The following is a 56,855-nucleotide window of genomic DNA, read 5'->3' as shown; positions in this document are numbered from 1 at the left end:
CCGTCGCCACCGTCGTGTTCACCGTCCCCGCCCAAGCCGCTCCCGCCGACAAGGCCCAGGTACTCTCCAGCTGGACCCAGACCAGCGCCTCCAGCTACAACGCCTGGTCGTCCGCCCGCGCCAACCAGGGCGCCTGGGCTGCCTACGGCTTCGACTGGTCCACCGACTACTGCAGCAGCTCCCCGGACAACCCCTTCGGCTTCCCGTTCCAGAACTCCTGTGCCCGCCATGACTTCGGCTACCGCAACTACAAGGCGATGGGTGCCTTCTCGGCCAACAAGAGCCGGCTCGACAGCGCCTTCTACGAGGACCTGAAGCGTGTGTGCGCCAATTACAGCGGCGCCACCAACACCGCCTGCAACAGCACCGCCTGGACGTACTACCAGGCGGTCAAAGCCTTCGGCTGATCTCTGGAACACGGCGGCCCGGCACCGGGAGCTCCGGTGCCGGGCCGCTTCCGCGGTGCCGGGTCAGCCGACCGTGCCGGACTTGGCGATCTCGACGCGGGCGCTGGTGGCGCCGGTGCGCGAGCCGAGCGACTCGATCTTCTTGACGACGTCCATGCCCTCGACGACCTCGCCGAAGACCACGTGCTTGCCGTCGAGCCAGTCGGTGACGATCGTGGTGATGAAGAACTGCGAGCCGTTGGTGTTCGGGCCCGCGTTGGCCATGGAGAGCTGGCCAGGCTTGGTGTGCTTGAGCTGGAAGTTCTCGTCGGCGAACTTCTCGCCGTAGATGCTCTTGCCACCGGTGCCGTTGCCGGCGGTGAAGTCGCCTCCCTGGAGCATGAAGTCGGGGATCACGCGGTGGAAGTGCGAGCCCTCGTAACCGAAGCCGTGCTCGCCGGTGGCGAGCTCACGGAAGTTCCGCGCGGTCTTGGGGACCACGTCGTCAAACAGGGTGAACACGATCCGCCCGGCGGGTTCGCCGTCGATCGTGATGTCGAAGAACACGTCGTTGCTGTTCATGCCCCCATTTTCGCATCCGGCGCCCCGGAGTCCCGACGCGGCCCGCGGAAACGGGTTTGACCGGGGCCCGGACGGCACAGCAGCATCCGGTGCATGCCCGAACCCGTGATCCTGGACGGCAGGCACGTCCGCCTGGAGCCGCTGCGCGCCTCCCATACGGACGGCCTGCTGCGCGCCGCCACCGAGTCCCGCGACACCTACGCCTACACCCAGGTGCCGGACGATCACGAGGCGATGGCGCGCTATGTGGAGCAGGCTCTCCAGGAGCAGGCGTCCGGAACCGCGCTTCCCTTCGCCGTGCGGGATGTACGGCGCGACATGCTGGTCGGCTCCACCCGCTTCCTCGACCTCGGCTACTGGACGTCCGACTCCGCCTCCGCGGGCCGCTCCGCGCCCTGCGGCGGCGCGGCGCCGACCGTCGCCGAGATCGGCAGCACGTGGCTCGCCGCCTCCGTCCAGCGCACCCCCTGCAACACCGAGGCGAAGCTGCTGCTCTCCCACGCCTTCGACGTCTGGGGTGTGCTCCGCGTCACCTTGAAGACCGACGCGCGCAACACGCGCTCCCGCACCGCGATCGAGCGGATCGGCGCCCGCTTCGAGGGAATCCGCCGCGCCCATACCCGCGCAGTCGACGGGACCGTCCGCGACAGCGCGTACTACTCGGTCCTCGCCGAGGAGTGGCCCGGCGTCCGCGCCGCGCTCAAGGCCCGCCTTCGCTGAACACGCACCGACGCGTACGGGCCGGCCCCAGCGGGGACCGGCCCGTGCTCGCGGAGAGGCCGACTACGGGATGCGCACACCGGCCTCCGCCGAGAGGCGGTCGACCTCGGCCAGCTCGTCCGCGGTGAGCGGGCCCGCTTCGAGGGCGGCGAGGTTCTGGTCGAGCTGGGTGACGCTGCTCGCGCCGATGAGCACGGAGACGACCCGGGGGTCGCGCAGCACCCAGGTCAGGGCCATCTGCGCCAGGGTCTGGCCGCGCTCCCCGGCGAGCTTGTTGAGCGCGTGCAGGAAGGCGAGCTTGCGTTCGGTCAGGGTGTCGCGCTTGAGGAAGTGTCCGAGCGCCATCCGGGAGTCGGCGGGGACGCCGTCGAGGTAGCGGTCGGTGAGCTGGCCCTGGGCGAGCGGCGAGTAGGCGATGAGGGCGGTGCCGGTGTCGCCGACGGCGTCCAGGACGCCGTCCTCCGGGTCGCGCTGGAGGATGCTGTAGGCGGCCTGGTGGATCAGCAGCGGTGTGCCCAGCTCGCGCAGGATCTCCGTCGCGCGGCGGTGTGCCTCGGCCGGGTAGTTGGAGATGCCGGCGTAGAGGGCCTTGCCCTGCCGTACCGCGGAGTCCAGGGCGCCCATGGTCTCCTCCAGGGGCGTGTCCGGGTCGAAGCGGTGCGAGTAGAAGACGTCCACGTAGTCCAGACCCATGCGGCCCAGGGACTGGTCGAGCGACGACAGAAGGTACTTGCGGCTGCCCCATTCGCCGTACGGACCGGGCCACATGTCGTAACCCGCCTTGGTGGCGATGAAGAGCTCGTCGCGGTACGGGCGGAAGTCCTGGGCGAAGAGCGTGCCGAAGTTCGCCTCGGCCGAGCCGGCGGGCGGGCCGTAGTTGTTGGCCAGGTCGATGTGGACGACCCCGCGGTCGATGGCGCGGCGCAGCACGGCGCGCTGGTTCTCCAGCGGAGACGTGTCGCCGAAGTTGTGCCACAGACCCAGGGACACGACGGGCAGCAGGACCCCGCTGCGCCCGGTCCTGCGGTATTCCATCGAGGCGTAGCGGTCGTCAGCGGCGAGGTAGGGCACGCGAGGGCTCCCAGGCGATGTGAGAAATTGTGCGGGATTGGGAGGCTACGCCGCTCAATCGGTGCTGTCACGTCCGGTTTCGGGGCTTCGAGCGCTGCCGGCCCGCCCTTCTCGCCTCCCTGCGGGGGTGGTTGTGGCGCAGGCCACATCGTGCACCGTTCCGGCGGCGAGCGCGGCGGGAATCGCCGGGCGTCCTCGACGGTTGGCCCCCGAGGGGCGTTGCTCCGGGCGAGCCCTCAGGCGCGGGCGCTCGGGGGCGGGTTGGGCCGCGACGCATCCTCCTTATCGGGCATTGATGCCCTTAATTGGACATATGCGCCTACGGGGCGCCCGGGGAGTGCCGCGGCGTGATGGGTGTCACGCGCCGGACACGCTGCGCAGGCGGCAGGCGACGGGCCGTCCCGGGTGGTCGATCGTTTTCACCCCGCGATATCAGCCGATTACTGTGGGCCAGTCCGTCACCTACGGAGAGCGGACGCTTATCACGTAACGTCACAGAAGCAATTGATCGACTTGCGGTGTGCCGTGAGGCGTGATTCAGCTCCTTGCTCCGGAACTATTCCGTCGTTTAGCTTCCAGACCTCGCAGGACAAATGCCTGCGAGATTCTTCCGGGTGGAACGCCTAGTCCTGCCGCTGCCCGGACGCCGGATGACAAGACCGCACGGCAGGAGCGGGGGACCCAGGTAGTTGCCGTTCCCGTTGGTCTCGGGACGGCTAGGGGTGAAGTCGCAGCGACATGCCTTTATTTGGCGTGCCCATATGCGGCCGGGCATCTCCAGTCCGAACCCGACAGCTTACCTCGCAGGCGTCGGAGAGGAATTCGGCATGCCCGGTAAGGGAAAGCACCGTCGCCCGCGGAACACCCGCATCACCCGAATCAGCGCACTGGCCGGCACCACCGGAGCGGCCGTGGCGCTCCCCATCGTCGGGGCCACCGGCGCCCACGCCGCTCCTGTCGGCGTCTGGGACAAGGTCGCGGCCTGCGAGAGCACCAACAACTGGTCCATCAACACCGGCAACGGCTTCTACGGCGGCCTGCAGTTCACCCAGAGCACCTGGGCCGGCTTCGGCGGCACGAAGTACGCCCCGCGCGCCGACCTCGCGACCAAGGCGCAGCAGATCGCCGTCGCCGAGAAGGTTCTCGCGACCCAGGGCCCGCAGGCCTGGCCCGTGTGCGGCCCCAAGGCCGGTCTGACCAAGGCGATGGCCAACCCGTCGGCCACCCCGCAGAGCGTCGCGGGAGCCGCCGCCAAGCCGGTCGTCAAGGCCGTCAAGTCCGCCCCCGCGAAGAGGGCCGAGGCGCCCAAGAGCGCCGGCGGCTCCTACCGCGTCGTCGGCGGTGACACCCTCTCCAAGATCGCGAAGTCCCAGTCGGTCGAGGGCGGCTGGCAGGAGCTGTACGCGGACAACAAGCCGGTCATCGGCGGCAACCCGAACCTGATCTACCCGGGCCAGGTCCTGTCCCTGGGGGAGAAGGCCACCGCCAAGACCGCGGCGGCGACCGCCAAGGCCGCGAAGGCCGCCCCGGCCGCGGCCCCTGCCGCCAGCGCCTCCGGCTACACCGCCCCCCTCGACCGTGTCACCCTGGGCACCCCTTACCACCGGGCCGGCGCCATGTGGTCCAAGGGCTACCACACCGGCGTCGACTTCATCGCCTCGACCGGCACCAAGGTGAAGTCGATCGCCGCCGGCACCGTGGTCTCCGCGGGCTGGGGCGGTTCGTACGGCAACCAGGTCGTCGTCAGGCACGCCGACGGCCGGTACTCGCAGTACGCCCACCTGTCCGCGCTGTCGGTCTCGGCCGGCCAGCGGGTCTACGCCGGTCAGCAGCTGGGCCTGTCGGGCGCCACCGGCAACGTGACCGGTCCGCACCTGCACTTCGAGATCCGCACCACGCCCGACTTCGGCTCCGACATCGACCCGGTGGCGTACCTGCGCGCCCACGGCGTCACGATCTGACCGGTCCACCGACCGAAACGGTCGACTGACCGGTCGTCATCCGGCGGTATCCGTGCCCTGTTCCCCGTCTCCTGGGGAGCAGGGCACATGCCTTTGGTCTGTGACCGAAAATGGACCGAATATTTTCACCTCTTGTTTCCTCTTGAACGGCTGATCAGTAGCCTCTGTCGCACCTGGCCGTGGATACGGCCGGGCTCCCCGAGTCGCCGAGGAGCTGGAACAGTGATGGAGCGTCCCGCCTGGGCCCCCCAGGGCATCGATCTTTCCGTGCCCAGCGTGTCCCGCATCTACGACTACTATCTGGGCGGCTCCCACAACTTCGAGGTCGACCGGGAGGCCGGGCGGCGAGCCATCGCGGCCTTCCCGGGGCTGCCGAAGATCATGCAGGCCAACCGGGCGTTCATGCGCAGGGCCGTGCGCTTCGCCGTCGACGAGGGCATCACCCAGTTCCTCGACATCGGCTCCGGCATCCCCACCTTCGGCAACGTCCACGAGGTCGCCCAGGCCGCGAGTCCCGGCGCTCATGTCGTCTACGTCGACCACGACCCGGTCGCCGTCGCCCACAGCCGCGCCGTGCTGGAGCGCAGCGAGAACACCGCCGTCGTCGCCGCCGACCTGCGCTCCCCTCACGACATCCTGGACAGCGCGGAAGTGCGCGGGCTCATCGACCTCGACCGGCCGGTCGCCCTGCTGCTCGTCGCGGTCCTGCACTTCCTCGAGGACGCCGACGAACCGGCCAAGGCCGTGGCCGGACTCCGCGACGCCCTCGCCCCCGGCAGCCTGCTGGTCGTCAGCCACGCCTCGGTCGAGGGCGGTCCGCGCAGACCGGAGGAGGGGGAGCAGGTCGAGGACGTCTACCGCAGCGCGAGCTCGCCGCTGATCATGCGGTCGGGGGCCGAGGTCGAGCGCTTCTTCGACGGCTTCGGCCTCGTCGAGCCAGGCCTCGTCTCGCCGCCGCTGTGGCGCCCCGACGGAACGGACGACGACGAGCCCGATCCGGTCGTCTTCAGCGGGTACGCGGGCGTCGGCCGCAAGGCGTGACCACGTGGCCCTCACCGTGACCGGAGAACCCGGCCCGGAGCCGCAGCCCGCGGACAGCCTGCGGCGCTTCGCGATCATCTGGAGCCGGGCGATCTACCCGGTCACCACCACCTCCATGACGCGTGGCGAGTTCGCGGAGTATCTGATGCCGCTCGCCGCCCGTCTCAACACCACGCTGCGCGCGCAGCCCTTCGACCCGCGCCCCGCCGCGGAGGTCGGTGCCGCGCTCGTGGCCGCGCACTGCACCGATCCCGAGGCGCTGCCCCGCATCCTCGATGTCGTCGACGCCTATCTGCTGCTGTACTGCCCGCCCGGCCCCGCCCTCGCCCCCGAGGAGAGCCGCACACGCTGCAACCGCCTGCTGCACTGGGTGGCCGCCGGCTACGCCCGCGCCCTGCAGGAACGCACACGGACCGAGCAGGAGGCGCTGTCCCGGGCGGCGCTCGCCGCCCGGAGCGCCGTCGAACAGGCGCTGCACGAGAGCGAGGTGCGCTTCCGCGCGGTCTTCCAGGGCGCCTCCATAGGCATCGGCATCGCCGACATGGACGGCCGCGTCCTGGACGTCAACGACGCCCTCACCACCATGTTCGGCGGGCTGGAACGGCACATCCGCACCAAGAACATCTACGACTGGGTGCATCCGGACGACGCCCCCGAGTTCTGGGAGCTGCAGCGCCAGCTCAACCGGGGCGAGCGTGACCACTACCGGATCGAGAAGGCCTACTACCTGCCCGACGGCAGCCCGCTGTGGACCAACCTGACGGTCTCCCTGCTGCGCGACGCCGACGGCACCCCGCAGTACATGCTCGCCCTGATGGAGGACATCACCGAGGAGCGTCTGCTCAGCGAGCGGCTGCGCTACGAGGCCACCCACGACGCGCTCACCGGACTGGCCAACCGCAACCTCTTCTTCGAGCGCCTGGAGCAGACGCTGGGTGGTCCCGACGGCGTCGGCGTCGGCGTCTGCTACCTCGACCTCGACGGCTTCAAGGACGTCAACGACAGCCTCGGCCACGCGGTCGGCGACCGGCTCCTGGTCGCCGTCGCCGAACGCCTCCAGGCCTGTGTCACCTCGCCCGACCAGCTCGTGGCCCGCATCGGGGGCGACGAGTTCGCCGCCCTGGTGGTCAACCCCGCGAGCCGCGCGGACATCACCGGCTTCGCCGACCTGATCCTGACGGCACTCGCCGACCCGATCCGGGTGGACGGCCGCGACCTGTCCGTACGGTGCAGCATCGGCATCGTCGAGGGCAAGGCCGGCTCCCTGGGCCCCGCCGAGGTGCTGCGCAGCGCCGACATCACCATGTACCGGGCCAAGGCCGCGGGCGGCAACCGCTTCGAACTGGCCGACCCCGACTCCGACGCGCGCGCCATCACCCGGCACGGGCTGACCAACCGGCTGCCCACGGCGCTGGAGCGCGGCGAGTTCTTCATCGAGTACCAGCCGCTGGTACGGCTCGGCGACGGCAGCGTCCGCGGCGCCGAGGCGCTGGTGCGCTGGTGCCACCCCGTACACGGCGTGCTCGGGCCCGACCAGTTCATCCCGCTGGCCGAGAGCACCGGGCTGATCGTGCCGCTCGGGCACTGGGTGCTGCAGCAGGCCGCCTGGCAGGCCCGGGACTGGCAGTTCCCGCGCAGCGACGGCCATCCGCTGCGGATCAACGTCAACCTCTCCCCGGCCCAGCTCGGCCACCCCGGCCTGGTGCCGGAGACCCTCGCGGTGATCAGGGAGGCCGGGCTGGAGCCGACGGCGCTGTGCCTGGAGGTCACCGAGAGCGCTTTCATCGGCGCCGACGAGGCGTTGATGCGCCCGCTGCGGGAGTTCGCCGACCTCGGCATGGCCATCGCCCTGGACGACTTCGGCACCGGCTACTCCAACCTGGCCTCGCTGCGCCGGCTGCCCATCACCACGCTCAAGCTCGACCGCTCCTTCACCCGCGGCATGCAGCAGCGGCCGGCCGACCCGGTGGACGTGAAGATCGTCGAGATCGTCGTCGACCTGGCGCACACCCTGGGGCTGTCGGTGACGGTGGAGGGCGTGGAGACCGGCGCCCAGGCCGAGCACCTGCGGGCGCTGGGCTGCGACACCGCGCAGGGCTGGTACTACGCGCGGCCCGGCCCGCCCGAGCGCCTGCACTCGCTCTCGCTGGTCGACGCCACGGTGTAGCACGCATCACGGTGTGGGCGAGCGGCTGTTCGGGGTGAGCCGGGTTGGCCCCGCGGCTCGCACGGTGGGCCTGGTGACCGCTCGGGCGCCGTCGGCGCCGGTGATCCTGAGCCAGGTCAGCCGACGGAGGTGGAGGACGGCCGCGCGGGTGGCCGGAGACCGCCCGCGCCGCTGCCGCGGCAGCGGCGTCCGCGGTCGCCGTCCCCGATGAGCCGGGCGCCGGCGCGCCCGGCCGGTGGCGGCTGCGACGGGTGAGCCGGTCGTCGCACGCCTCAGCGCAGGGTCGTGCCCCGGGACTTCCCCTCCACCTGGTCGACGAGGCTCTTGGCAGGACCGAAGTGCCAGTCGGCGGGGCTGCCGGGGGCCTTCTCGATCTTCAGCATGACCGACCGGGAAGGGGAGAGCCTGAGGACGTACCCGGCCCGGAACCTCCCGTCCGCCTGCCGGTCCCAGACAAGCTCACTGTTCTCCTTCGCCCACGCCACCACGCCCTTGACCACCGCAGCCACGTCCTGGGGGGCCTTCTGGTGCTTCTTCTCGTCCTCGCCCATCATCTCTTCCCCTCCGCGTCAGGGCACTCGGCCCCCTGTCAGGCCGCATGGACCCGCCGGGCGTGCCGCCCGCCGTCCTGCCGACCGTGTGCGGCCCCCGGCCGCACGGGTCCGTCCACGGATGTGACACGCCGAGCGTCCCGGCAGCACCGGGCTTGACGCCCTCTCACTTCGCCATCATCACATCCGGGTACGACAGGGCGGCCCGCCCTGTCGTAAACACCGACGGGTCACCGGCCCCGGGAAGGCGCCCTGAGGAAGCGCAGCAGCGCGGCAGCGCGCCGCACGCCGTGCGGATCGGTCTCGCCTCGCCGTCTGCGCAGGTCCTTGGCGACGTGCTGGACGTCCTGGCACGGATCGCCCGGGGCGGTCCCGAGGCCGATGGGGCTGACTGACGTAAAGGCGGCGAATCCTAGCGAGCCATCGGCACATGCCACTGGGAAATGTCTGAACTCACCCGCATCGTGTGCCGGCTGGGTAACGTTCCGTGCTGTCCCATTTACCAGATGTGCGGCGGAGGGGTGTGCGTGCCCGGCATAGACGAGTGCCTATCCGAGGCGCTGGCGATTCCCGGAGTGCTCGGGGCGAGCGTGGTCGACTGGAGCAGCGGCCTCCTCCTCGGGGCCGTCGGCGAGGAGCCAGGACACGGCCACGAGGCGGCCGCCGCCGACGCCACCGAGGCGGCGCGCGCCGTCGTGGAAGGCGGCACCTTCACGGCGAAGGAGTCGGGAAGGGTCCCGGTCGAGGACATCATCATCACGGCTCCGGGGAGCTACCACCTCATCCGGTTCCTCGACACCTTCTTCGACAGCGACGTCGTCCTCTACCTGTGGCTGGACCGGTCGCTGGCCAACCTGGCCGTCGCCCGGCTGGGACTGCAGGCCATCGCGGAGCGGCTGGTGCTCGTATGACGGGCACCGACGCGGCACGGCCGGTCCTGCGGGGTCTGCCCCGGCGCACTCCGGCCCGCGGCGGCGCACCTGCGCCCCTCCGCACGGGCGTGACCGGCGCGTACGCCTTCACCGCCGCGCTGGCGAGGCTCGCGGAGGCGAGGGCCAGCGGGGCGCTGTACGGATCGGCGGGGACGGTCTACCTCCGTGACGGGGCGGTCGTCCACGCCGAGAGCCCGTGCGCACCGGATCTCGGGGTGCGGCTCACGGCCTGCGGCCTGCTCTCCCCGGACCAGTGGCGCGAGGCGGTCATCACCGCGAGCGCCGGGCGCGGTGTCGGCGATCGCCTCGTCGATTCCGGGCGGGTGGCCCGCGGGGAACTGGAGTTGTGCCACCTGCTGACGCTCTTCGACGCCGCCTACTTCACCCTGCTGCCCGACGCGGAACCCGACCGGTTCCGGCCGGGCGCCGCCTTTCCGCTCGGCCCCATCGCCCGGCCCGTCCCCGCCCAGCGCGTGGCCGCGGAGGCGCAGCGGCGCCGGGCGCAACTGGAGCGGACCTGGCCCTGGGACGACACCGACGCATGCCCCGTCGTCCCCCGCCCGGAGGGCGAGGTGCACGGTCGGCGGGCACGGGCCCCCACAGCCGGTCAGCTGGCGGTGCTGGGGGCGGCGGACGGAATCCGTACGCCGGTGCAGATCGCCTGGCACCTGGGGCGCTCGGCCTTCGCGACCCTGCTGGACGTACGCCGGCTGGCGGCGACCGGCCGGATCAGCACGCCGCTTCGCGCCGAGGCGCCACCGGCCGTGCCTCCCGTGCCCTCCACGGCCCGGCCCGCGCCGCCCCCGCAGGCGCCCTCCGGGCGGCCGGCACCGGTTCCCACGCCCCCGCCCGTCGCCCGAGGCGGACCGCTGCCGGCGGTCCTGCCGTCCTGCGACCCCTCCGTCGTCCTGTTGCTCCGACTTCGTGCCGCCCTGGAGGCCCGCCTGTGAGCGCCCTGCCGACCCGCCCGGCGCCCGCCGAACGACCGTGGAAGAAGGCTCTGCGGCAGCTTGCCGGAAGGAGACAGCTGGTGGCACTCGAAGCCGACGTCCTGGCCGAACTCCGCAGTCTGCGGGCGAGGGTGCCGCACCTGACCGGCGGGCTCGTCGCCAGCGTCGACGGCCTGGTCGTCGCGCACGATTTGAGCGGTCCGGAGCCGGAAGGGGTCGCCGCACTGACCGCCGCGGCCCTGGGCGTTGCGGCCCGGATCACCGAGGCCACCGCCCGCGGCGCCTTCCGGGAACTGCTCGTCCGGGGGGACAGCGGCTACATCGCCGCGTACGCCGCCGGCGACGCCATGGCCCTCGCCCTGGTGGCGGGGCCCGACTCAAACGTGGGCCGCCTGCACCTGGAGGCCCGACGATCCGGTCGACGGATCGAGGAGATCGTCGACCTCGCGCTCCAACGACAGGAGCGGAGATGACCGCACGACCCAGTTCCCCAGCCGACAAGCCGTCGGGCACGGGACGCGGCCGCGCCGCCACCGGACCCAGGCATTCGTCACGTCAGAGAACCACACCACAAGGAAGCGAGACCGCAATGGCCAACACCGAGACCGCGCTGAAGGATGTCATGACGTCGATCGAGGGCGTCCTGGGCGTCGCTCTCGTGGACTACGGCAGCGGCATGGCGCTGGGCACGCTCGGCGGTTCCAAGGACCTCGACCTGACGGTCGCGGCCGCGGGCAACACCGACGTCGTCCGCGCCAAGATGCGCACGATGGAGATGCTCAATCTCAAGGAGCACATCGAGGACATCCTGATCACCCTCGACTCCCAGATCCACATGATCCGGCTGCTGACCGGGCGTTCGGGCAAGGGCCTGTTCCTCTACGTCGCACTGGACAAGAACCGCGCGAACCTTGCGATGGCCCGCCACCAGCTCAAGCGCATCGAAGGCGAACTGGAGGTCTGACCGGCTCCCCGCGAGGCTACGGCGGCCCGGCACATCAGGCGCACGCTGCCGCGTGCCGGGCGTCGCCCCGCCTGGGCCGTCACGCGGCCCCGGCGCTCGGCGGCCGGGTGTCCTCGACCGCCTCGCGGCCCGTGGAGACGGTCCCGCGGCCGGGTCCCGGCGAGTCCGCGCGGGGCCGGCCGTCGAGGCGACGATGCGGAGGTCCGCGCCCGCGCCCGCGTCACCGGTACCAGACGCACACCGTCCTGCGCCGCCGCCGTCCATGCGGCGGCGGCGCAGGCGGCCGCGTCGGAGGTCCCTCCGGCCGCCGCGCGTCATGAGTGACGGTCACCGGTGCGCGGGTGGCACCGCGAGGGCGAGGGCGCCGAGGAGGAGTGCCCGCCGCGGCGCGCCCCCTGCTCGACCCTGCCACCCAGCTTCTCGCGCACCGGCTCCATGCCTCGGGGCGTTCTCCACCCCCCAGCGCTCCACGATCAGGTACGAACCGCCGTACGGCTGCGCCTCCGCCCGCCACGCCTTCTGCCCGGTCGCGCCGGCGAAAGTGAGCGGCACATAGGTGCCGCGTGCCGTCGAGGGGGCTCCGAGGCGCAGCTCCGCAACGTCGGTCTGCAGCTGAGGGGCGCGGGGCCGCCCGCCGCCCCGATCCGCTCCAGGGCGACCGGCCCGCCCGCTACGTCCGTGTCCCGGCCGCCGCAGGCGGCCAGCGCTACGGCGCGCCGCGGCCACCCGCGGGCCTACGCCCGGCACGAGGACGCGGCCGTCACCTTTCCCGGACTCCGGCTTCGCTGCCTTCCGGGGGACCGGCCTGCTCGCATCCTCCATCGGGCCGCGCGGTACGAGGGTCATCCGGACGGCCCAATGGCGCGTGCCGCCTTGTGAAAGGCCCGCCCCAGGGGTGCGCGGTGTGGGGAGAATCCGCCGCCGCACGCTTTTCGACGACCTGGGACCCGTGACTGCGACGCCTCCGATCAGGCATACTCCAACGCGCCGCAGCCGCAGGTCGGACCGTGCCGTGACCCGGCGGGAGACCATCGGACGACGGTCGACGAACCGGCGGCGCCGCCACACCCTGAGCGGACGCCGCCGCAGCGCCCGACAGGGAGGAGAGTGCCGCCATGTCCCACGACGGCCTTCAGCCGGTGGACCGACAGCTTCCCACGGAGGAGGCCCGCGACCTGCTCGCACTCGTACGCGAGCTGGCACACCGGGAGATCAAGCCCAGGGCGGCCGAGGAGGAGGACGCCGGCGTGTTCCCGCGCGAGGTCTTCCGCCTCATCGGCGAGGCCGGGCTGCTCGGACTGCCCTACCAGGAGGAGTACGGCGGCGGTGGCCAGCCGTACGAGGTCTACCTGCAGGTGCTCGAGGAACTGGCGGCGGCCCGGCTCACCGTCGGCCTCGGCGTCAGCGTGCACACCTTGGCCTGCCACGCGGTCGCCCACTTCGGCAGCAAGGAGCAGCGCACCGAGCACCTGCCCGCGATGCTCGGGGGCTCCCTTCTCGGCGCCTACAGCCTCTCCGAGCCCGCCGCAGGCTCCGACGCCGCCTCGCTGCGCACCCGGGCCACCCGGGAGGGCGACGCCTGGCGGATCGACGGCACCAAGGCGTGGATCACCCATGGCGGCGTCGCGGACTTCTACACGGTGCTGGCCCGTAGCGGGGCCGAGGGCCCGCGGGGCATCACCGCGTACCTGGTGCCCGGGGACGCGGAGGGCCTGACCGCGGCAGCCCCGGAGAAGAAGATGGGCATGAAGGGGTCGCCCACGGCCCAGCTCCACCTCGACGGCGTGTGGGTTCCCGACAGCCGCCGCGTCGGCGACGAGGGCCAGGGCTTCACCATCGCGCTGGCCGCACTGGACTCGGGCCGCCTCGGCATCGCCGCCTGCGCCATCGGCGTCGCCCAGGCCGCGCTCGACGAGGCGCTCGCTTACGGGATGACCCGGCAGCAGTTCGGCCGCCCTGTCGTGGACTTCCAGGGGCTGCGCTTCATGATCGCCGACATGGCCACCAAGATCGAGGCCGGGCGGGCGCTCTACCTCGCGGCGGCCCGGCTGCGGGACGCGGGCCGGCCGTTCTCCCGGCAGGCGGCCATGGCGAAGCTCTTCTGCACGGACGCCGCGATGCAGGTGACCACGGACGCGGTTCAGCTGCTCGGCGGTTACGGCTACACCGCCGACTTCCCCGTCGAGCGGTACATGCGCGAGGCCAAGGTGCTGCAGATCGTCGAGGGCACCAACCAGATCCAGCGCATGGTCATCGCCCGCAGTCTCGCCGGCCCGGAGAGCAAGGAGCACTGAGGCGGGGCGAGGAGCACCGCACGCGCGGGTGCCGCGCCGCCCGCCCGGCCGGGCGGCGCGCCACCCGCGCCCTGCGTGGTGGGTGCGGCGGGGGTCAGGCGGCGCGCTGGAGCGGTACGCGCAGCGGCCGCGAACCGGGGCCGCCCACGTGGGAGAAAGGCTGAGTGCGCCAGTCCAGCCCGGCGGGGAGCGTGAGCAGCGTGCCCCACTCCGTGTCCTCGCCCGGGGTGTCCCCGCCGGCGGGGGTGGCCTCGGCTGCGGGACGCCCGGAGCCCGGGCAGATCGTCAGCCCGAAGGGGTTCCACGGCGAGGCGCACAGCGCGTGCTGCGGCAGGACGTCCTCGCCGGGGAGAATGGCGATCGGACGGGCGCAGTCGGGGCAGTGCACGCGGAAGGCGTCGTAGCCCTCCTCGTCGAAGGCCTCGTCGGCCTCGTCGGCGTCGTCCGCCGTCAGCAGCTCGAACGGCTCGCGACGTTCGTGCTCCTCCTGGAGAACCGCCGACGAGCGCTCGCCGCGGCTGTGTCGTGCGTGGGTGCGCATGGGTGCATCTCCCCTTCATCAGCGCCCACCAGCGGGGCTGACCGGGCTCTCGGCCTCGGCCATAGCGAGCACTTCCCGCCGCGCGGCCGCGGTAATCACCGCTGATCCACGAAGCGTTGGCATCTGGTGTGGGCTTCGTCACATGCCTTCGACCTCGTGCCGCCCCGCGCCCCGCGAACGGCGCGGTGCGCCCCTCCCGCGCCCTTTCGGGGCGTGGGGGCCGTGCCGACAGGCGGGACGGCGTCGAGAGCCGTCGGCTCTCGTCTGGCGGCGTCGTCGTCGGTCGTCGAGGCTCCGCTGCGTCCGCCTTCCCCGCCGTGCCGGACACGGCCCCGACCCGCTCCTCGTTCCACCCCGCCTCTCCGCGCGGCCTCCTAGCGGCCCCCGGGTTCCCCGGCCTCCCGCAGCGGCGCCGTGCTCTTTCTGACGACCAGTCTGACTCCGAGCTCCATACTGGTGTTGCTCTTGTCGCCGGTCCCCTCGGGCTGCGACAACCGCAACAGCATCCGGGCGGCCTCCTCGGCCATCTCCACGAGCGGTTGGTTGACGGTGGTCAGCGACGGGCTCGCCCACCGGGCAGGCGGGATGTCGTCGTAGCCCACCACCGAGAGGTCCCTGGGCACCTGCAGGCCCTTGACCCGTGCGGCCTCGAGGACGCCGAGCGCCTGCAGGTCGCTGCCCGCGAAGATGGCGGTGGGCGGGTCCGGCCGCTCCAGCAGGGCGAGCGCTCCGTCGTGTCCGCCCTGGACGTGGAAGTCCCCGTAGCGGATCAGGTCGTTGTCGACGGTGAGCCCCGCCATGCTCATGGCCGAGCGGAAGCCGTCGAGACGGGCCAGGGAGCACAGCATGTCGTCGGGTCCGGTGATGATCCCGATGCGGCGGTGACCGAGGTCGATGAGGTGCCGGGTGGCGGCGACGCCGCCGGCCCAGTTCGCCGAGCCCACGGACGGCACGTCGGGCTCTGGGTCGCCCGCCGGGTCGATGATCACGAAGTTGATGGCCCGTGAGCGCAGCTTGCGCTTGATGTCGTCGGGCAGCGAGGAGAAGACGAGGACGACGCCGAGCGGGCGGCGGCGCAGCACGCCCTCGATCCACTCGGGGCCGGGTGCGTGCCGGGTGCCGCTCTCGGTGAGCACCACGCTCATGTTGCGGCTCTTGGCGACGTTCTCCACGCCCCGGATGAGCTCCATCGCCCAGACGCTCTCGAGTTCGTGGAAGACGATCTCGATCAGCCGCGACTCCGGCTGCGTGGGGGAGGGGCGCCGGTAGCCGTTCACCTCCAGCAGGCGCTCGACCTTGCTCCGGGTCGGCGCGGCCACATCGGGACGTCCGTTGAGCACCTTCGAAACTGTCGAAAGTGATACGCCCGCTTTCGAAGCCACGTCGGCCAGAGTGATCCGGCCCGTGGTCTCATCATCACGCATGCCGCACAGGATAGGGCACGGCGGTTCGGTAACGGTTTGGTCGCTTCAATTCCCCGCTGTTGACCAGGGCGAGGCCGCAGCCTACGGTCCGTCATCAAGCGAATTTCGGCAAAGTGGCCGAAACTTTCGAGAGGTCGATTATGAAGAAGCGTGCGTGGTTCCCCCGTGCCGTCGCCGGCGGCGCGACACTGGCACTGGGTCTGACCCTGACCGCCTGCAGCAGCGGTGACGGCGCCTCGGCGGGGGGTGATTCCGGGACAATCCACGTCCTCGTGTACGGCGACTCCGCGAACAAGGTGGAGAAGCAGATCGTCGCCGAGTTCAACAAGACCTCGAAGGTCAAGGCCGTCCTCGACACGATCCCCGGTGCGGACTACCAGCAGAAGCTGCAGACCGTCATCAACACCAAGCAGGCCCCCGACGTCTTCTTCAACTGGGGCGGCGGCAGCATCCAGCCGTTCGTCAAGGCCGGTCTGCTGCTCCCGCTCGACGACTTCATCAAGAAGGACCCGGGCCTGAAGGACAACTTCCTGCCCTCGGTCTTCAACACCGCGGTGATCGACGGCAAGGCCTACGGCGTGCCGATGCGCGGCACCCAGCCGGTGCTGATGTTCAGCAACAAGAAGGTCCTCGCCGACGCCGGCGTGCAACCGCCGAAGACCTGGGACGAGCTCCTGGACGTTATCGGCAAGCTCAAGGCCAAGGGCGTCACCCCGTTCGCGCTCGGCGGCGGCGACAGGTGGCCGACCCTGATGTGGTTCGAGTACCTCTACGACCGCGTCGCCGGTCCGGAGCTGTTCAGCAAGGCGCTGGCCGGTGACAAGAGCGCCTGGGAGAGCGCGGACAGCAAGAAGGCGCTGAGCATGCTCAAGGAGCTCATCGACGCCGGCGCCTTCGGCACCAACTACGACTCGGTGAAGTTCACCGACGGCGGCTCGGCCCAGCTGCTCGCCTCCGGCAAGGCCGCCTTCGAGCTCATGGGCTCCTGGGAGTACTCCACGCAGCAGGACGCCAGCCCGGACTTCGCCAAGAACGACCTGGGCTACACCGAGTTCCCGACCATCCCGGGCGGCAAGGGCGCCGCGGCGAACGTCGTCGGGAACACCAACAACTTCTACTCGGTGCTGAAGAAGACCGAGCACCCGGAGGCGGTCGCGGAGTTCCTCAAGCTCATGTACTCCGACGACTTCGTCAAGCAGCAGCTGGCGATCGGCAACCTGCCGACCACCACGAACACCACCAAGTTCCTCGACACGACCGACCACCCCGAGTACCTGAAGTACCAGTTCGACCTGGTCAAGAAGGCCCCCTCGTTCCAGCTGTCGTGGGACCAGGCCTACCCGCCGTCGGCCGGCACGCCGATCCAGCAGGCCGTGCAGCAGTTCTTCAACGGCCAGATCGACGCGGACGGCTTCATCAAGGCCATGCAGGCCCTGCCCACCTCCTGAGAGCGACGTCCCCCGCATGGTCTCCCTCACCGCCACCGTGACGGGCAAGCGGCAGACGCGGCGTCCGGCCGGCCGTTCCATCGGCCGGCCGGGCATCGCCTGGGCCCTCCCCGCCACGATCTTCTTCGCCCTCTTCGCCGTCGTGCCGCTGGCACTGGTGGCGGTCCTCTCCTTCACGAGCTGGAGCGGTCTGGGCTCGCCCGAGTACGCGGGCTTCGACAACTGGGTCAAGGTCTTCCAGGACCCGGTGCTGATCAAGAGCCTCTGGCTGAGCGTGCTGCTCACCGTGCTCGGCGTCGTCGTCCAGACCCCGCTGAGCATCCTGCTCGGCGTCTGGGCCGCCGGTCCGCAGCGCAACCGCGCCGTGCTGTCCGCCGTCTTCTTCGTGCCGCTGCTCCTGTCGGCGACCGCCGTGTCGGTCCTGTGGCGCGCGCTGCTCGACCCCAACTTCGGCGTTCCCTCGCAGGCGCGCTGGCTGTTCGGCGACGGCAACCTCTTCGGCACGCAGACCGCCGCGATCGGTGTGCTGGTGTTCGTCAGCACCTGGCAGTTCACCCCGTTCCACGCGCTGATCTACCAGGGCGCGACCCGGGCCATCCCGCAGGTGCTCTACCAGGCGGCGCAGATCGACGGCGCGGGCACGGTACGGCAGTTCTTCCACATCACGCTGCCGCAGCTGCGCAACTCGATCATCACCTCGATGATCCTGATGATCGTCGGCGGTCTCACCACCTTCGACACGGTGCTGATCCTCACCCAGGGCGGCCCCGGCACCGACACCACCATCACCGCCTACTACATGTACGACAAGGCCTTCAAGGGCTTCGACTTCGGCGCGGGCGCGGCCGTCGCGCTGATGCTCGTCGTCGTCGCCACCGTGATCTCGCTGGTCGTCGTCCGCGCCTCCGGCTACGACAAGATGGCCGGCACCAAGGAGGGGCTGTGATGAGGCGACGCCCCAACTACCTCGCGGGACTGGGCGCCCTGCTGTGGCTGGCCCTGGTCGGCACGCCGCTGTACGTCATGCTCGGCGCCACCGTGCAGTCGCGCGCCGACTACAGCGCGGGCGGCCCGCTGTCCTTCCCGCGGTCCTTCACGCTGGACAACTACATCCAGGACTTCAGCAACGGCTTCGGGCAGTACTTCCTCAACACGGTCGTCGTCACCGTCAGCGTGGTGGCCATCGTGCTGCTGCTCGTGCCGCCGCTGGCGTTCACCATCGTGCGCAACCGGGGCCGCGGCGCCTCGCAGGTGTTCCGGCTCTTCCTGCTGGGCCTGGCCATCCCCGCGCAGGCCGTGATCGTCCCGATGTTCTACGTCATCAGCAAGGCAGGGCTCTACGACAACCTCATCGGCGTCATCCTGCCGACCGCGGCGTTCTGCCTGCCGGTCTGCACCCTGATCCTGACCGGCACGATGCGTGACATCACCTCCGAACTGTTCGAGGCGATGGCCGTGGACGGCGCCTCCGTCCGGCGGACCTTCTTCCAGCTCGTCCTCCCGCTGTCCGGCGGCGGACTGTCGACGATCGTCGTCTTCTCCGCCCTGCAGGCCTGGAACGGCTTCCTCTTCCCCCTGGTGCTCACCCAGTCCGAGGAGACCAAGGTGCTCACTCTGGGTCTCTACAACTTCCGGACCCAGTACGGCATCAACATCCCCGGCCTGCTGGCCGCCGTGGTGCTGTCCACGATCCCCGTCCTGCTCGTCTACCTGTTCGCCCGACGTGCCCTGGTCCAGGGGCTCATGGGCGTCGGAGGAAAGTGAACGACAACGTGACCGCCGACTCCCGCGTCGAGGCGCTCATCCGCGAGATGACCCTGGACGAAAAGATCGCCCAGCTCTACGGGGTCTGGGTCGGCGCCTCCGGCGAAGGCGCCGAAGTCGCCCCCCACCAGCACGACATGGACGAGCCGCCCAACCTGGACGACCTCGTCCCGGAAGGCCTCGGGCAGCTGACCCGGCCCTTCGGCACCGTCCCCGTCGACCCGGCCCTCGGGGCGCTGTCCCTGATGCGCACCCAGGAGAAGATCGCCGCGGCCAACCGGTTCGGCATCCCGGCCATGGCCCACGAGGAGTGCCTCGCGGGCTTCGCCGCCTGGGGCGCCACCACCTACCCCGTCCCGCTGTCCTGGGGCGCCTCCTTCGACCCCGAGCTCGTCCGGGTGATGGGCGCGGCCATCGGCCGCGACATGCGCTCGGTCGGCGTCCACCAGGGTCTCGCCCCCGTCCTGGACGTCGTCCGCGACGCGCGCTGGGGCCGGGTCGAGGAGACCATCGGCGAGGACCCCTACCTCGTCGGCACCATCGCCACCGCCTATATCCAGGGCCTGGAGTCCGCGGGCATCGTGGCCACCCTCAAGCACTTCGCCGGCTATTCGGCCTCGCGCGCCGGGCGCAACCATGCGCCGGTCAGCATGGGCCCGCGCGAGCGCGCCGACGTCGTCCTGCCGCCCTTCGAGATGGCGGTCCGGGAGAGCGGCGTCCGGTCCGTGATGCACGCCTACACCGACACCGACGGCATGCCCTCCGCCGCCGACGAGGAACTGCTGACGGGTCTGCTCCGCGACACCTGGGGCTTCGACGGGACCGTCGTCGCCGACTACTTCGGGATCGCCTTCCTCAAGACCCTGCACGGTGTCGCAGCCGACTGGGCGGACGCCGCGGGCACCGCCCTGCATGCCGGCGTCGACGTGGAGCTGCCCACCGTCAAGACCTTCGGGCAGCCGCTGCGCGACGCCGTCGCCGCGGGCAGGGTCGACGAGAAGCTCGTGGACCGCGCGCTGCGCCGCGTCCTGACCCAGAAGGCGCAGCTCGGCCTGCTCGACCCCGGGTGGAGCCCGGTGCCCTCCGCGCTCGCCGAAGCCGACCTCACCGACCCGCAGGGCCTGCGCGGCACGGTCGACCTCAACTCCGCGGCCAACCGCGAGCTGTCGCGGCGTCTGGCCGAGCGGTCCGCCGTGCTGCTGAGCAACGACGGCACCCTGCCCCTGGGGCGGCCCGCCCGCATCGCGCTCGTCGGCCCCCAGGCGGAGACCCCGACCGCGGTGCTGGGCTGCTACTCCTTCCCCGTGCACGTCGGCGCGCAGCACCCGGACACCCCGCTCGGCATCGACCTGCCCACGCTGCGCCAGGCCCTGGTGGCGGAGTTCCCCGGCTCCGAGATCGTCACCGCAGCGGGCTGCGGCATCGACGACACCGACGTCTCCGGCATCGCGGCGGCCGTACGGGCGGCCCGGGACGCCGACGTGGTCGTGGCCGCGCTCGGCGACCGTGCCGGTCTCTTCGGCCGCGGCACCAGCGGCGAGGGCTGCGACGCCGAGTCGCTCACGCTGCCCGGTGTGCAGCAGCGGCTGCTCGACGCGCTCCTCGACACGGGGACACCGGTCGTGCTGACCCTGCTGGCCGGCCGCCCCTACGCCCTCGGGCGGGCCGTGGAGGAGGCGGCCGCCGTCGTCCAGCACTTCTTCCCCGGGCAGGAGGGCACCCCGGCCCTCGCCGGGGTGCTGAGCGGGCGGATCAACCCGTCCGGGCGGCTGCCGGTGAGCGTGCCGCGCCACCCGGGCGTCCAGCCCTCCACCTATCTCGCCGCGCCGCTCGCGCGGGCCAGCGAGGTGTCCAACATCGACCCGGCCGCCGCCTTCGGCTTCGGCCACGGGCTGACCTACACGACCTTCGAGTGGTCCGCCCCTACGGTGCACGGTGCCTCCGGCGACCGGGCGGTGACCGGTACCGACGGCGAGGTCGAACTGTCCTTCACCGTCCGCAACACCGGCGACCGCGCGGGCAGCGAGGTCGTCCAGGTCTATCTGCACGACCCGGTCGCCTCCGTCGTCCAGCCGGTGCAGCGGCTCGTCGGCTACCTGCGGGTGCCGCTGGAGCCGGGCGAGGCGCGGCGGGTCGACGTCACCGTCCCGGCCGACGTCGCCGCCTTCACCGGCCGCGACGGCCGGCGCGTCGTGGAACCGGGTGAGCTTGAGGTTCGACTGGCCGCATCGAGCACCGACGTCCGCTTCACCGTACGGGCCGAACTGACCGGCTCGGCACGGCAGGTGGACCACACCCGGCGGATGCACGCGCTGGTCGCCGGCACCCCGGAGGAGACCAGGTGAGCCTGCCCGAAGGGACGGCGGAGGCGGCCGTGTCGTCGGAGAACGTCGCCAACCCCGTCCTGCCGGGCTGCCATCCCGACCCGAGCGTCTGCCGGGTCGGGGCGGACTACTATCTGGTCACCTCGACCTTCGAGTACTTCCCGGGCATCCCGGTGTTCCACAGCCGCGACCTGGTCCACTGGACGCCGGTGGGGCACGTCCTCACCCGCACCTCGCAGGTGGACCTCGCCTCCGTGGTGTCCTCCGAGGGCGTCTTCGCCGCGACCATCCGGCACCACCAGGGCCGGTTCTACGTCGTGACCACCCTCGTCGGCGGCAGCGGACGGGGCGGCACCTTCGTCGTCACCGCCACCGACCCCGCCGGGCCCTGGAGCGATCCGGTGTGGCTGGACGACGCACCCGGTATCGACCCCTCCCTGTTCTTCGACGACGACGGCCGCGCCTGGTGCACCGGCACACGGCTCGCCGAGCCGGGCGCGTGGGAGGGGCAGACCGACGTCTGGCTGCGGGAGTTCGACACGGCGGCGCTGGCCCTCACCGGACCCGAGCACCTGCTGTGGCGCGGCGCGCTGCACGGCGCCGTGTGGGCCGAGGGGCCGCACCTGTACAAGGTGGACGGCCGCTACTACCTGCTGGCGGCGGAGGGGCGGCACCGAGCACCGTCACGCCGTCAGCGTCGCCCGCGCCGAGCACGTCACCGGCCCGTACACCGGCAACCCGGCCAACCCGGTGTTCACCCACCGCCACCTGGGCCGCGACTTCCCCGTGGTCGGCGTCGGCCACGCCGACCTGGTGCGAACGGCGTCGGGGGAGTGGTGGGCCGTGCTGCTCGGCAGCCGCCCGTACGGCGGCTACCACCCCAACCTCGGGCGGGAGACCTTCCTCGTCCCGGTGCGCTGGGAGGACGGCTGGCCGCTCTTCGCGCCTGGTGTCGGCACCACGCTCGGCCCCTTCCGCCCGCCCGCGGTGGCCGCCGCCGCGCAGGCGGTTTCCGGCGGGGCCGCCGCCGGGCCGCCGCACGAGGAGCCGTTCCGCGACGACTACGACGGTCCCCGCCTGGACCCGCGGTGGAACCAGGTGCGCACCGGGGAGCCCTTCTGGTCGCTGACCGCACGCCCCGGCTGGCTCCGGCTGCCGCTCGGTCCCGCCACGCTCGCCGAGGTCGGCACCCCGTGCTTCCTCGGCCGGCGCCAGCAGCACCAGGACGTCAGCGTGGCCGCGCTCCTTGATGTGGCGCCCCGGACGGCGCAGGAGTGGGCCGGGCTCGCCGTCCGGCAGTCCGAGGCGGACCATCTGGTGCTCGCGGTCGCCGGCGACGGCCGCGGCGGGCGCCGCGTGCTCGCCGCGGTCCGTACCGGCGGTGAGCAACGCCTTGTGGCGCAGGCGCCGTTGCCCGCCGGGCCCGTGGTGCTGCGCATCCATGCCGAGGGCCAGCGCTACGGGCTGCGCTACGCCCCCGCGGGCGCGGGCGGCGACGCGGAGACCGAACTGGCCGCCGTGGACGGCGGATTCCTCAGCTCGCCCCGCGCGGGTGGTTTCCTCGGCGTCTGGCTCGGCCCGTACGCCACCGCTCACCACGCCCCCTCCACCACCGTCGCCGACGTCGACTGGTTCGACTACCGGCCGCTCGCCCCCTGACCACGGAGCCGCTGTTGTTCACCGACCTCCCCGAGGGCGAACTGCGCGAGTACCGCAGCGCCCAGACCGCGCCCGCCGACTTCGACGACTTCTGGCGTTCGACGCTCGCCGAGTCGCGTGCCGCCGGGACCGCCGCCGTCAGCGTCACGCCCGCGGCCGGTCCGCGGCTGCGCACGGTGCGCGTCTTCGACGTCACCTTCCCCGGTTTCGGCGGTGAACCGGTACGGGCCTGGCTGCGGCTGCCGGACGAGGCAGAGGGGCCGCTTCCCGCGGTCGTCCAGTACGTCGGCTACGGCGGCGGCCGGGGACACGCGCTGGACAACCTGTTCTGGGCGTCCGCCGGTTTCGCCCACTTCCACATGGACACCCGCGGCCAGGGCTCGGGCTGGAGCCGCGGCGACACGCCCGACTCCGGCACCACGGGCCCGCAGGCCCCCGGGATGATGACCCGCGGCATCGACGACCCCCGCACGTACTACTACCGCCGCCTGTTCACGGACGCCTTCCGCGCCGTGGACGCCGTCCGCACGCTGCCCTCGGTGGACCCCGGACGGATCGCGGTCCTCGGCGCGAGCCAGGGCGGCGGCACCGCGCTCGCCGTCGCCGCCCTCGCCCCCGAGGTCCACGCCCTGGTGGCACACGTCCCCTTCCTGTGCGACTTCCCCCGGGCCGCGGTGGTCACGGACGCGGACCCGTACCGCGAGATCGGCCGCTACCTGGCCGTCCACCGCGGCGGCGCCGGGCGGGCCATGCGTACCCTCTCGTACTTCGACGGCGTCAACTTCGCCGCTCGCGCCAGGATCCCGGCCCGCTTCTCCGCGGCGCTGATGGACGAGATCACACCGCCCTCGACGGTCTTCGCGGCATACAACGCGTACGCGGGCCCCAAGGAGATCGACGTCTGGCCCTGGAACGGCCACGAGGGCGGCGGGATGGAGGACGGCGAGCGAGCCCTCGCCTTCTTCCGCGCGCTCTTGAGGGCAGCGTGAAGTGCAGCCGCACCTGTGGAGTCGAGGCGGCAAGTCCGTACAACCCTCGTTCTCCCGTGGTTGTCGTTCGACATGGACCGGAGAACCCGGCGTGCCCCCTTGATGGGGCCTCACCGTAGGCGACGACGGACGTCTTCTGCATGCCCCCTCAGCCGGCGTCCGGGCGGTCGCATCGGCACCCGCTCCTCACCACGGCTCACGGGGGCTGGGTGCTGCACTTGGCGTCGCGGATGAGGACCTGCGGTGTGTGGTGCGGTCGCCACGCCGCTTTTGAACGACGTGCGGCCGGGTGGCCCGAAGTGAGCGACGGATTTGCTGAGGACGACGTGCGCGGGAGGCGCCGACTTCCGGTCGACGCGGCGTGACGACCCTGCGAAGTCCCTCACCGCAGGGCGACTTCGCGAGGAGACCGGTCGACGACGTAGGATCGGCAGGCTCAGCTCAACACGCACCACACGGAGAGATGACATGCACAGCGCCCGAAGAACCGTGCTGCCGCTGCTCGGGGCCGCGTTGCTCCTTGCCAGTGTCCTGGGAGTCTCCCCTGGCTCCGGAAGCCAGGCACATGCCGCCGCGCAGGCAGATCAACCGGCCGGGGCGGCAACGCCCTTCACGACCGTCGAGGCCGAGTCCGGAACGCTGGGCGGTGGTGCCCGCATGCGCCACCTCACGGCGGGAGAAAGGGCGCCCACCGCCGCCACGATCGAGACCGAGGCCTCGGGCTACGCCCTTGTCGAACTGACGAACACCGGCGACTCGGTGTCGATTCGGAATGCGTCGGGCGAGCAGGCCAACACCCTTGTGGTGCGTGCCTCGATACCCGACGCTCTGAACGGCGGCGGCCTCAAGGCCACGGTAAACCTGTATGTGGACGGTGTCTACCGTCAGCCGATCACCCTGAGTTCGGCTCAGGCATGGAACTACCGCAACGGAAGCACCAACCTCGACGACCCCCATGGCGGGGGCATGCCGTTCCACTTCTACAACGACTTCCCGGTCTGGGTCACGGGTGATCCCATCCCAGCGGGAAGCAGCATCACGTTGCGCAAGGACTCCGGCAACACGGCCGCCGTGTACGACATCGACTCGGTCGATCTGGAGAACGTCGGACCGGCGCTTAACCAGCCGGGCGAGGCACTGTCGGTCGTCGACTTCGGAGCGGACCCGACGTCCACCAAGGACTCGACCGCCGCGATCCAGAACACGGTGAACGCGGCCCGGGCGCAGGGCCGACCGGTGTGGATCCCGGCGGGCACATACCTCACGAGCAGCCTGGTGTCCGCGACGCTGGACTTCACAGGTGTGACGGTCGAGGGCGCCGGCATGTGGTACACCACGCTTTACCACAAGGTCCCACTGCCCTCTCCGGCCGGATGGCGGTCCCAGGTTCTGGTGGGCTCGGGCACCGACCTGAGTGACCTGCAGATCGACGGGAACGCCGTATGGCGGGGTACGGGCGGGGGGGCCGACTACGGCATCCAGAGCATGGGCGCGCTCGGATGGCACGTGAATCGGGTATGGACCCGGCACACCGACGCCAACTGGCTCTCCGGCAGCGACGGCCTGATGGAGAACAGCCGTACCAGCGACTCCTATGGCGACGGGTTCAACATCAACAACGGAAACTCCGCTGACAAGCGCGGCGACAACGTTGTCGTCCGCAACTGCTTCGCCCGCGGTACGGGTGACGACTCCTTCGCCACGTACTCCGATTCCGGCGCCGACGGCACCAACCCCCAGATCGTCGGCGCCAAGATCCTCGACAACACCGCTGTCGCGCCCTGGTGGGCCAACGGCATCCGGGTCGCCGGCGGGAAGGACGTCCAGGTCATGAACAACCTGGTGAACAGCGTCTCGTCGGACAGCGCCATGGACATCGGTGTCTACGCCGACTCGGGACGCCCGGTGGACTCGGCAACGATCAGCGGGAACGTGTTGATCGGCGGTGGCGGGTGGAACGGTGCGCGGCACGGCGTGCGGATCAGCTCACCAGCCGCTTCCTCACGGTTCGCGAACGCGTACACGAACGTCACCATGACCGGCAACACCCTGCGTGGAGCTCTCCACGCGGGCCTTTTCATCGATCGCGCGCGCGTGAACGCGACGGTGACGGGCAACACGATCGATGGTCCGGCCGAGCAGGCGATCCTGGTGAACGCCGGAGTTGCCGGCACGGGGTCCTTCACGGACAACACGGCGAAGAACCTGCGTTCCGGCGTGAACGCGTTCGTTAACAATTCCATCGACTTCACCAGCACCCTGGCGGGCAACAGCTGGCAGAGCAACGCCTCGCCGGTGGTGAACGACGACGCCCTCGCCTACGACACCCACTGGAATCACGCCACCAACCGAGGGGTGGGCGACCTGAACGACGACGTCCACCACTCCAGTACGCCGGGTGCGGTCGCGACCTACACCTTCAGCGGGACCGGTGTCCGGTACCTCTCGGAGCGGTACGGGGACGAGGGCACCGTCGACGTCTACATCGACGGGAAGTTCCAGAGAACCGTTGATCTCAGAGCCTCCGGCCCCCGGCAGTCACAAGTGGTGGTGTTTGAGAAGACCGGTCTCACCTCGGGGCAGCACACCTTCAAGCTGGTGAACGGCTCCGGACTGGGCATCATCGACAGCCTGTACATCATCTCCTCGGCCGGCGGTTCGTCCGGCGGGGACACAAGCACCCGGCCGACCGGGCCGATCACCGGGATCGGCGGGAAATGCGTCGACGTGGCGGCCGCGTCCAGCGCCAACGGAACCGCCGTGCAGTTGTACGACTGCAACGGCTCTGCTGCCCAGCAGTGGACGATGACGGCGAATGGTTCCATCCGCGCCCTGGGCAAGTGCCTGGACCTCACCGGGGCCGGTCTGTCCAACGGAACCAAGGTGCAGCTGTACGACTGCAACGGCACCGGCGCGCAGAAGTGGGCCTACGACGCGTCCTCTCGAGCCCTCGTGAATCCCGCGTCCGGGCGCTGCCTGGACGCGACGGGGCCGAGTTCGGCCAATGGCACCCGGCTGCAGATCTGGGACTGCGCCGGTTCGAGCAACCAGAGTTGGACCGTGCCCGCCGCGTGAGTCCGGTCACGCGGCACGGGCGGGCGTCCGGCCGACCGATCCGACAGCACGGGCGCGTGGTTCGGGAGCACCCCGTGCCACGCGCCGGCGCCGGACGGCCGGCGCTCCTTCGGCCGTCGCCGTGCGGGCACGGCGACGCCGGGCCGGGAACGGCTAACGGGCCCGCAGGTCCCTGACGCGGCGGATCTTGCCGACGGAGCGCTCGACGGTGTCGGGATCGACGACCGTCACCTCGACGCTGACGCCCACGCCGTCCTTGACCTCAGCCGCGATGGAGCGGGCCGCCTCCTCGCGCACGATCGCGGCGGCGTCGGGGCGCGCTTCGACCACGACCTCCATGTGGTCCATGCGGCCGCGCGTGGTGAGCCGGATCTGGAAGTGCGGGGCCACTCCGGGTGTGCGCAGCACGATCTCCTCGATCTGGCTGGGGAAGACGTTCACGCCGCGCACGATGAGCATGTCGTCGGAGCGACCGGTGATCTTCTGTATGCGGCGGAAGGCGGGACGCGCGGTGCCGGGCAGCAGGCGGGTCAGGTCGCGGGTGCGGTAGCGGACGACCGGCAGCGCCTCCTTGGCGAGGGAGGTGAGGACCAGCTCGCCCTCCTCACCCTCGGGCAGCGGCTCACCCGTGACCGGGTCGACGATCTCGGGATAGAAGTGGTCCTCCCACACGTGCAGGCCGTCCTTGGTCTCCACGCACTCCTGGGCGACGCCCGGGCCGATCACCTCCGACAGGCCGTAGACGTCGACCGCGTGGATGTCCATGCGCTCCTCGATCTCGCGGCGCATCTGCTCCGTCCACGGCTCCGCGCCGAAGATGCCGACCCGCAGCGAGGTGCCGCGGGGGTCGATGCCCTGGCGCTCGAACTCGTCGAGCAGGGTGAGCATGTACGACGGGGTGACCATGATGATCTCGGGCTTGAAGTCCTGGATGATCTGCACCTGGCGTGCCGTCATGCCGCCGGAGGCGGGGATCACCGTGCACCCGGCGCGCTCGGCGCCGTAGTGGGCGCCCAGGCCGCCGGTGAACAGGCCGTAGCCGTAGGAGATGTGCACCTTGTGGCCGGGGCGCCCGCCGGCGGCGCGTATGGAGCGCGCCATCACGTCGGCCCACATCGACAGATCGCCCTCGGTGTAGCCCACCACGGTGGGCAGGCCCGTCGTGCCGCTGGACGCGTGGACGCGGCGCACCTGCTCCATGGGGACGGCGAACATGCCGAAGGGGTAGGTGTCGCGCAGGTCGGCCTTGGTGGTGAACGGGAAGCGCGCCAGGTCGTCCAGGCGGGCGCAGTCCTCGGGGCGCAGGCCGGCCTCGTCGAACTTCTTCCGGTACGTCTCGACATTGTCGTAGGCATGGCGCAACGTCGCCCGCAGCCGGGAGAGTTGGAGCTCCCGCAGTTCCCCGACGTCCAGCTTCTCGGCGGAGTCGAGCAGCCCGTGGGGGAGCGGCTCTCCCAGGCGCGTCCCCGCGGTCGCCCGCTCCGTCGGCTCGCTGCTCATCCGTTCTCCTTCGTGCTCCCGATGCTGCGGCTGCGCCCGCGGAACTCGGCGACCACCTGCTCGCCCCGCAGGATGGTCACGTCGTAGATGCCGCTGCGGCCGAAGCGGGTGCGCTCCTTCGCCAGGGCGACGAGTTCGTCGCCCTCCCGGACGGGGGCGACGAAGGTGATGTCGGCCCCGGCGGCCACGGTCACGGGGCCGTGGCTGTTGCAGGCGCAGGCGAAGGCGGTGTCGGCGAACAGGAAGAGGTAGCCCCCGTGGGCGATCCCGTGCCCGTTGACCATCGCGGGCGTGACGGTCATGCGGAGCGCGGCCGCCCCCTCGCCTGCTTCGAGGAGTTCGATGCCGAGGCTCTGCGACGCCGTGTCCGCGGCGAACATGTGCTGGGCCGGGCCCTGCGCCTGGTCCATGGCACCCCTCACGAGCGTCACCACCCTTGTGAACCGACCGAACATTCGGTTAGCGTGCGGCACGCCCAAGGTAATCCAGCAGCCGAACTGCCTGTCAAGAGGTGGAACGCATGTCCCAGCAGCTTCCCGCGCGCCCCGCGGACGAGGTCTTCCTGATCGACGGCGCCCGCACCCCGCAGGGCCGCTACGGCGGCGCCCTGGCCTCCGTGCGCCCCGACGACCTGGCCGCACTCGTGGTCGGCGAGGCCGTGAACCGTGCCGGGATCCCGGCCGAGGCCGTGGACGAGGTGATCCTGGGCGCCGCCAACCAGGCGGGCGAGGACAACCGCGACGTCGCCCGGCTCGCCGTGCTGCTGGCCGGCCTGCCGCACACGGTGCCCGGCTATACCGTCAACCGGCTCTGTGCCTCCGGTCTCACCGCCGTCGCCTCGGCGGCGCAGGCGATCCGGTCCGGCGAGGCCGGCCTGGTCGTGGCGGGAGGGGTGGAGTCGATGACCCGCGCCCCCTGGGTGATGGCCAAGCCCGGAACCCCGTGGGCCAAGCCCGGCGAGGTGTACGACACCTCTCTCGGCTGGCGCTTCACGAACCCGCGCTTCACCGCCAAGGACACCCTGACCATGGGGGAGACCGCGGAGGAGGTCGCCGCCCTGGACGGGATCACCCGCGCCGAGTCCGACGCCTTCGCGCTGCGGAGCCACCAGCGGGCCGTCGCGGCCCAGGAGGCCGGGCACTTCGACCGCGAGATCGTGCCGGTCGCCGTCAAGGACGGCGAGGTCCGCCGCGACGAGGGGCCGCGGCCCTCCACCAGCCTGGAGAAGCTGGGGGCGCTGCGCACCGTCTTCCGCAAGGACGGGGTCGTGACCGCCGGCTCGTCCTCCCCGCTCTCCGACGGCGCCGCCGCCCTCGTCGTCGCGGGGCGGGAGGCCGTCGAGCGGTACGGCCTCACGCCGCGCGCCCGGATCGTCACCACGGCCACCGCCGGCGTCGAGCCCCATGTCATGGGCCTGGGCCCCGTGCCGGCGACGGAGAAGGCCCTCGGGCGCGCCGGGTGGAAGACCGGCGACCTGGACGCGGTGGAACTCAACGAGGCCTTCGCCGCCCAGGCCGTCGCGGTCATCCGCCGCCTCGGACTCGACGAGGAGCGGGTGAACGCCGACGGCGGCGCCATCGCGCTCGGCCACCCGCTGGGCTGCTCCGGCGCCCGCATCCTGCTGACCCTCCTCGGCCGTCTGGAGCGCGAGGGCGGCCGCCGCGGCCTCGCCACCCTCTGCGTGGGGGTCGGCCAGGGCGTGGCGATGCTGGTGGAGCGGGTCTGACGGACGCCCCCCGGCGGGCCCTGTGCGCGGTTGTCCACAGGGCTTGCCGGGGGCGGCGGAGTCCGCCAGACTGGTAACCGAACGAATGGTCGGTAGGGGAAGCTGGTGACGATGAGCACACCGAACGCCACCGTGCCGCCGGAGGACGCGCAGGCGTCGCTCCAGGAGCACTTCGACGCCACGATCGCGCGGGACCAGCGCATCGAGCCGCGGGACTGGATGCCCGAGGGCTACCGCAGGACGCTGGTGCGGCAGATCGCGCAGCACGCGCACTCGGAGATCATCGGCATGCAGCCGGAAGGCGAGTGGATCACCCGCGCCCCCTCGCTGCGCCGCAAGGCCATCCTGTTCGCGAAGGTCCAGGACGAGGCGGGCCACGGGCTCTACCTCTACTCAGCCGCCGAGACCCTGGGCGTGGACCGGGAGGACCTGACGCAGCGCCTGATCGAGGGCCGCCAGAAGTACTCCTCGATCTTCAACTACCCGACGCTCAGCTTCGCCGACGTCGGTGTCATCGGCTGGTTCGTCGACGGCGCCGCCATCTGCAACCAGGTGCCCCTGTGCCGCTCCTCCTACGGGCCGTACGCCCGCGCCATGGTGCGCATCTGCAAGGAGGAGTCCTTCCACCAGCGGCAGGGCTACGAGTTGCTGATGACGATGATGCGCGGCACCGAGGCCCAGCGGGCGATGGTGCAGGACGCGGTGGACCGCTGGTGGTGGCCCTCCCTGATGATGTTCGGCCCGCCGGACGGCGACTCGCCCAACTCGGCCGCCTCGATGGCCTGGAAGATCAAGCGCCACAGCAACGACGAACTGCGCCAGCGCTTCGTCGACATGACCGTCCCGCAGGCCGAGAGGCTCGGCGTGACCCTGCCCGACCCGGAGCTGCGCTGGAACGAGGAGCGCGGCCGGCACGACTTCGGCACCCCCGACTGGTCGGAGCTGCAGCGCGTGATCAGCGGTGAGGGACCCTGCAACGCCGAGCGGATGGCCCGTCGCCGCTCGGCCCACGAGGAAGGCGCCTGGGTGCGCGAGGCCGCGACCGCCCACGCCGCCAAGCAGGCGGCCCGGGCACAGGAAGGAGCCGTGGCATGAGCACCACCGGCGACAGCACGACCCGGGCCGGGTGGCCCCTGTACGAGGTGTTCGTCCGCGGCAAGCGCGGCCTGAACCACGTCCACGTCGGCTCCCTGCACGCCGCCGACGACCGCATGGCGCTCACCCACGCCCGCGACCTGTACACGCGGCGCAACGAGGGCGTGAGCATCTGGGTGGTGCGCTCGGAGCACATCGCCGCGTCCACCCGGGACGAGAAGGATCCCTTTTTCACCCCCAGCGCCGACAAGGTCTACCGGCACCCCACCTTCTACGACATCCCCGATGACGTCCCCCACATCTAGGAGCAGGGCATGAGCGACGAGCACGTCTACCTGTCCCTGGCCGAGGGGCACGAGGACAGCGACGCCCGCTGGGCCTTCGGGACCGGCTTCCAGGACCCTCTGCACGGCGTGGACACCGCCCTGCCGGCGGGCGTGGACGCCGCGGTGCTGGCCGCCCGCTGCCTGGCGCTCGGCGACGACGCCCTGATCGGCGCCCAGCGCCTGGCCGAGTGGTGCACCCGTGCGCCCGAGCTGGAGGAGGAGGTCGCCCTCGCCAACATCGGGCTCGACCTGCTCGGCCAGGCCCGCCTGCTCTACTCCCGCGCGGGCCAGGTGGACGGCACCGGCCGTGACGAGGACGCCTACGCCTACCTCCGGGACGCCCCCGACTTCCGCAACGTGCGCCTCGCCGAACTGCCCTGCGGGGACTTCGCGTTCTCCGTCGCCCGGCTGCTCGTCACGTCCAGCTGGCGGCTCGCCGTCCTCGAGCGGCTCGCCCGCACCGCCCAGGACCCGGTGCTCGCCGCCATCGCCGCCAAGGGCGTCAACGAGGTGACGTACCACCGGCAGTACGCCGCCGAGTGGACGGTACGGCTCGGCGACGGCACCGAGGAGTCGCACCGCCGGATGCGGGCCGGTCTGGGACAGGTCGCCCCCTACCTGGAGGAGCTCTTCACCGCCGCAGCGACCTGCGGTGCCGAGCCGGCCGAGGTGCGGGACGAGGTGGCCGGCGTTCTGCGGCAGGTCACCGAGGCCGCCGGGCTGCCCCCGGTCGAGGCCGAGCCGCTGCCCGGCCACGGCCGCGAGGGCGATCACACCGAGCACCTCGCGCCGCTGCTCGCGGAGTTGCAGGGCGTCGCCCGCGCACACCCGGGAGCGGTCTGGTGAGCGCCGCGACCGCGCCCGCCGACGCGCACCGGGCGGCCCGCGTGGCCGCCGAGGTGCCCGACCCCGAGCTGCCGATGCTGACCCTGGCTGACCTCGGCGTCCTGCGTGACGTCGACGTCCGCCCCGACGGCACCGTCGTGGCAGCCCTCACCCCCACCTACTCGGGCTGCCCCGCCATGGCGGAGATGCGTGCCGACGTGGCGGCCCGGCTGCGCGCCGCCGGTTTCCCCCGGGTCGAGATCCGCACCGTCCTGGACCCGCCGTGGACGACCGACTGGATCACCGCCGAGGGCCGCCGCAAGCTCGCCGCCCACGGCATCGCACCCCCCGGGCCGGCGCCGCGGCGCCCCGCCGGCCCAGTGCCGCTCCTTCTCACCGCCACCCGGCGCGCCGTCGCCTGCCCCCGCTGCGGATCAGCGGACACCGAGGAGACCTCACGCTTCGCCGCCACCTCCTGCAAGGCCCTGTGGCGCTGCCGTGCCTGCCGCGAGCCGTTCGAGTACGTCAAGGAGATCTGATGGCACCGACCCTCCCCGTCCCGCAGGCGCCGGCCCCGCGGGTCCGCCGCCGCCCGGCCTTCCACGCCCTGCGGGTCGCCGCGGTCGAGCCGCTCTGCGAGGACGCGGCCGCCGTCAGCTTCGACATACCGCGCGAGCTGGCCGCGGAGTTCGCCTTCGCGCCAGGGCAGTCCCTCACGCTGCGCCGCGAGATCGACGGGCGCGACGAGCGGCGCTCGTACTCCATCTGCTCTCCGGTCGGCACCGCCCCCCGCATCGGGGTGCGCGTCGTGCCCGGCGGGCTCTTCTCGGCCTGGCTGGTGCACGAGGTGCGGCCGGGGGACACCGTCGAGGTCATGGGGCCCACCGGGGCCTTCACCCCCGATCTGGCCGAACCCGGGCACCATGTGCTCATCGCGGCGGGCTCCGGCATCACCCCGATGCTCTCCATCGCCGAGTCCGTCCTCGCCGCCGACCTCGCCTCCCGAGTCACGCTCTTCTACGGCAACCGGCGCACCGACACGGTCATGTTCGCCGACGAACTCGCCGAGCTGAAGGACCTGTACCCCGCCCGGTTCCAGCTCGCCCACGTGCTCTCCAGAGAACCACGCGAGGCCGAGGTGCTCTCCGGCCGCCTCGACGCAGGACGGCTCGCCACCCTCGTCGAGGGTTTCGTCGACGTCCCGAACGCCGACCACTGGTGGCTGTGCGGCCCCCACGGCATGGTCGTCGACGCCCAGCAGGTCCTTGCCGGCCTCGGCGTCCCCGGCGACCGGGTGCACCAGGAGCTGTTCTACGCGGACGACGAGCCCGTCACCCCGGTGCGCCATGAGGACGTCGCCGCCGAAGGACCGGTCAGCCAGGTCACCGTCGTCCTCGACGGCCGCACCACCACGGCCGCGCTGCCGCGCGATCGCAGCGTCCTCGACGGCGCCCAGCGCACTCGCCCGGATCTTCCCTTCGCCTGCAAGGGCGGGGTCTGCGGCACCTGCCGGGCGCTCGTCACCGACGGCAAGGCGGAGATGCGCCGCAACTTCGCCCTCGAGACGGCCGAGGTCGACGCGGGCTATGTGCTGACCTGCCAGAGCTATCCGGTGTCCGACACGCTGACGGTGGACTTCGACAGCTGACGTCTCAGGGGCTGAGGTTCTGCGCGCGCCGACGTCCCATGAGCCGGCGCCTGGCCGCCGCCGGACCGGCTCCCGCCGCAGGGCGGACCGACCGATCGCGAACATCCTGCCGCTCGGAGGCGGTTCGGTCGGCACTGGCACCGGCACACGCACATCGGCCGACGGGACGTGCTACGCCCCGCCGGCCGACGGACTTCCCCCGAACGGCGAACCCACGAACGCTGTGCGGGTGGGCCGCCATCACTGGTCGAGAGTGTCCTTGCCCTTCTCGACGACCTGCTTGGCATCGCCCTTGACCTGGTCGGCCTTGCCCTTCATCCGAAGGCTCTCATCGCCGGTCAGTTTCCCCGCGGCCTCCTCGACCTTGCCCTTCATCTTCTGGCCGGTGTTCTCGGCCTTCTTCTCGGCACCCATGGGGTTCTCCTTCCGGGAGTCGCTCTGCGCTGCCCTCCGCCTGCCCTGAAGGTGTGGAAGGAAACCAGGTGCCCGGATTCTGCAGATGGCGTCCCAGCAGCGCGCCCCCGAACACCACGAAACCCACCCCGATGAGCCAGCACTGGACGATGAGCACCGTGCCGACGGCGCCGTAGGAGACGGCATTGGTCACGATCAGCGGGGCGAACACGTAGGAGGAGAAGACCCGCAGTCCGATGAGGCCGGCCATCGTCACGAGTGCCCCCGGCACCAGCGCCGGCCACGGCACCTTCCCGGCCAGCAGGAAGTACTGCCCCCACCAGAAGAAGGCGAAGCCCAGCACGACGGCAGTGCCGCCGCGGAACACCGTGTCCGGCCACCCCTCGCCCAGCACCGCCCCGCTCTGCGCCTCCGCGAACAGGTACGCCGTCAGCGCGGCCAGCCACACCGCCCGCCGCCACACGTGGTGCCATGGGGTGGGCGGCACCTGCCAGATCCGGGTGTACCCGACCTCGACACACGCGGCGAAGGAGAGGCCGAACAACGCCAGCGCCAGGAGGCTCAGACCGCTCGTGCTGCTGATCACCGCGCCGGGGGTGGCGAACACGTCCTTCACGGCCTGCGCCGGCTCGGCCGACAGTCCCATGCCGTCGACGAGCCACTGCGCGAAGCCATAGCCGTGGAAGGGCACCGCGGCGGCCACCACGATGAGCAGCGGTACGAGCGTCACCAGACCGAGTGCCGCGAACCCCATGGAGCGCTGCAGCAGCTCCAGTTCGCCCCCCTGGAGCCACATGTGGCCCGCCCGGGAGGCCCGCCAGGACCGGTAGGGATGCCGGAGCCACCGGGCCGCCCCTCCTGCCATCGCGGGGCCTCAGCGGACGGCGGCGCCGGCCGCCATGCGGCGTGCCGTGCCCGCCCGGGTCCCCGGGGCTGCTGGGCGCATCGCTCGACCTCCTTGCTCAGGCCTCTGGGGTGCACTTTACCCGGATGATCCTGGCGAACCAGGTGATACCGATCAATCAGGGCAAGGGGAGTGGAGGGGCCCGTCGGGCGGACAGTGCTGCCCCGGCTCGAGGCGCAGCGATGTGCGCCCGGCCCGCCACGCGTTCAGCAGGTGCTCCTCCAGGCGCCCCTCCAGCAGCGCCGTGGCGCGGACCCCCAGCAGGACGTCGGCGGTCAGGCCGGGCTCGCGGGCCAGCAGATCGCCGATGACGTCGTGGCGCATCACCTGCTCGTGGACCGCGTCGGCCTCGATGTGCTCCGCGTAGAAGTGCCGGCAGGCCGCAGCGCCGCCGAGCCGGTCGATCGCCTCCACCGTCCGGCGCGCTGACGGCGAGGTGCCGATCTCTGCGGCGGCGAAGTGCCCCACGAGCGCTCCCCGCAGTTCCCGGTGCAGGCCCATCCAGGACATCACGTTCACGGTGGCGAGAGTGACGGCCGGCACGGCGTCCACGTAGTGCCCGTACGAGGCGTCCAGCCCGGCGCCCCGGAGCAGGTCGGCGTAGAGCCGCGCATGGACGCGCTCGCCGCGCCCGCCCCCGAACTCGTCGTACTCGACGGCCACCAGCGAGGCTTTCGCCTGACCGGTGAGCCTTGGAATGACCCAGGCCTGCGGATCGGCCTCCTTGAGCTGGTAGACCGACCGGTGCACGAAGAACTCCCGCAACTGCTCCCAGGTGCCCTCGTCGCGCAGGAAGTACGACACGCCGCGAGCGTCGCGGGGCTCGCACAGCAGCCCCTCCAGTTCCCGGTCGAGGGCGTCGCGGGCCTCGCCTCCTTCGGGACCCGGCGGCAGGTCGGCGCGGATCGCCGCCCCGAAGGCGCGCTCCATGGCGCCGCGCAGCCCCAGCAGCCCGGGATCCCACTCCCAGCCGGGATCCACCCCGGCGAAGCCCCGGTAGTGCAGCTCGTAGCAGACGTGCAGGGCCAGCTGCAGGTCCTCGCCGTAGGGATCGGCATCCTCCAGCGCCCCGGCGGCCGGTGCCGGCGATGTTCCCGGCGGGCCGGCGGTGAGGGCGCCGAGCACGGCGCGGGAGAGGGGGCCGCGCGCCGCGGGCAGCACCGGCTCAGTGGTCCGGGGAACGGTCGAGGGGTAGCGGACCGCGTCCATCGGGTCCTCCGTCGGTCGGTGCGGTGATGTCACGGAGCAGGTCGCCCGCAGTTGCCCCTGCCCGGTGTCGCCGGGGGCATGCGGCCGTCGGGCGCCGTCTGCCCGATCGGCGTGTCCACCCCGGTGCGCTTCCCGCCCGCGCTGCCGGTCGGGGCCGCCGCCCGGCAGCGCGGGTGCGGCCAGGCGGCGCGGACGAAGGGCAGGTCGCCGGTGTGCTCCAGCGCGGGCGCGACGCGTTCGCGTAGTTCCCTCGGTTCCCCGCGGAGCGCGGTGGCGGCACGCAGGTTGTGCGGACGGGCAACGGGATGTCGTGGCGGCCCGGGGGCATCCACGGGCGGCCGATCAGAGCGCGACGGCGGTGAGCCGCGGCATCATGCGCGGTGCCGGGACGCCCCGAGAGAGGTCTTCGAGGCGCGGTGCGCACCAGCGCCCGTGTGGGGGCCGTCTGCAGCGCCGTCCCCTCGGCGGCACCACCCAGCCCGTCCGCCGCCCGGCCCTCGACGTTCGGCAGCCGGGGTGGGGTGGGGGCCTGCCGGCCGGCAGGTGATGGCGCGGGGTCCGCCCCCGCGCCAGCGGGTCGACCTCGCTGTCGGGTTCGGCAGCCGAGGCGAACAACGGTGGGATCCCGGAACCTGGGAGACGCGCCTGGTCCAGTACGCGCCGGTTGGCCTGACCGGAGTCCCGGTCGCGGTGGTACGGCGAGTCGACCGACAGCGCCGGCCATGTCGGCGGCCGGTGGCGACACCCGTGGGTGGCCCATCGCTCTGCGCGGCCCCACATCGTGCCGCAGCGTGACGCCCGGGGCCCGCGCAGACACGCCGGGCCCCGGGCGGCGGACTCCGGTCGACCAGCCGTCCGCTGCCGGGACCGGCCAGCAGGCTCCTCCTCGACCTCGAAGGCCGGACCGCCTGCCGGAGCCCGGTCGCGCACGTTGCCCGTGCACCCCACCCCGGAGCGGCGGGGGAGCCCGTCGGCGTCGTCGGCCGCGGGCCGTTCGCCGCGGTCATCCACCGGGGGCGACCCGACCCCGCCAGGCCCCCGACTCGCTGCCCCGTTCCTCGATGTAGTGCTTGAACCGCCGCAGGTCGCCCCGCGCCCGCCGGTCGAGGACGCCGAGCGCGTCGGCGGCCTTCTCGGCGAGCCCCGAGGTCTCCACCTGCATGGCGAGATTGACCCGGGTGTGCGACGGGTCGATCTCCTGGAAGGTCACGACGCCCCGTTGCCGGATGTCCCCGCTGACCGTGCGCCAGGCGACGCGTTCGTCCGCCAGCTGGTCGACGATCTCCGTGTCGAACTCCCGGCGGGCGCCGGCGATGTTCGTCACCCAGTGGTTGTGCCGGTCGTCGATCTGGGTCACCTGCTCCACGCCCTCCATGAAGTGCGGGAACTCCTCGAACTGGGTCCACTGGTTGTACGCGGTGTGCAGCGGGACGCCGACGTCGACGGATTCGCTGATCGTGCCCATGGATGCGCTCCTTTCGAACGACGCGAGGATCGTCGTCGGATCGGCTTCCCGCAGCGGATGCCCCTAATCTTCCCCGTCCGGCGGCGCGGGCCAGGGCGGTCGCCCCCCGAGGCCCTCGGCGGCCGCAGCGCTCGAACGCCCGGGGCGGGGGCGCCCGGCGCGGGACTTCGCCCCTGGCGTGATTGTGCGATGCTCACAGAGTGGGCCACGACGAAGTCGCCTCGGCGTCCGGTGGCCGGCCGTCCGAGCGCTCCGCGGCCGACCAGCTGGCTCGTACGGTTGCCCGGCTGCGCGCCGAACTCGACGAGGAGCGGCTCGCGGCGCCCGCACGAGCCGCGGCCGAACGGGCCCGGGGCGTTCTCATGGGCCGCCTGGGGCTGGGGCCCGGCGCCGCACAGGAGGAACTGCAGCGGCGCGCGAACCGGGCCGGCCGCACCGTTCTGGAGGAGGCCTGGGCGATCCTCGGCGGCATCCAGTCGTCCCGCGTCGCACGCACCCCGGCGCGGCAGCGACCCGACCCGCTTCCCGAGGCCGGCACACCCCCGCCGACGCCGTCCGGCGACCCGCGCTCCGCCTTCACCTCCTCGCGCTACACCTCCCTGCACCGCCCCTCGCCGCCGTGCCCGCCGGGGCCCGGCGGCGCCCGTACCTCCGGGGGCGTCGCGGAGGAACTGACGTGGCTGCTCGTGGGACAACTCGGGGAGACCGCGGACGTCGACGCCGTCCTGCTCTACACCAGCGCACCGGCGGGCGGGCTCGACCTGGTCGCCCACTGCGGCATCGACGCCGGCATCGCCTGCGCCTGGGGCCACCTGCCGCCGCTGGCGGCGCTGGCACCGGTGGAGGCGGTCCGCCTCGGCCGCCCGGTGTGGCTCTCCGGCCTCGACAAGGACGGCGCCGACCGCGTCCTCCTCGGCGACCGTCCCGGCACGTGGGCCTCCCGGGCGTGGCTGCCGCTGCACCGCGGCGAGGACGTCGTGGGCGTGGTGGGCTTCTTCCGTGAACGCTCCGACGACTTCGACACCGCCGACCGCGCGCTGCTGACCGCCGCCGCACGGGCCTGCGCCGGCTGCCTGTCGCCCGCCCCCGCCGCCACCTGGCCGTCGACCGTGCAGGCCGTCCTGGACACCCTGTACGAGGCGACGGTCCTCCTCGTCCCCGTACGCGGTGTGGAGGGCGAGGTGACGGACTTCCGCATCGAGGCGGCCGCCCCCGCGTCGGTGGACGTGGCCGGCCGTACGGGGCGCGAACTGGTCGGCCGGCGCCTCCTGGAGTGCTATCCGACGGTGGCCGGCACCCCGCTGTGGCAGGGGTACCTGCGAACCCTGGCGACCGGTGAACCCTATGAGACAGAGCCCTTCGAGTACCACGAGGTGGCCGCGGGCGTACCGCGCAGCTCCACCTACTCCGTGGCCGCTGTACGCCTGGGCGACGCCCTGGTCGTCTCCTGGCTGCGGCTCGACACGGCCGACCGCGAGGTCCAGCGGTTGCGCCGGCTCCAGCACCTGGGCAACCTCGGCTGGACCGACTGGGATCTGGTCACCGACACCCTGAGCTGGTCACCGCAGGTGTACACGGTGTTCGACCGCGACCCCGAGCTCGGGCCCATGCCGCTCGACGAGCTGCCCCAGCACCTCTTCCCCGAGGACGTGCCCGCCGTCGGCGCCGCGGTGCGCGCGCTGCTCGAACGGGGCGAACCGGTCGACGCGCCGTTCCGCATCCGTACCCCCCACGGGACCCGCCACCTGCGGATGGTCGCCGAGGCCGACACCGACGCCGAGGGCACGCCCGTGGTGGTGCACGGCTTCTTCCAGGACCTGACCGCCCTGCGCCACGGTGAGATCGCGCTCGACGAGGCCCACCGTGCGTTCAGCACGCAGCAGCGGAGCCTCAACGCCGAGCACATCCTCGCGCAGCGGCTGCAGCGCGCCCTGCTGCCCGTCCCCGAGGAGCCCCTCGAACTGGGCGGCGTCAGCTGCGACGTCTCGTACCTGCCGGCCGAGAGCTCGATCCAGATCGGCGGTGACTGGTTCACCGCCCTCGCCCTCCCCGACGACTCCGTGCTGCTGGCGGTCGGCGACGTCGCCGGCCACGGTGTGGAGGCCGTCGCCACGATGGCCGGACTCCGCCACGGCGCCGAGGCCATGGCCCTGAGCGGCACGCCCCCGCACCGGCTGCTGGAGCGCCTCAACCAGGTGCTCATGAACTCCGGCTCCGCCACCGCCACGATGGTCCTCGCCCAGTACCGGCCCGGTGAGGGCGTGCTCACCTGGGCCCAGGCAGGGCACCTCCCCGTGCTCCACCTGCGTGGTGGCCGCGCCGAGTACCTCGAGCGCCCCAAAGGCCGCATCCTGGGCGCCGGCCGGGACAGCACGTACGGCATGTGCGAGACCCGTCTGCACGCCGGGGACCGGCTCTTCCTCTTCACCGACGGCCTCATCGAGCGCCGTGACCAGGAGATCGACGCCGGACTGGCCGATCTCGCCCGCGTCGCCGAGCGGGTCGCCACGGAGGACTGCACCACGGTCGCGGCCGCCCTCACACAGGCGCTGGGTCCCGCGAACCCGCGCGATGACACGTGCCTTCTCTGTGTGCGCGTCTGCGCGTGAAGCCGTGAGCGGAACCGGGGCCCGGGGCGTGAGCGGAGGCCGTGTGCGCCGCCCCTGCCGGGGCCGACCACCGAGCGCTGCGACCGGGAGATCGATTCCGGACCGGCCGCTCGCGCCCGTGTCGCCGAGCAGCGGTGCCGCGGAGGACTGCGCAATGGTCGGCCGCCCTCACACAAGGCCGCGGGTCCCGTGATCGTGTGCGCGTCTGCGCGTGAAGCCGTGAGCGGAACCGGGGCCCGGGGCGTGAGCGGAGGCCGTGTGCGCCGCCCCTGCCGGGGCCGAGGTCATCCGGAGGGCGAGCGGCGGGGCGGCGCGTTCTCCCAGGCCGCGGCGCCGGCCACGGGGGGCCTGGGGCTGCCCAAGGCCCAGGGCCTCCGCCCGCCACCCGGCAGCGCGGCCCGGGCGGACAGGGCGGCCGGATACCGCCGCCGACCGGGGACCCTGTAGGTTCTTGCGCTGTGGAGGAGCTGGACCGGCAGATCGTGGAACTTCTCGTGGCCGACGGGCGCATGAGCTACACCGACCTGGGCAAGGCCACCGGCCTGTCCACCTCCGCCGTGCATCAGCGCGTCCGGCGCCTGGAGCAGCGCGGGGTGATCCGCGGGTACGCGGCGGTCGTGGACCCGGAGGCGGTGGGGCTGTCGCTGACGGCGTTCGTCTCGGTGAAGCCCTTCGATCCGAGCGCTCCCGACGACATCGCCGACCGGCTGGCCGAGGTGCCCGAGATCGAGGCATGCCACAGCGTCGCGGGCGAGGAGAACTACATCCTCAAGGTCCGGGTGGCGACCCCGATCGAGCTGGAGCACCTGCTCGCGAGGATCCGCACCCTGGCCGGGGTCTCCACCCGCACCACGGTCGTCCTCTCCACGCCGTATGAGGCGCGCCCACCGCGCGTCTGATCCGAGGGGCCCGGGCGGCCCCCGACCCACCGCACCATCCCGTCTCCCGCCCCTGCCGGGGCCCGGGCGGGCCCAACATCATCGCGAGGCGAAACCCAGTGCCGCACACCACGAACGAGCCGACCACCACCGTGCTGCTGCGCGGCGGCGACGTCTACAGCCCTGCCGACCCCTTCGCGACGGCCATGGTCGTCGACGGCGGCACGGTCGCCTGGGTCGGCTCCGAAGGAGCCGCGGAGTCCTATGCGGCGGGCGTCGACGAGGTGATCGACCTCGGCGGGGCGCTGGTCACCCCCGCCTTCACCGACGCCCACGTGCACACCACCGCCACCGGCCTGGCCCTGACCGGCCTCGACCTGGCCGCCGCCCGGGACCTGGCCGACGCCCTCGACCGGGTCGGCGCGTACGCGCGCGCCAACCCCGGCCACCGGGTGCTGCTCGGCCACGGCTGGGACGAGAGCCGCTGGCCGGGACGCCGCCCTCCGACCCGCGCGGAACTGGACGCGGCGACCGGCGGCCGTCCCCTGTATCTGACGCGTGCCGACGTCCACTCGGCCGTCGTCACCACCGCCCTGCTGGCCCTGGCCCCCGGGGTCGAGGGCATGGCCGGCCACGACCCCGAGGGGCCGCTCACCCGCGACGCCCACCACGCGGTACGGCGCGCCGCGTACGCCGCCGTCACGCCCGAGCAGCGGGCCGCGGCCCAGCGCGCCGCCCTCGACCACGCCGCCTCGCTCGGCATCGGCGCCGTCCACGAGTGCGCGGGTCCGGACATCTCCTCCGAGGACGACCTCACGGCGCTGCTGCGGCTCGCCGCGGCCGAGCCCGGGCCGCGGGTGTACGGCTACTGGGCCGAGGCGGTGACCGGCGCGAAGGACCTCGAGCGGATCCGTGACCTGGGTGCCGTCGGCGCGGGCGGCGACCTGTTCGTGGACGGCTCCATCGGCTCCCGCACGGCCTGCCTGCACGCCCCGTACGCCGACGCTCCGGCCGTCGCGGGCACCGCCTACCTGGACGAGGCCGCGATCGCCGACCACGTGGCGCTGTGCACCGAGGCTGGGGTGCAGGCGGGCTTCCACGCGATCGGCGACGCCGCCGTGGCCGCCGTCGCCGAAGGGGTGCGCGAGGCCGCCCGCCGGGTGGGCCTGGAGCGGGTGCGAGCGCTGCGGCACCGTGTGGAGCACGCCGAGATGATGACCGAGGACACCATCGCCGCCTTCGCGGACCTGGGCCTGGTCGCCTCCGTGCAGCCCGCCTTCGACGCGGCCTGGGGCGGCGAGGACGGCATGTACGCGCGGCGGCTCGGCGCCGAGCGGGCACGCACCATGAACCCCTTCGCCGCCATGACCCGGGCCGGTGTGCCGCTCGCTCTCGGATCCGACGCTCCGGTCACCCCGCTCGACCCCTGGGGCACCGTGCGCGCCGCCGCCTTCCACCGGACCCTCGAGCACCGCATCTCCGTCCGAGGCGCCTTCAACGCCCACACCCGCGGCGGCTGGCGCGCGGTCGGCCGCGACGAGGCGGGCGTCCTCGTGCCCGGCGCACCCGCCGACTACGTGGTGTGGCGGGCCGGCGACCTCGTGGTCCAGGCCCCCGACGAGCGGGTCGCCAACTGGTCGACCGACCCCCGCTCGGGCACTCCCGGGCTGCCCGACCTCACTCCGGGGCTGCCGCTGCCCACGGCGTTGCGCACGGTGGTGGGCGGCCGCACCGTCTTCGCACGGCCTAACGAGTGACGGGTCGGCGGCCGATGCCTCCGAAGGGTTCTCCGTCGGGATGGCGTCGAACTGTTTCCGGCCTCGCTTGACCTGCTGATTCATTCGATCCGCGCAGGTCAAGCGGCTTTTGACAGGCGACCGTCGGGGGCGAGTAGGTTCGGCCGGGTCCACCACCGGACGTCCGACCGGATCTCCCTGCGCCGACGGTCGCAGCTGGGCCACGGGGCGTCGTGCCGTACGGCGCGGGCCACTGTGCCAGGTCCAGCGCTCGCGGCACGGAACGCGGTCCGCCCCGGCGGGAGGCGCCGCCCGGTCGGCAGGTGTGACCCGGGAGGGGCCCGGACGCCCAGTAGACAACGGCCTTGTCGCCGACCCGCAGCCAGCGGGTCCCAGGTCGGCCCGAAGGGCGTTCCGGGCCCCGAGCAGTTCGGACGGCGGGATCACCGGCAGGCCGCCCGCGCCCGGACACCGGAGGCTTCCCACACCGGAGGCGTTTCCCGCACCGCACCGGAGGCGCCGTGCCGCCGAGCCGGCCGAGCGCCCGCCGCCCCGCGCGCAGGGGCGATGCCCGGGTCCGCCGGCCCGTCCTCAGCCTGCGCCGGGGCGGGCGCCGCATGTGCGTGAACCCTCCGCACCTCCTGCCGCGCACGTTCGTGAAGCCCCCGCGCACGCCCCGCGAAGCCGCTGCTCCGGACCGCTGCCGGGCCCGCCGTGGAGGCTTTGCCCGCCCGGGGTCCACGGGGTAGGGCCGACCACGGTACGGTCACTCTCACACAGTGACCACCTGCAGGAAGGCCGCGAACCTTGCGACCGCGCTCCGACGCTGCACCGGCCTCCGCCGCGCCGCCCGCGACGTCCATAGAACCGCCGCCGCCGCCGACCGACCCGCCGCCCGGCCGCACGGTCCGCGCGGTGCGCACCGTGCGGGCGAACGCCAGGCGGTCGGCGCTCGCCGCGCTGTGCGGCCTGGCCTTGGCGCTCGCGTTCCCCCCGTACGGGGTGTGGCCGCTGTCGGTCGCGGCGGTGGCGGGTCTGGCGCTGCTCATCCGAGGCCGTAGCGCCCGGCAGGGCGCATGGCTCGGCTTCGCCTTCGGGCTGCCCTTCTTCGTCTGGCTCCTGGTGTGGCTGCGGGTGATCGGCTGGGACGCGGTCGTGGGCCTGTCCGTGATCGAGGCCGCCTTCGTCGCCGTGCTGGGTGCGGGTCTGGCGGTCACCTCGCGGCTGCGCGCCTGGCCGCTGTGGGGCGCCTGCCTGTGGGTGGCGGAGGAACTCGCCAGGGACCGGCTGCCGTTCGGCGGCTTCCCCTGGGGGCGCCTGGCCTTCGCCAACACCGCCACTCCCTTCACGCCGCTCGCCGCGCTCGGCGGCGCGCCGCTGGTGACCTTCGCCGTCGCGCTGTGCGGCTTGCTGCTGGCGGCGTGCGCGGTCGCCGTGTGGCGGCTGCGCAGGGGCCCGGTCGTCTTCGGTCCGCGGCGCTTCGTGCCGGCCGGGACGGCGGTGGTGCTGGCCGGGGCCACCCTCGCCGCCGGTTTCGCGGTACCGGCGCCCACCGCGGCCGACGACACCGTCCGGGTGGCGGTCGTGCAGGGCAACGTCCAGCAGCCGGGCATGCACTTCCTCGGCCGCCCCCTGAAGATCCTCACCAACCACGTCGACGCGACCCTGAAGCTCGCAGAGGACATCAAGGCCGGCCGCGCTCCCCAGCCGGACCTGGTGATCTGGCCGGAGAACTCCTCCGACATGGACCCGTTCTCCGAGCCCCAGGCCTACGCCCTGATCACCAAGGCGGTCCGGGCCGTCGGCGTACCCGTCCTCGTGGGCGCCCTGGTCGACGGCCCCGACGCGGACCACGTGCAGAACGAGGGCATCGTCTGGGACCCGGACAACGGCCCCGGCGACCACTACACCAAGCAGCACCCTGTGCCCTTCGGTGAGTACGTGCCGTTCCGCCGGCAGCTCACCAAGGTCATCAAGCGGCTCGACCAGGTCCCGCGCGACTTCTACCCGGGCAAGGGCAGCGGCGTCCTGCAGATCGGCCCCGCGAAGCTCGGTGACGTCATCTGCTTCGAGGTGGCGTACGACGGGATCGTCCGCGACACCGTCGCCGCGGGCGCCCGAGCCCTCGTCATCCAGACCAACAACGCCACCTACGGCCGCACCGGCCAGCCCGAGCAGCAGTTGGCGATGTCCCGGCTGCGCGCCGTGGAGCACGGCCGCGCCGTGGTGACGGCCGCGACGAGCGGCATCACCGCCGTCGTCGCCCCCGACGGGCGGATCGAGCAGCAGACCGCTGAGTTCACACAGGCCGTGCTCAGCGCCCGGCTGCCGCTCCGCGACGATCTGACCGTCGCCGACCGCGTCGGCTCGGCTCCCGAATGGACCCTCGCTATGGTGGGCCTTCTGTCCTGGGCCGCAGCGATCATGCTGGGCAGGCGAGGACGTACCGAGACGGAGGAACAGCAGTGAGCGATGGCGGTGGGGTCACCCGCGGCGCGGGCCAGGGGAGGGCTTTCGGGCCGCTCGGCTCGGTTCTCGTGATCATCCCGACGTACAACGAGGCCGACAACGTCAAGCCGATCGTGGCACGGGTCCGCGCGGCTGTGCCCGACGCGCACGTCCTCGTCGCCGACGACAACAGTCCCGACGGCACCGGCAAGCTCGCGGACGAACTGGCGGTCTCCGACGACCACGTCCATGTGCTGCACCGCAAGGGCAAGGAGGGGCTGGGCGCCGCCTATCTCGCGGGCTTCCGGTGGGGCATCGAGCGGGACTACGGCGTGCTGGTGGAGATGGACGCCGACGGCTCGCACCAGCCCGAGGAGCTGCCGCGCCTGCTGACCGCCCTCAAGGGCGCGGACGTGGTCCTGGGCTCCCGCTGGATCCCCGGCGGCCGGGTCGTCAACTGGCCCAAGACCCGCGAGTTCCTCTCCCGCGGCGGCAGCACCTACTCGCGACTGCTGCTCGACGTGCCGCTGCGCGACGTCACCGGCGGCTACCGGGCGTTCCGCAAGGAGACGCTGCTGGGTCTGGGCATGGAGGAGGTGGCCTCCCAGGGCTACTGCTTCCAGGTGGACCTGGCCTGGCGCGCGGTCAGGTCCGGCTTCCATGTCGTCGAGGTCCCCATCACCTTCGTGGAGCGGGAGCGCGGCGACAGCAAGATGAGCCGGGAGATCGTGGCCGAGGCGCTGTGGCGGGTCACCGCCTGGGGCGTGGGCTCCCGTGTGAAGCGGCTGGCGTCCGGGCGGCGCCGCGGCTGACGGGCCCTTCGGGCTCCGGCGGGGAGCAGGCACAATGGTGCCTATGACGATCAGTTCCCCGCCGCCGGGCGGCCCCCGGCACCCCGGCGGTGACGCGCGCCCGCAGCGGCGTTCCCGCGCCGCCCGGTGGATACCTCTGGGTGCGGCCGCCTACGCGCTGCTGGAGATCTGGCTGCTCACCCTCGTGGCAGGGGCGGCCGGCGGGCTCACCGTGCTGCTGCTTCTCGTGGCGGGCTTCGTGTGCGGGGCCCTGGCCGTACGGCACGCCGGACGCAGCGCATGGCGGGCGCTGAACGAGGCGATGCGCCCCGCGGGACCGGAGCGGGAGCGGGCCGGTGCGGAGCGGAACGCCTCCGATGCGGGCAGCGGCGGCGGCACGGCACCCGTCATGATCGGCGGCCTGCTGCTGATGGTGCCCGGGCTCATCTCGGACGTGGCGGGGCTGCTCCTGCTCTTCCCGCCCACTCGTTCCCTGCTGACGAAGGCCGGTGCCCGCGCTCTGGACCGACGGGCCTCCGCGGCCCGCGGGCGGGGCGCCGGCCCGGGCTCACTGGGCGACCTCTTCGCCCAGGCGCGCGCCGCCGAGGAGCAGATGCGCATCCACCGGCCCGACGGCAAGGTCATCCAGGGCGAGGTCGTCGACCACGGCCCGTGGCGGGACGACGAAAACCCCGGGCCGCGGCACTGAGGCCACGCTCGCCCGGGGCGCACGTCTGCGGGCCCGCCCCTCACGGGCCCCCTCTTCTTCTGTCAGGCGCTCTTGCGGTTGTCGCGCGGATGCACCGCGATGTTCATGGCGCCGGAGCGCAGGACCGCGAGACGCTCGGCCAGCACTTCCTCCAGCTCCTCGACCGTGCGCCGCTCCATGAGCATGTCCCAGTGCGTGCGCGCGGGCTTGCTCGTCTTCTCTTCCGGGCCTTCCCCATCGACCAGGAGCGCGATCTGGCCGCAGGCGCGGCACTCCCACTCCGGCGGAATCTCGGCCTCCACCGAGAACGGCATCTCGAATCGATGTCCGTTCCGGCATGCGTACTCAACGGTCTGGCGCGGTGCCAGATCGATGCCGCGGTCGGTCTCGTAGCTCGTCGCCCCGAGTCGCGTGCCGCGGAGAGCTCGCTCACTCATGAATCGTGCCTCCCGGGCTGTGTCGCCCACAGGACAGGTGTCGCTGTCGTCGTCATCCGGTCAACGTCCGGTCGGCGGTGAAGATTCCCGTTCTCGGGAGGTGCGTCGTCCGTCGTGCCGCCCCTTTTTGTACCCATCGACGCCCCTTTTGTCACATCTAGCGAGAGATGTCACCCTGCGTTCTGGTACCCTTAGCGCGCAGTAACGGGCCGTTCGACGGCCAGCGGTGTACACTACCGCGCCGCACCCCTTCGCACTAAATCGTCTCGGGGACCGGATTGCCCGCGGCCGCCACCGCCCGCCGCATCGGCACCCTCGCCAGCAGCACGAAACCGATGACGAAGAAAACCACCAGGGACACGATCGCGTACCGGTAGCTCCCGGTCAGCTGGTACGTCAGCCCGAACAGCAGCGGCCCCAGCCAACTGGTGCCACGGTCGCTGATCTCGTACACCGAGTAGTACTCGGCCTCCTTGCCGCGCGGGATCAGGTGCGAGAAGAGCGAACGGGACAGCGCCTGGCTGCCGCCGAGGACCATCCCGATGGCCGCCGCCAGACAGAAGAACGCCACCGGCTCGCCGGCCGGCAGGAAGAAGCCGGCCCCGATCGTCAGCGTCCAGGCCAGGAGCGAGCCGAGCACCGTGCGGCGCGCCCCGTACCGTGCCGCCAGCCGGCCCAGCAGCAGCGCGCCGAAGACGGCCAGCACCTGCACCAGCAGGATCGCGCCGATCAGGGCTGTCTCGTCCAGCTCCAGCTCCTCGGAGCCGTAGAGCGAGGCCTGCGAGATCACGGTCTGGATGCCGTCGTTGTAGACGAGGTACGCCAGAAGGAAGGCCAGGGTGAGCTTGTGGCGGCGCATGTCCCGGACTGTGCCGATGAGTTGGCGCCAGCCCTGGCGCAGCGAACCGCCCCTGGCGTCGGCGGAGGGCCGCCCGCCCGGCGCGGTGTCGCGCAGCCGCGTCAGCGGGACGAGGGTGAAGGCCGCCCACCACAGGCCGGCCGCGGCCAGGCAGATCCGCACCGCCATGCCCTTGGAGACGCCGACCGCGTCGTGCCCGAGGAACAGCGCCAGATTGGCGACGAGCATCAACGCGCCGGCCGCGTAGCCGAACGCCCATCCCCGCGAGGAGACCGCATCGCGCTCGTGCGGGGCGGCGATCTCCGGCAGGAAGGCGTTGTAGAGGACCATGGCCGCCGCGAACGCCACATTGGCGACGATCAGCAGGCCGCCGCCGAGGAGGTAGCGGTCGCCGGTCACGAAGAACATCGCCGTCGTGGCCGTGGCGCCGATGTAGGCGAACACCCCGAGCAGCGCCTTCTTGCGGCCCGTCCGGTCGGCGACGGCCCCGGCGAGCGGCATCACCAGCACCGACAGCAGTACGGAGGCGGAGACCACGTACGCGAAGTAGGCCCCGGCGCGTGCCGGTATGCCGAGCGGGTGGACATAGCCGTCCGGGCCTGCGGCCGCCTCCGCGATGTCGGTCAGGTACGGCCCCAGGAAGACCGTGATCACACTCGTGGAGAAGACCGAGTTGGCCCAGTCGTAGAAGTACCAGCCGCGCTGTGCGCGCCGCCGCTCGTGAGCCGGGGTGGCCGTGCCGTCCTGCACCGCCGTGTCCCGCGCCTCGCCCGTGGTCACCCGTGGCTCCTGCCGATCCGTGTCGTGGGCTGTGCCGATGTGATCGGTCATGATGCCATCCACGGCTGGGGCGGGGGAGGGGGTCCAGTCGCCGGATTCGGGTGTTCATCCGGCGGACGACTTCCGTCCGCCCCGCCGGGCACGGAACTGCCCCGCGGGCGCCTCGCGGGGATCGACGGCAGGGGATCGGCCCGCGTCGCGGAGCCTCGCGGAGATCAGCCGCGAAAGCCGTTCTCGCGGCGGCGGCGCAGCAGGTAGGCGCCGGCGGCGGTACCCGCGACGATGAACGAGGCGCCGAGCAGGGTCTCGGGGAGGTTCATGCCGAGGGCGCCGCCGAAACCGGTGTCGGGGCCGTCGCCGTAGTCGCCGTACCCGTCGTCGCTGTCATGACCGCCGCCGTTGTGGCCGCGACCGTAACCGCCGCTGCCGTCGTCGTACCCGTCGTCGCTGTCATGACCGCCGCCGTTGTGGCCGGGACCGTAACCGCCGCTGCCGTGGCCATGGCCGTCCCCCTGGTCCCGGCCGCCCTCGTCGTCGCCGTCCCCGGCGTTCGGGGATGCGACACGGAGGACCTCCGAGCCCGCTTCGGAGCCGAGGGTGGGGCTGGTGCAGGTGACGACGATGATGTACGTCCCCGGTTCGGCGGTCTGCGGGATCGTGAAGGTGGCGGACAGGCCCGTCGTGGTGGGCGTGGTGACCGGGAGGGGGTTGAGGAAGAGCCGCTCCGGGGACGACACGGCCGTCGCGGTCGCGTCGACGGCACGACACGCCGCCGTGTTCGCGTGCAGGGTGACGGGTTGACCGGGTTCCGCGGCATCGGGGATGACGTCGACTTCGCTGCTGGTGCCGGAGCCGTTGGCGCCGGCGCGGCCGTCGCCGCCTTCGCTGGTGATGATGGCGACGCCTGGAGTGGAGCGGAGGTCGCTGGTGTCGGGCGAGGTGCCGGTGACGGGGACGAATCCGGTGAGGGGGGTGCCGGCGCCCGGGACCGTACCCGTGACCGCGCCCGGAACGGTGTCCGTCATGGTGCCGACGCCCGGGACCGCGCCCGCGACCGTGCCGGTGAGGGACTCGGCGCCCGCGACCGCCCCCGTGGTCGTGTCCGTGGCGGTGCCGGTGCCGGTGACCGGGTCGGCGGTGTTCTTGCTGCCGTTGTCGCCGCTGTTGCCGGCGATGGCCGGCGACACCGGGAGAATAGCGGCTGCGACCGTCACGGTCGCAGCCGCGAGGATGCGTGAACCGCGCATGGGGTGGACCTCCTTGACGGACGGGGCGGGCGGAGCCCGGAGAGCGCCGCGACACCAACTGCGACCGCGTCCTTGACAACGTCCATCTGACGAGCGCGGGCCCGGCCATGCACCTGGGAACCGGAACCGGCTTTCCGCCGGACGGGGCATGCGGATCGCGGCCGTGCTGGTGTCGCCGCAGGTCGGAGCCCTGCGCGTGCCGGGTCAGCGAAATGTGAGGACGTCGTCCATCAGGTGATCGCCACCATGTCCCGTCTCTGCGACACCTCGTCACCTGTCACACCATCAGCCGATGCTTCGTCAGGCTCCTGCCGTGCACCGGCCGAGGGCGGGCGGGGACCGGCCGGAGGCTGCCGCGTTGTCGCTGCCGTCGAAGGGGCGGTGCGCCGCCTGGGTCCCCTCCGTCGCGGTGGGGCGTGCGCCTGATACAGGCCGAGCGTCGCTGCGGCCACCGGGCACGTCCCGCGCGATCCGGCGCGCGGGGATGTCGTCTGGGTGTTCGGGTCGGGGAACGCCATGATCGGGGCCGCGCCTACGCGGCGCAGCGCCAGTTGGCCCTGCTGCCGCAGCGGTCCCACTCGATCGGGTGGGGCGCGGATTGCCCGGTTAGCGATGATCCATCAGTGTTTGACGCATACTTCGGTTTACCATCATTTATGACGGACTGTCACTCATGACTGACCGGTCGGAGCTGAGGGACTGCGATGCTGCGAAACTTCGGGGACCACACCACTCCCGTGCCCTGGTACGGACAACCCGACGCCTGGTACGGGCAGCCCGACCCGTGGTTCGGCCAGCCGTTCGTGCCAGGGCACACCGCCGACGCCGCTCGGGCGCCCGCCCGGCCGGCCGGCGCGCCTCAGCCCCCGGCCCGAGCCCGGCCCGCCGACGCGGCGAGCGCGGCGGCGGGGAAGCCGGCCGCGAACGCGAAGAAGAAGAGGAAGGGCAAGCCGACCGCGAAGGCGCCTGCCCCGCCGAAGCGCGCGACGGCACGGACGGCGCCGACCGACGCGAGCCCCGCGGCGCCGGCGCTTACGAAGACCGCTGCCCCGGCGCCTGCGAAACGGTCCGCGGCCGATCCCGCGAAGCCGCCCGCAGCGGTCCCCGCGAAGCCGCCCGTGGCGAAACCCGTGAGGCCCGGGACGTCCAGGCAGCCCAGGAAGTCCGCGGCGCGTGGCGGACCGGGGGCGCCGACCCGCCGTCAGCCGGCGCGCGGCCCCGGCCGTCCGGGCAGCGGCGCCGCCGCACGCCCGGCGGCCGGGGGTCCCGGCCAGCTGAAGCTCACACGGCGCGGCCGCGGCGCGGTGGGGGTGCTCGTGTGCTCGGTCCTCGTCACCGGGGTGGTGCTCACCGTCCAGGGTTTCATCGGGACGGACGGCCCGCCCCAGCCCTCCGCGGCCTCCGCGGCGCTCTCCGACGCGGCCGCGATCAAGGCGCCGCCGCCGCTCCCGCCCGCCCAGCCGACGCGCATCCGCATCCCCGCCGTGAGCATCGACGCACCGATCATGAACGTGGGCCTCGACAGCCGCGGCGTGATCGCGGCGCCCCCGCTGGAGAAGGCGGGTGAGGCCGCATGGTTCAAGGACTCGGTCAGCCCGGGGGCCAGGGGCTCGTCGGTCATCGTGGGGCACGTCGACAACGAGAGCGGACCCGCGGTCTTCTACAGCCTCGGGGCGCTGAAGAAGGGGTCGACCATCGACGTCGTCCGCGACGACGGCACCACGGCGATCTTCACCATCTACGGCATCGAGGTGTTCACCAAGGCGGAGTTCCCCGGCAAGCGCGTCTACGGGGACACCAAGGACCCCGAGCTGCGCGTGATCACCTGCGGCGGCACCTACAGCAAGAGCTCCGGCTACTCGGGCAACGTCGTGGTCTTCGCCCGCATGTCGAAGACGAAGGAGGCCAAGGTGTGACGGGTGCCGGCGGCCCGCCGCCGGCGGTCAGGACCACGCGCCGCGCTCGGTGAACACCGCGCGCAGGGCGTCCAGCCGATCGGTCATGATCCCGTCCACGCCGAGGTCCAGCAGGGCACGCATACGGGCCTCGTCGTTGATGGTCCACACGTGCACCTGCAGGCCCAGCCGGTGCGCCGCCCCGATGAAGGCGGGGTCGACGATCCTGATGCCGTACGCCCGCTCGGGCACCTGCACGCAGACCGCGCCGCGCCTGCGGGCCGCAGCGACGAGCAGGCGTACGGCCGCACGGCCGCCTCGGGAGAGCAGCCGCAGGTCCGCCACTCCGCGGGTGCCGAGCGAACTTGCCAGCCGCGGGCCGCCCAGCGCGCGGGCCCGCACCAGCCGGGCCTCGGAGAACGAGCCCACACAGACTCGGTCCCACGCGCCGGCCCGGCGCACGGCATCCAAGAGGGGCTCGACCGAGGCGTCCGTCTTGGCGTCCACGTTCCAGCGGGCGTCCGGGAACTCCTCCAGCAGTTCCTCGAAGAGCGGCACCGGTTCGCGCCCGGCCACGCGGGCCCGGCCCACCTCGCTCCACGGCAGGTCCGCGATCCGCCCGCGCGCGTCGGTGACCCGGTCCAGGGACGCGTCGTGGAAGGCGACGAGCACGCCGTCCGAGGTGAGGTGGACGTCGGTCTCCAGGTAGCGGTAGCCGAGGCCCACGGCCCGCCGGAACGCCCAGGCCGTGTTCTCCAGGCCGTCCGCGGTGCCCCCGCGGTGGGCGAAGGCGATCGGGGCCGGGCTGTCCAGGTACGGATGGCGTGTGTCGCTCACTCCGGCAGTATGGCGCGCCCCTCCGCGGGATCCGCCAGCGGGCGGCCCCCGCGGGCGACGACCGTCGAGTCGGCCGTCGAGTCGTCCTCCGCCCGGGACCGCGGCAGTTCGAACCGGCGCAGGAAGAACTGGGCGAGCGGACCGATCGACACCGCGTAGACGACCGTGCCCACGCCGACGCTGCCGCCGAGCGCGAATCCCGCCGCCAGCACGGTGACCTCGATCGCCGTGCGCACCAGGCGGATGGAGCGGCCGCAGCGGCGGTGCAGGCCCGTCATCAGGCCGTCCCGAGGGCCCGGGCCGTACCGGGCGGTGATGTAGAGCCCGGTCGCCACGCCGTTCAGCACGACGCCCGCCACCAGGAGCGGGAAGCGCGCGGCGAGTGCGTGCGGCTGGGGGAGCAGGGCCAGCGTGGCGTCCATCGACAGGCCGACGACGAGGACGTTGGAGACGGTGCCGAGCCCCGGCCGCTGGCGCAGCGGACACCGGTGTGCCGTGCGATGCCCTGGTGGAGGACGTCCCACGGGTCGAGGCCCAGCGCGGCGCGCACCTGCAGGGCCGCGCTCCCCCCCCGTAGAGGACCAGTCCCGCGTACAGGTGCACCAGCCGACGCGCCGTTCTGGATTGGCCCTCCATGGAATCCCCCTCTGGCGATGACGCGTGGATGAGCGACACTATGTGGCATGGTCGTGGGGGAAATCCATGGCCAATACGCGGAAGGTGGACCGGAGACCATGCAGCAGTGGACTGCAACCGTAGGCGTCACCCATCTCGCGCGCCTGCTCGAGCCCCGCCCGCCGCAACGGACCGCCGGCCGCCGCGTCCCCGCCTACCGGGGGCTCGCCGACGGCATCCGGGTCCTGGTCCTGGAGGGCCGTGTGCCCGTCGCGGCACGGCTGCCCGCGGAACGCGAGCTTGCCCTCGCCCTCGCCGTCAGCCGTACCACCGTCGCCGCCGCGTACGAGGCGCTGCGCGCCGAGGGATTCGCGCGGTCGCGGCGCGGCGCCGGCACCTGGACCGCCGTCCCGGAGGGCCACGCCCTGCCGACCCGCGGTCTGGAACCGCTGCCCCCGGAGGCCGCCGGCACCGTCATCGACCTCGGGTGCGCGGCGCTGCCCGCCCCCGAGCCATGGCTGACGCGCGCGGTCGAAGGCGCGCTGGCCGATCTGCCGTCCTACTCGGCCACCCACGGCGACTTCCCCGCCGGGCTGCCCGTGCTCCGCGAGGCCATCGCCGCGCGCTACACCGCGCGCGGCATCCCCACCCTCCCCGAGCAGATCATGGTGACCACCGGGGCCATGGGGGCCATCGCGGCCGCCGTGCGCCGTCTCGGCGCCCCCGGAGAGCGCGTGGCCGTCGAGTCCCCGAGCTACGCCAATGTCCTGGAGCTGCTGCGGGAGAGCGGCGCCAGGCTCGTCCCCGTCGCCATGCGCGAGCGTCTCGGCGGCTGGGACCTCGACGCGTGGAAGCGCGTCCTGCGCGACGCCGCGCCCCGCATGGCCTACGTCATGCCCGACTTCCAGAACCCCACCGGCACCCTCGTGCCCGACGACCAGCGCCGCGCCCTCGTCGAGGCCGCGCGCGCCGCCGGGACCGTCCTCGTCGCCGACGAGACCATGGCGGAACTCGCCCTCGACGCGCCCGCGTCCGTGCCGCGCCCGATGGCCGCCTTCGACCGCGGCGGCAGCGTCATCACCGTCGGTTCCGCGAGCAAGGCCATCTGGGCCGGACTGCGCATCGGCTGGGTCCGCGCCGCGCCCGAGGTCGTGCGCCGGCTCGTCAGCGCCCGCGCATACCTCGACCTCGGCTCGCCCGTCGTCGACCAGCTCGCCGTGGCCTGGCTGCTGCGCACCGGCGCCTGGGACGACGCGGTCGCCGCCCGGCGCGAACGGGCCCGCGCCCACCGGGACGACCTCGTGTCCGCCCTGCGCGAGCGGTTGCCGGACTGGCAGTTCGCGGTCCCGTCCGGCGGCATGACGATGTGGGTGCGCACCGGCGACGTCTCCGGCTCACGTCTCGCCGTCGCGGGCGAGCGCCTCGGTGTCCGCGTCCCCTCCGGTCCGAGGTTCGGTGTCGACGGCGCTTTCGAGGGGTACATCCGGCTGCCCTTCACCGTCGGCGGGCCCGTCGCGCGCGACGCCGTCGAGCGCCTGGCGACGGCCGCGCAGAGCGTCCGTGACGGCGGCGGGTCCGAGGGCGAGGGCGCGGGGCTCTTCGTGGCCTGACGCCTGACGCCTGGAGCCGGACGCATGGCGCCGGGGACGCGCTCCGGACAGGGCGCGGGCACGCCTACGGCTCAGCGTTCGTCCGGCAGTTCCGTGAGGCGGACCCGGAGTTCGACCTCCTGGTCCCCGGACACCGACCCCTGCTCCTCGAGGCGGAAGGAGTCGCTCAGCACCTTCTTGACCTCGCGCACATGACGGGGCCCGCCGGAGAGGTCCGCGATCAGCGCGCCGTCGAGGTGAACCGGACCGAGCTCGTGGCCATGGCTGCGGGTGTCCACGGAGGCGGCCCACACGGTCGGGTGCGAGGACCCGGGCCGGGGCTCCACGGCCTCGGTCAGCGACTCGCCGGGACGCGTCGGGAAGGCGGCCTCCAACGCGCTCAGCACCGCTCCGGCGTCCTGCTTCCCGCAGTCGGTGAGGAGGACGTCGACGTGGGAATTGGTGTGGTGGCTGCTCATCAGCGCTTCTCCTCTCGCGGGGGCACGGCGCGATCGCCGCCGCAAGCCGCTCCCCTCTTCAGCGTAGGACGGCGACCGCCCACCCGCAGCGGCCGCCGGGCACCTCGGCCCTCGGGCCGAGGCGGCTGCCACCGGCTCGCGGCGGCGGTGGTTCGGCGTCGGGCGCAGCCGTCGGCGGCCCTGCGGTGCCGTACGGCCGATCTGGCGAAGTGGATAGCGCTGCCACCGGCGGCGGCGACGGCGTACGGCGCGCCAGGGTGAGCGTTTCCTGTATCAAGGGGGTCATCGGATCCTCGCGGGCGTGCGGTCGACGGATTGTGGCTGCAGATGCCCGGAGGCATGGCTGCGGTAGGCCGGAGTGCGGCACCCATGGGGTGATGCTCACGCGGCGATCACCGCGGCGGCCGCTGTCTTGCGCAGCTAATGCAGCAGGACAGCGCTGTTGGTGAGGCCGAGCATCGAGTACGACTGGGGGAAGTTCCCCAACTGCCGCTGTGCGGCCGGGTCGTCGGCGAGCCGGATCGCACGGTCGACGGCCACCCATCACATGATCTTGGAGTGGGTGAGTTGCGTCGGCCGCCGCGGACCTCCCAGATCCCGTCGTCCGGCTTACGCCAGTGCGGCGGACGTAGTCAACGAGCTTCATGATCAGGTCCTCGGTGTTTTCTCACACCGGGCTACGCCGTGTTCGTGCGCCGGAGCCAGCGTTTCGGTGACCTCACCGGGCACGTCTAACTGCAGCTGGTCAACGGCCTCGTTGCCGACACGGACCGGGCGCGGGAACCTTCGTATCCAGGCAGCCGGTCCAGCTCGGGCATGTCGCGGCGGCCGTCAAGGCGGTACATGATCTGCAGGTTCCGGATCGCTGCCGAGCGTGCGCCGCAGCCACTGCCACAAACGCGATCGCCCTGTCGCGGGTCCGCAGCAGCGCGGACAGGGTGACTGCCGCGTCCCGCAGTCGTAGCGGTAGTAAAGTTGCGAACCCCGCCGA

At 72.6% G+C, this 56,855-nt stretch carries 47 protein-coding genes, 2 pseudogenes and 1 riboswitch (1 of these 50 running past the window's edge); of the genes and pseudogenes, 32 read left to right on the top strand and 17 right to left on the bottom strand.

Annotated elements, in window-relative coordinates; genetic code table 11:
• Positions 1–407: the 3' portion of a phospholipase gene (locus tag AC3ET4_RS14315; protein WP_431949122.1), read on the top strand. Its footprint begins 43 nt before the window's first position; the window shows 407 of its 450 coding nt (coding positions 44–450); the start codon falls outside the window, past its left edge; it ends in the stop codon at positions 405–407.
• 63 nt (positions 408–470) lie between these two features.
• Here AC3ET4_RS14315 and AC3ET4_RS14310 read toward each other — a convergent pair whose 3' ends face one another.
• A complete protein-coding gene (locus AC3ET4_RS14310) occupies positions 471–968 on the bottom strand; it encodes a peptidylprolyl isomerase (protein WP_431949121.1) in 498 nt (165 codons plus the stop codon).
• Between the two features lie 93 nt (positions 969–1,061).
• On the opposite strand from AC3ET4_RS14310, the gene AC3ET4_RS14305 reads away from it, so the two are divergent.
• Complete coding sequence (locus AC3ET4_RS14305) at positions 1,062–1,688, top strand: GNAT family N-acetyltransferase (protein WP_431949120.1); 627 nt, start codon at positions 1,062–1,064, stop codon at positions 1,686–1,688.
• Between the two features lie 63 nt (positions 1,689–1,751).
• On the opposite strand, the gene AC3ET4_RS14300 is transcribed toward AC3ET4_RS14305, so the two are convergent.
• Positions 1,752–2,759, bottom strand: a complete 1,008-nt coding sequence (locus tag AC3ET4_RS14300) for an aldo/keto reductase (protein ID WP_431949119.1) — start codon at positions 2,757–2,759, stop codon at positions 1,752–1,754.
• A 634-nt stretch (positions 2,760–3,393) separates the two neighbouring features.
• A riboswitch (cyclic di-AMP (ydaO/yuaA leader) is annotated at positions 3,394–3,584 on the top strand.
• Positions 3,585–3,586: 2 nt separating this feature from the next.
• Between AC3ET4_RS14300 and AC3ET4_RS14295 the strand changes: the two genes are divergently transcribed.
• From AC3ET4_RS14295 to AC3ET4_RS14285, 3 genes are all read left to right on the top strand, one after another.
• A complete protein-coding gene (locus AC3ET4_RS14295) occupies positions 3,587–4,720 on the top strand; it encodes a transglycosylase family protein (RefSeq protein ID WP_431949118.1) in 1,134 nt (377 codons plus the stop codon).
• 225 nt (positions 4,721–4,945) lie between these two features.
• On the top strand, positions 4,946–5,761 hold the full coding sequence (locus AC3ET4_RS14290) for an SAM-dependent methyltransferase (protein WP_431949117.1): 816 nt from the start codon (positions 4,946–4,948) through the stop codon (positions 5,759–5,761).
• Between the two features lie 4 nt (positions 5,762–5,765).
• Complete coding sequence (locus AC3ET4_RS14285; RefSeq protein WP_431949116.1) at positions 5,766–7,928, top strand: putative bifunctional diguanylate cyclase/phosphodiesterase; 2,163 nt, start codon at positions 5,766–5,768, stop codon at positions 7,926–7,928.
• 272 nt (positions 7,929–8,200) lie between these two features.
• On the opposite strand, the gene AC3ET4_RS14280 is transcribed toward AC3ET4_RS14285, so the two are convergent.
• On the bottom strand, positions 8,201–8,482 hold the full coding sequence (locus AC3ET4_RS14280) for a hypothetical protein (protein ID WP_431949115.1): 282 nt from the start codon (positions 8,480–8,482) through the stop codon (positions 8,201–8,203).
• A gap of 524 nt (positions 8,483–9,006) precedes the next feature.
• Here AC3ET4_RS14280 and AC3ET4_RS14275 point away from each other — a divergent pair.
• From AC3ET4_RS14275 to AC3ET4_RS14255, 5 genes are all read left to right on the top strand, one after another.
• The gene (locus tag AC3ET4_RS14275; RefSeq protein WP_431949114.1) at positions 9,007–9,390 is read left to right on the top strand and encodes a hypothetical protein; all 384 of its coding nucleotides are present in this window, start codon (positions 9,007–9,009) and stop codon (positions 9,388–9,390) included.
• Entirely contained in the window at positions 9,387–10,361 is a 975-nt protein-coding gene (locus AC3ET4_RS14270) for a transcriptional regulator (RefSeq protein WP_431949113.1), read from the top strand. Before AC3ET4_RS14275 ends, AC3ET4_RS14270 begins: the two co-directional genes overlap by 4 nt.
• Positions 10,362–10,441: 80 nt before the next feature.
• Entirely contained in the window at positions 10,442–10,834 is a 393-nt protein-coding gene (locus tag AC3ET4_RS14265) for a roadblock/LC7 domain-containing protein (protein ID WP_431949112.1), read from the top strand.
• Between the two features lie 116 nt (positions 10,835–10,950).
• On the top strand, positions 10,951–11,325 hold the full coding sequence (locus AC3ET4_RS14260) for a hypothetical protein (protein WP_431949111.1): 375 nt from the start codon (positions 10,951–10,953) through the stop codon (positions 11,323–11,325).
• A gap of 1,115 nt (positions 11,326–12,440) precedes the next feature.
• Positions 12,441–13,619: an acyl-CoA dehydrogenase family protein gene (locus AC3ET4_RS14255; RefSeq protein ID WP_431949110.1), complete on the top strand. Its 1,179-nt coding sequence runs from the start codon at positions 12,441–12,443 to the stop codon at positions 13,617–13,619.
• 94 nt (positions 13,620–13,713) lie between these two features.
• Here the strand turns inward: AC3ET4_RS14255 and AC3ET4_RS14250 are convergent, their stop codons facing one another.
• Both AC3ET4_RS14250 and AC3ET4_RS14245 read right to left on the bottom strand, forming a co-directional pair.
• Complete coding sequence (locus AC3ET4_RS14250) at positions 13,714–14,160, bottom strand: hypothetical protein (RefSeq protein ID WP_431949109.1); 447 nt, start codon at positions 14,158–14,160, stop codon at positions 13,714–13,716.
• A gap of 374 nt (positions 14,161–14,534) precedes the next feature.
• Entirely contained in the window at positions 14,535–15,596 is a 1,062-nt protein-coding gene (locus tag AC3ET4_RS14245) for a LacI family DNA-binding transcriptional regulator (RefSeq protein WP_431949147.1), read from the bottom strand.
• 128 nt (positions 15,597–15,724) lie between these two features.
• Between AC3ET4_RS14245 and AC3ET4_RS14240 the strand changes: the two genes are divergently transcribed.
• From AC3ET4_RS14240 to AC3ET4_RS14205, 8 genes and pseudogenes are all read left to right on the top strand, one after another.
• The gene (locus tag AC3ET4_RS14240; RefSeq protein WP_431949108.1) at positions 15,725–17,032 is read left to right on the top strand and encodes an ABC transporter substrate-binding protein; all 1,308 of its coding nucleotides are present in this window, start codon (positions 15,725–15,727) and stop codon (positions 17,030–17,032) included.
• Between the two features lie 16 nt (positions 17,033–17,048).
• Positions 17,049–17,978 (top strand): carbohydrate ABC transporter permease, encoded by a 930-nt coding sequence (locus tag AC3ET4_RS14235; protein ID WP_431949107.1) that lies wholly within the window; start codon positions 17,049–17,051, stop codon positions 17,976–17,978.
• Positions 17,978–18,796, top strand: a complete 819-nt coding sequence (locus tag AC3ET4_RS14230; protein ID WP_431949106.1) for a carbohydrate ABC transporter permease — start codon at positions 17,978–17,980, stop codon at positions 18,794–18,796. Before AC3ET4_RS14235 ends, AC3ET4_RS14230 begins: the two co-directional genes overlap by 1 nt.
• Before the next feature lie 47 nt (positions 18,797–18,843).
• Positions 18,844–21,141 carry a beta-xylosidase/alpha-l-arabinosidase gene (locus AC3ET4_RS14225; protein WP_431949146.1) on the top strand — a complete coding sequence of 766 codons (2,298 nt, stop codon included), beginning with the start codon at positions 18,844–18,846 and terminating at the stop codon, positions 21,139–21,141.
• Positions 21,138–21,749: pseudogene (locus AC3ET4_RS14220) on the top strand (family 43 glycosylhydrolase); the annotation flags it as partial. The gene AC3ET4_RS14225 and the pseudogene AC3ET4_RS14220, both read left to right, overlap by 4 nt.
• A gap of 121 nt (positions 21,750–21,870) precedes the next feature.
• On the top strand, positions 21,871–22,779 hold the full coding sequence (locus AC3ET4_RS14215; RefSeq protein WP_431949105.1) for a beta-xylosidase family glycoside hydrolase: 909 nt from the start codon (positions 21,871–21,873) through the stop codon (positions 22,777–22,779).
• An 11-nt stretch (positions 22,780–22,790) separates the two neighbouring features.
• Entirely contained in the window at positions 22,791–23,768 is a 978-nt protein-coding gene (locus tag AC3ET4_RS14210) for an acetylxylan esterase (RefSeq protein ID WP_431949145.1), read from the top strand.
• Positions 23,769–24,236: 468 nt separating this feature from the next.
• A complete protein-coding gene (locus tag AC3ET4_RS14205; protein ID WP_431949104.1) occupies positions 24,237–26,843 on the top strand; it encodes a ricin-type beta-trefoil lectin domain protein in 2,607 nt (868 codons plus the stop codon).
• A gap of 153 nt (positions 26,844–26,996) precedes the next feature.
• Here AC3ET4_RS14205 and paaK read toward each other — a convergent pair whose 3' ends face one another.
• Both paaK and paaI read right to left on the bottom strand, forming a co-directional pair.
• Complete coding sequence (gene paaK, locus AC3ET4_RS14200; protein WP_431949103.1) at positions 26,997–28,343, bottom strand: phenylacetate--CoA ligase PaaK; 1,347 nt, start codon at positions 28,341–28,343, stop codon at positions 26,997–26,999.
• Positions 28,340–28,753 carry a hydroxyphenylacetyl-CoA thioesterase PaaI gene (paaI, locus tag AC3ET4_RS14195; RefSeq protein ID WP_431949102.1) on the bottom strand — a complete coding sequence of 138 codons (414 nt, stop codon included), beginning with the start codon at positions 28,751–28,753 and terminating at the stop codon, positions 28,340–28,342. The genes paaK and paaI overlap by 4 nt, the downstream gene beginning before the upstream one ends.
• Positions 28,754–28,863: 110 nt before the next feature.
• Here paaI and AC3ET4_RS14190 point away from each other — a divergent pair, with 110 nt between their 5' ends.
• The 6 genes from AC3ET4_RS14190 (at position 28,864) to paaE (ending at position 33,963) form a co-directional block, all read left to right on the top strand.
• Positions 28,864–30,069 (top strand): thiolase family protein, encoded by a 1,206-nt coding sequence (locus AC3ET4_RS14190; protein WP_431949101.1) that lies wholly within the window; start codon positions 28,864–28,866, stop codon positions 30,067–30,069.
• A 111-nt stretch (positions 30,070–30,180) separates the two neighbouring features.
• The gene (gene paaA, locus AC3ET4_RS14185) at positions 30,181–31,164 is read left to right on the top strand and encodes a 1,2-phenylacetyl-CoA epoxidase subunit PaaA (protein ID WP_431949100.1); all 984 of its coding nucleotides are present in this window, start codon (positions 30,181–30,183) and stop codon (positions 31,162–31,164) included.
• Positions 31,161–31,469, top strand: a complete 309-nt coding sequence (gene paaB / locus AC3ET4_RS14180) for a 1,2-phenylacetyl-CoA epoxidase subunit PaaB (protein ID WP_431949099.1) — start codon at positions 31,161–31,163, stop codon at positions 31,467–31,469. Before paaA ends, paaB begins: the two co-directional genes overlap by 4 nt.
• Positions 31,470–31,478: 9 nt before the next feature.
• Positions 31,479–32,336 carry a 1,2-phenylacetyl-CoA epoxidase subunit PaaC gene (paaC, locus tag AC3ET4_RS14175; RefSeq protein WP_431949098.1) on the top strand — a complete coding sequence of 286 codons (858 nt, stop codon included), beginning with the start codon at positions 31,479–31,481 and terminating at the stop codon, positions 32,334–32,336.
• Positions 32,333–32,854: a 1,2-phenylacetyl-CoA epoxidase subunit PaaD gene (gene paaD, locus AC3ET4_RS14170; RefSeq protein WP_431949097.1), complete on the top strand. Its 522-nt coding sequence runs from the start codon at positions 32,333–32,335 to the stop codon at positions 32,852–32,854. Before paaC ends, paaD begins: the two co-directional genes overlap by 4 nt.
• Complete coding sequence (gene paaE / locus AC3ET4_RS14165; RefSeq protein WP_431949096.1) at positions 32,854–33,963, top strand: 1,2-phenylacetyl-CoA epoxidase subunit PaaE; 1,110 nt, start codon at positions 32,854–32,856, stop codon at positions 33,961–33,963. The genes paaD and paaE overlap by 1 nt, the downstream gene beginning before the upstream one ends.
• A 240-nt stretch (positions 33,964–34,203) precedes the next feature.
• On the opposite strand, the gene AC3ET4_RS14160 is transcribed toward paaE, so the two are convergent.
• The 4 genes from AC3ET4_RS14160 to AC3ET4_RS14145 form a co-directional block, all read right to left on the bottom strand.
• The gene (locus tag AC3ET4_RS14160) at positions 34,204–34,338 is read right to left on the bottom strand and encodes a CsbD family protein (protein WP_431949144.1); all 135 of its coding nucleotides are present in this window, start codon (positions 34,336–34,338) and stop codon (positions 34,204–34,206) included.
• Complete coding sequence (locus tag AC3ET4_RS14155) at positions 34,292–35,173, bottom strand: YhjD/YihY/BrkB family envelope integrity protein (protein ID WP_431949095.1); 882 nt, start codon at positions 35,171–35,173, stop codon at positions 34,292–34,294. The genes AC3ET4_RS14160 and AC3ET4_RS14155 overlap by 47 nt, the downstream gene beginning before the upstream one ends.
• 222 nt (positions 35,174–35,395) lie before the next feature.
• Complete coding sequence (locus AC3ET4_RS14150) at positions 35,396–36,490, bottom strand: iron-containing redox enzyme family protein (RefSeq protein WP_431949094.1); 1,095 nt, start codon at positions 36,488–36,490, stop codon at positions 35,396–35,398.
• Between the two features lie 1,003 nt (positions 36,491–37,493).
• Positions 37,494–37,955, bottom strand: a complete 462-nt coding sequence (locus AC3ET4_RS14145) for an SRPBCC family protein (protein ID WP_431949093.1) — start codon at positions 37,953–37,955, stop codon at positions 37,494–37,496.
• A gap of 200 nt (positions 37,956–38,155) precedes the next feature.
• Here AC3ET4_RS14145 and AC3ET4_RS14140 point away from each other — a divergent pair, with 200 nt between their 5' ends.
• The 6 genes from AC3ET4_RS14140 to fxsA all read left to right on the top strand — a co-directional run bounded on the left by AC3ET4_RS14140 (position 38,156) and on the right by fxsA (position 47,126).
• Complete coding sequence (locus AC3ET4_RS14140; RefSeq protein WP_431949092.1) at positions 38,156–40,564, top strand: SpoIIE family protein phosphatase; 2,409 nt, start codon at positions 38,156–38,158, stop codon at positions 40,562–40,564.
• Positions 40,565–41,022: 458 nt separating this feature from the next.
• Positions 41,023–41,463: an Lrp/AsnC family transcriptional regulator gene (locus AC3ET4_RS14135; RefSeq protein WP_431949091.1), complete on the top strand. Its 441-nt coding sequence runs from the start codon at positions 41,023–41,025 to the stop codon at positions 41,461–41,463.
• Between the two features lie 185 nt (positions 41,464–41,648).
• Positions 41,649–43,199: an amidohydrolase gene (locus AC3ET4_RS14130; protein WP_431949143.1), complete on the top strand. Its 1,551-nt coding sequence runs from the start codon at positions 41,649–41,651 to the stop codon at positions 43,197–43,199.
• A 786-nt stretch (positions 43,200–43,985) separates the two neighbouring features.
• On the top strand, positions 43,986–45,647 hold the full coding sequence (gene lnt / locus AC3ET4_RS14125; RefSeq protein WP_431949090.1) for an apolipoprotein N-acyltransferase: 1,662 nt from the start codon (positions 43,986–43,988) through the stop codon (positions 45,645–45,647).
• Entirely contained in the window at positions 45,644–46,438 is a 795-nt protein-coding gene (locus tag AC3ET4_RS14120; protein ID WP_431949089.1) for a polyprenol monophosphomannose synthase, read from the top strand. Before lnt ends, AC3ET4_RS14120 begins: the two co-directional genes overlap by 4 nt.
• A 43-nt stretch (positions 46,439–46,481) precedes the next feature.
• A complete protein-coding gene (fxsA, locus tag AC3ET4_RS14115; RefSeq protein WP_431949088.1) occupies positions 46,482–47,126 on the top strand; it encodes an FxsA family membrane protein in 645 nt (214 codons plus the stop codon).
• A gap of 62 nt (positions 47,127–47,188) precedes the next feature.
• On the opposite strand, the gene AC3ET4_RS14110 is transcribed toward fxsA, so the two are convergent.
• The 3 genes from AC3ET4_RS14110 to AC3ET4_RS14100 all read right to left on the bottom strand — a co-directional run bounded on the left by AC3ET4_RS14110 (position 47,189) and on the right by AC3ET4_RS14100 (position 50,449).
• Positions 47,189–47,563: an RNA polymerase-binding protein RbpA gene (locus AC3ET4_RS14110; protein WP_431949087.1), complete on the bottom strand. Its 375-nt coding sequence runs from the start codon at positions 47,561–47,563 to the stop codon at positions 47,189–47,191.
• A 256-nt stretch (positions 47,564–47,819) separates the two neighbouring features.
• Positions 47,820–49,253: an MFS transporter gene (locus AC3ET4_RS14105; protein WP_431949086.1), complete on the bottom strand. Its 1,434-nt coding sequence runs from the start codon at positions 49,251–49,253 to the stop codon at positions 47,820–47,822.
• A 164-nt stretch (positions 49,254–49,417) separates the two neighbouring features.
• The gene (locus AC3ET4_RS14100) at positions 49,418–50,449 is read right to left on the bottom strand and encodes a hypothetical protein (protein ID WP_431949085.1); all 1,032 of its coding nucleotides are present in this window, start codon (positions 50,447–50,449) and stop codon (positions 49,418–49,420) included.
• Between the two features lie 1,304 nt (positions 50,450–51,753).
• On the opposite strand from AC3ET4_RS14100, the gene AC3ET4_RS14095 reads away from it, so the two are divergent.
• Positions 51,754–52,365, top strand: a complete 612-nt coding sequence (locus tag AC3ET4_RS14095; RefSeq protein WP_431949084.1) for a class F sortase — start codon at positions 51,754–51,756, stop codon at positions 52,363–52,365.
• 27 nt (positions 52,366–52,392) lie between these two features.
• On the opposite strand, the gene AC3ET4_RS14090 is transcribed toward AC3ET4_RS14095, so the two are convergent.
• Together AC3ET4_RS14090 and AC3ET4_RS14085 are read right to left on the bottom strand one after the other, a co-directional pair.
• Positions 52,393–53,181, bottom strand: coding sequence for a glycerophosphodiester phosphodiesterase family protein (locus tag AC3ET4_RS14090; RefSeq protein WP_431949083.1), 789 nt, complete (start codon positions 53,179–53,181; stop codon positions 52,393–52,395).
• Positions 53,178–53,817 (bottom strand): annotated as a pseudogene (locus tag AC3ET4_RS14085) (YczE/YyaS/YitT family protein). The gene AC3ET4_RS14090 and the pseudogene AC3ET4_RS14085 overlap by 4 nt, the downstream one beginning before the upstream one ends.
• Before the next feature lie 98 nt (positions 53,818–53,915).
• Between AC3ET4_RS14085 and yczR the strand changes: the two are divergent.
• The gene (gene yczR, locus AC3ET4_RS14080; protein ID WP_431949082.1) at positions 53,916–55,406 is read left to right on the top strand and encodes a MocR-like transcription factor YczR; all 1,491 of its coding nucleotides are present in this window, start codon (positions 53,916–53,918) and stop codon (positions 55,404–55,406) included.
• Between the two features lie 71 nt (positions 55,407–55,477).
• On the opposite strand, the gene AC3ET4_RS14075 is transcribed toward yczR, so the two are convergent.
• Complete coding sequence (locus AC3ET4_RS14075) at positions 55,478–55,864, bottom strand: hypothetical protein (protein ID WP_431949081.1); 387 nt, start codon at positions 55,862–55,864, stop codon at positions 55,478–55,480.
• Positions 55,865–56,855: the final 991 nt, after the last annotated feature.

This window comes from Actinacidiphila sp. bgisy167, from assembly GCF_057707665.1.
Note: the sequence above shows the minus strand (reverse complement) of the source record. Positions and strands in the feature narration are given on the sequence as shown.

Excerpts from the sequence above, each read along its gene's own strand:
- AC3ET4_RS14270 (WP_431949113.1), top strand. The coding sequence starts at position 9,387 with ATGACGGGCACCGACGCGGCACGGCCGGTCCTGCGGGGTCTGCCCCGG.
- AC3ET4_RS14295 (WP_431949118.1), top strand. The coding sequence starts at position 3,587 with ATGCCCGGTAAGGGAAAGCACCGTCGCCCGCGGAACACCCGCATCACC.
- AC3ET4_RS14160 (WP_431949144.1), bottom strand. The coding sequence starts at position 34,338 with ATGAAGGGCAAGGTCGAGGAGGCCGCGGGGAAACTGACCGGCGATGAG.
- paaK (WP_431949103.1), bottom strand. The coding sequence starts at position 28,343 with ATGAGCAGCGAGCCGACGGAGCGGGCGACCGCGGGGACGCGCCTGGGA.
- AC3ET4_RS14110 (WP_431949087.1), bottom strand. The coding sequence starts at position 47,563 with ATGAGTGAGCGAGCTCTCCGCGGCACGCGACTCGGGGCGACGAGCTAC.
- paaC (WP_431949098.1), top strand. The coding sequence starts at position 31,479 with ATGAGCGACGAGCACGTCTACCTGTCCCTGGCCGAGGGGCACGAGGAC.
- AC3ET4_RS14260 (WP_431949111.1), top strand. The coding sequence starts at position 10,951 with ATGGCCAACACCGAGACCGCGCTGAAGGATGTCATGACGTCGATCGAG.
- AC3ET4_RS14230 (WP_431949106.1), top strand. The coding sequence starts at position 17,978 with ATGAGGCGACGCCCCAACTACCTCGCGGGACTGGGCGCCCTGCTGTGG.
- AC3ET4_RS14145 (WP_431949093.1), bottom strand. The coding sequence starts at position 37,955 with ATGGGCACGATCAGCGAATCCGTCGACGTCGGCGTCCCGCTGCACACC.
- AC3ET4_RS14100 (WP_431949085.1), bottom strand. The coding sequence starts at position 50,449 with ATGCGCGGTTCACGCATCCTCGCGGCTGCGACCGTGACGGTCGCAGCC.
- paaI (WP_431949102.1), bottom strand. The coding sequence starts at position 28,753 with ATGGACCAGGCGCAGGGCCCGGCCCAGCACATGTTCGCCGCGGACACG.
- paaB (WP_431949099.1), top strand. The coding sequence starts at position 31,161 with ATGAGCACCACCGGCGACAGCACGACCCGGGCCGGGTGGCCCCTGTAC.
- paaA (WP_431949100.1), top strand. The coding sequence starts at position 30,181 with ATGAGCACACCGAACGCCACCGTGCCGCCGGAGGACGCGCAGGCGTCG.
- yczR (WP_431949082.1), top strand. The coding sequence starts at position 53,916 with ATGCAGCAGTGGACTGCAACCGTAGGCGTCACCCATCTCGCGCGCCTG.
- AC3ET4_RS14190 (WP_431949101.1), top strand. The coding sequence starts at position 28,864 with ATGTCCCAGCAGCTTCCCGCGCGCCCCGCGGACGAGGTCTTCCTGATC.
- AC3ET4_RS14130 (WP_431949143.1), top strand. The coding sequence starts at position 41,649 with ATGGTCGTCGACGGCGGCACGGTCGCCTGGGTCGGCTCCGAAGGAGCC.
- AC3ET4_RS14305 (WP_431949120.1), top strand. The coding sequence starts at position 1,062 with ATGCCCGAACCCGTGATCCTGGACGGCAGGCACGTCCGCCTGGAGCCG.
- AC3ET4_RS14205 (WP_431949104.1), top strand. The coding sequence starts at position 24,237 with ATGCACAGCGCCCGAAGAACCGTGCTGCCGCTGCTCGGGGCCGCGTTG.
- AC3ET4_RS14290 (WP_431949117.1), top strand. The coding sequence starts at position 4,946 with ATGGAGCGTCCCGCCTGGGCCCCCCAGGGCATCGATCTTTCCGTGCCC.
- AC3ET4_RS14225 (WP_431949146.1), top strand. The coding sequence starts at position 18,844 with ATGACCCTGGACGAAAAGATCGCCCAGCTCTACGGGGTCTGGGTCGGC.
- AC3ET4_RS14105 (WP_431949086.1), bottom strand. The coding sequence starts at position 49,253 with ATGACCGATCACATCGGCACAGCCCACGACACGGATCGGCAGGAGCCA.
- AC3ET4_RS14250 (WP_431949109.1), bottom strand. The coding sequence starts at position 14,160 with ATGCGCACCCACGCACGACACAGCCGCGGCGAGCGCTCGTCGGCGGTT.
- paaE (WP_431949096.1), top strand. The coding sequence starts at position 32,854 with ATGGCACCGACCCTCCCCGTCCCGCAGGCGCCGGCCCCGCGGGTCCGC.
- AC3ET4_RS14150 (WP_431949094.1), bottom strand. The coding sequence starts at position 36,490 with ATGGACGCGGTCCGCTACCCCTCGACCGTTCCCCGGACCACTGAGCCG.
- AC3ET4_RS14235 (WP_431949107.1), top strand. The coding sequence starts at position 17,049 with ATGGTCTCCCTCACCGCCACCGTGACGGGCAAGCGGCAGACGCGGCGT.
- AC3ET4_RS14240 (WP_431949108.1), top strand. The coding sequence starts at position 15,725 with ATGAAGAAGCGTGCGTGGTTCCCCCGTGCCGTCGCCGGCGGCGCGACA.
- fxsA (WP_431949088.1), top strand. The coding sequence starts at position 46,482 with ATGACGATCAGTTCCCCGCCGCCGGGCGGCCCCCGGCACCCCGGCGGT.
- AC3ET4_RS14155 (WP_431949095.1), bottom strand. The coding sequence starts at position 35,173 with ATGTGGCTCCAGGGGGGCGAACTGGAGCTGCTGCAGCGCTCCATGGGG.
- AC3ET4_RS14280 (WP_431949115.1), bottom strand. The coding sequence starts at position 8,482 with ATGATGGGCGAGGACGAGAAGAAGCACCAGAAGGCCCCCCAGGACGTG.
- AC3ET4_RS14075 (WP_431949081.1), bottom strand. The coding sequence starts at position 55,864 with ATGAGCAGCCACCACACCAATTCCCACGTCGACGTCCTCCTCACCGAC.
- AC3ET4_RS14310 (WP_431949121.1), bottom strand. The coding sequence starts at position 968 with ATGAACAGCAACGACGTGTTCTTCGACATCACGATCGACGGCGAACCC.
- AC3ET4_RS14255 (WP_431949110.1), top strand. The coding sequence starts at position 12,441 with ATGTCCCACGACGGCCTTCAGCCGGTGGACCGACAGCTTCCCACGGAG.